Annotated in this window: 47 protein-coding genes, 1 tRNA gene and 1 riboswitch (2 of these 49 running past the window's edge); of the genes, 19 read left to right on the top strand and 29 right to left on the bottom strand. The window is 42.2% G+C overall.

Annotated features, from left to right (window positions below):
* Positions 1 to 819 carry the beginning of a SusC/RagA family TonB-linked outer membrane protein gene (locus tag ACOFKR_RS13465; RefSeq protein WP_419801323.1) on the bottom strand. Its footprint begins 2,370 nt before the window's first position, so the window shows 819 of its 3,189 coding nt (coding positions 1-819); its start codon is at positions 817 to 819; its stop codon lies off the left edge, out of view.
* Positions 820 to 1,304: 485 nt separating this feature from the next.
* Here ACOFKR_RS13465 and ACOFKR_RS13470 point away from each other — a divergent pair, with 485 nt between their 5' ends.
* From ACOFKR_RS13470 to ACOFKR_RS13495, 6 genes are all read left to right on the top strand, one after another.
* Positions 1,305 to 1,883 (top strand): RNA polymerase sigma factor, encoded by a 579-nt coding sequence (locus ACOFKR_RS13470; RefSeq protein WP_419801324.1) that lies wholly within the window; start codon positions 1,305 to 1,307, stop codon positions 1,881 to 1,883.
* An 84-nt stretch (positions 1,884 to 1,967) separates the two neighbouring features.
* A complete protein-coding gene (locus tag ACOFKR_RS13475) occupies positions 1,968 to 3,143 on the top strand; it encodes a FecR family protein (RefSeq protein ID WP_419801325.1) in 1,176 nt (391 codons plus the stop codon).
* Positions 3,144 to 3,413: 270 nt separating this feature from the next.
* Positions 3,414 to 6,833, top strand: coding sequence for a SusC/RagA family TonB-linked outer membrane protein (locus ACOFKR_RS13480; protein WP_419801326.1), 3,420 nt, complete (start codon positions 3,414 to 3,416; stop codon positions 6,831 to 6,833).
* Positions 6,834 to 6,853: 20 nt separating this feature from the next.
* A complete protein-coding gene (locus tag ACOFKR_RS13485) occupies positions 6,854 to 8,347 on the top strand; it encodes a RagB/SusD family nutrient uptake outer membrane protein (protein ID WP_419801327.1) in 1,494 nt (497 codons plus the stop codon).
* A gap of 258 nt (positions 8,348 to 8,605) precedes the next feature.
* Positions 8,606 to 8,830 carry a hypothetical protein gene (locus ACOFKR_RS13490; RefSeq protein WP_419801328.1) on the top strand — a complete coding sequence of 75 codons (225 nt, stop codon included), beginning with the start codon at positions 8,606 to 8,608 and terminating at the stop codon, positions 8,828 to 8,830.
* A 409-nt stretch (positions 8,831 to 9,239) separates the two neighbouring features.
* On the top strand, positions 9,240 to 11,993 hold the full coding sequence (locus ACOFKR_RS13495) for a PAS domain S-box protein (protein ID WP_419801329.1): 2,754 nt from the start codon (positions 9,240 to 9,242) through the stop codon (positions 11,991 to 11,993).
* A gap of 155 nt (positions 11,994 to 12,148) precedes the next feature.
* Here the strand turns inward: ACOFKR_RS13495 and ACOFKR_RS13500 are convergent, their stop codons facing one another.
* Positions 12,149 to 13,591 (bottom strand): DUF6600 domain-containing protein, encoded by a 1,443-nt coding sequence (locus tag ACOFKR_RS13500; protein ID WP_419801330.1) that lies wholly within the window; start codon positions 13,589 to 13,591, stop codon positions 12,149 to 12,151.
* Positions 13,592 to 13,773: 182 nt separating this feature from the next.
* Between ACOFKR_RS13500 and ACOFKR_RS13505 the strand changes: the two genes are divergently transcribed.
* Together ACOFKR_RS13505 and ACOFKR_RS13510 are read left to right on the top strand one after the other, a co-directional pair.
* Positions 13,774 to 14,736 carry an isopenicillin N synthase family dioxygenase gene (locus ACOFKR_RS13505; protein WP_419801331.1) on the top strand — a complete coding sequence of 321 codons (963 nt, stop codon included), beginning with the start codon at positions 13,774 to 13,776 and terminating at the stop codon, positions 14,734 to 14,736.
* Between the two features lie 98 nt (positions 14,737 to 14,834).
* Positions 14,835 to 16,343: a glycosyltransferase family 39 protein gene (locus ACOFKR_RS13510; RefSeq protein WP_419801332.1), complete on the top strand. Its 1,509-nt coding sequence runs from the start codon at positions 14,835 to 14,837 to the stop codon at positions 16,341 to 16,343.
* A 136-nt stretch (positions 16,344 to 16,479) separates the two neighbouring features.
* Here the strand turns inward: ACOFKR_RS13510 and ACOFKR_RS13515 are convergent, their stop codons facing one another.
* The 13 genes from ACOFKR_RS13515 to tilS form a co-directional block, all read right to left on the bottom strand.
* Positions 16,480 to 16,947, bottom strand: a complete 468-nt coding sequence (locus ACOFKR_RS13515) for an RrF2 family transcriptional regulator (protein ID WP_419801333.1) — start codon at positions 16,945 to 16,947, stop codon at positions 16,480 to 16,482.
* 61 nt (positions 16,948 to 17,008) lie between these two features.
* On the bottom strand, positions 17,009 to 18,526 hold the full coding sequence (locus ACOFKR_RS13520; RefSeq protein WP_419801334.1) for a TSUP family transporter: 1,518 nt from the start codon (positions 18,524 to 18,526) through the stop codon (positions 17,009 to 17,011).
* 15 nt (positions 18,527 to 18,541) lie between these two features.
* The gene (locus tag ACOFKR_RS13525; protein ID WP_419801335.1) at positions 18,542 to 20,650 is read right to left on the bottom strand and encodes a nitrite reductase; all 2,109 of its coding nucleotides are present in this window, start codon (positions 20,648 to 20,650) and stop codon (positions 18,542 to 18,544) included.
* Between the two features lie 94 nt (positions 20,651 to 20,744).
* Positions 20,745 to 21,941: a trans-sulfuration enzyme family protein gene (locus tag ACOFKR_RS13530; protein WP_419801336.1), complete on the bottom strand. Its 1,197-nt coding sequence runs from the start codon at positions 21,939 to 21,941 to the stop codon at positions 20,745 to 20,747.
* Between the two features lie 6 nt (positions 21,942 to 21,947).
* Positions 21,948 to 22,361 carry an OsmC family protein gene (locus tag ACOFKR_RS13535; RefSeq protein ID WP_419801337.1) on the bottom strand — a complete coding sequence of 138 codons (414 nt, stop codon included), beginning with the start codon at positions 22,359 to 22,361 and terminating at the stop codon, positions 21,948 to 21,950.
* A 220-nt stretch (positions 22,362 to 22,581) separates the two neighbouring features.
* The gene (locus tag ACOFKR_RS13540; protein WP_419801338.1) at positions 22,582 to 23,829 is read right to left on the bottom strand and encodes a sulfate adenylyltransferase subunit 1; all 1,248 of its coding nucleotides are present in this window, start codon (positions 23,827 to 23,829) and stop codon (positions 22,582 to 22,584) included.
* A 132-nt stretch (positions 23,830 to 23,961) separates the two neighbouring features.
* Positions 23,962 to 24,525 carry a hypothetical protein gene (locus tag ACOFKR_RS13545; protein WP_419801339.1) on the bottom strand — a complete coding sequence of 188 codons (564 nt, stop codon included), beginning with the start codon at positions 24,523 to 24,525 and terminating at the stop codon, positions 23,962 to 23,964.
* Positions 24,526 to 24,539: 14 nt separating this feature from the next.
* The gene (gene cysD, locus ACOFKR_RS13550; protein WP_419801340.1) at positions 24,540 to 25,385 is read right to left on the bottom strand and encodes a sulfate adenylyltransferase subunit CysD; all 846 of its coding nucleotides are present in this window, start codon (positions 25,383 to 25,385) and stop codon (positions 24,540 to 24,542) included.
* Between the two features lie 49 nt (positions 25,386 to 25,434).
* Positions 25,435 to 26,193 (bottom strand): phosphoadenylyl-sulfate reductase, encoded by a 759-nt coding sequence (locus ACOFKR_RS13555; protein ID WP_419801341.1) that lies wholly within the window; start codon positions 26,191 to 26,193, stop codon positions 25,435 to 25,437.
* Between the two features lie 156 nt (positions 26,194 to 26,349).
* Positions 26,350 to 26,454, bottom strand: a riboswitch (SAM riboswitch).
* Positions 26,455 to 26,611: 157 nt separating this feature from the next.
* Positions 26,612 to 26,908, bottom strand: a complete 297-nt coding sequence (locus tag ACOFKR_RS13560) for a type II toxin-antitoxin system RelE/ParE family toxin (protein WP_419801342.1) — start codon at positions 26,906 to 26,908, stop codon at positions 26,612 to 26,614.
* The gene (locus ACOFKR_RS13565) at positions 26,908 to 27,141 is read right to left on the bottom strand and encodes a hypothetical protein (protein WP_419801343.1); all 234 of its coding nucleotides are present in this window, start codon (positions 27,139 to 27,141) and stop codon (positions 26,908 to 26,910) included. The genes ACOFKR_RS13560 and ACOFKR_RS13565 overlap by 1 nt, the downstream gene beginning before the upstream one ends.
* 52 nt (positions 27,142 to 27,193) lie before the next feature.
* Positions 27,194 to 27,676, bottom strand: a complete 483-nt coding sequence (locus ACOFKR_RS13570) for a hypothetical protein (protein WP_419801344.1) — start codon at positions 27,674 to 27,676, stop codon at positions 27,194 to 27,196.
* A 2-nt stretch (positions 27,677 to 27,678) separates the two neighbouring features.
* On the bottom strand, positions 27,679 to 29,028 hold the full coding sequence (tilS, locus tag ACOFKR_RS13575; RefSeq protein WP_419801345.1) for a tRNA lysidine(34) synthetase TilS: 1,350 nt from the start codon (positions 29,026 to 29,028) through the stop codon (positions 27,679 to 27,681).
* Between tilS and ACOFKR_RS13580 the strand changes: the two genes are divergently transcribed.
* Together ACOFKR_RS13580 and ACOFKR_RS13585 are read left to right on the top strand one after the other, a co-directional pair.
* Positions 28,987 to 31,197, top strand: a complete 2,211-nt coding sequence (locus ACOFKR_RS13580; protein WP_419801346.1) for an OstA-like protein — start codon at positions 28,987 to 28,989, stop codon at positions 31,195 to 31,197. The genes tilS and ACOFKR_RS13580 overlap by 42 nt on opposite strands.
* A 45-nt stretch (positions 31,198 to 31,242) precedes the next feature.
* Positions 31,243 to 32,517 carry an MFS transporter gene (locus ACOFKR_RS13585; protein WP_419801347.1) on the top strand — a complete coding sequence of 425 codons (1,275 nt, stop codon included), beginning with the start codon at positions 31,243 to 31,245 and terminating at the stop codon, positions 32,515 to 32,517.
* On the opposite strand, the gene ACOFKR_RS13590 is transcribed toward ACOFKR_RS13585, so the two are convergent.
* The 3 genes from ACOFKR_RS13590 to ACOFKR_RS13600 all read right to left on the bottom strand — a co-directional run bounded on the left by ACOFKR_RS13590 (position 32,477) and on the right by ACOFKR_RS13600 (position 34,557).
* On the bottom strand, positions 32,477 to 33,577 hold the full coding sequence (locus tag ACOFKR_RS13590) for a spore photoproduct lyase family protein (protein ID WP_419801348.1): 1,101 nt from the start codon (positions 33,575 to 33,577) through the stop codon (positions 32,477 to 32,479). The genes ACOFKR_RS13585 and ACOFKR_RS13590 overlap by 41 nt on opposite strands.
* Before the next feature lie 108 nt (positions 33,578 to 33,685).
* A complete protein-coding gene (locus ACOFKR_RS13595; protein ID WP_419801349.1) occupies positions 33,686 to 34,162 on the bottom strand; it encodes a DUF4126 family protein in 477 nt (158 codons plus the stop codon).
* A gap of 17 nt (positions 34,163 to 34,179) precedes the next feature.
* The gene (locus ACOFKR_RS13600) at positions 34,180 to 34,557 is read right to left on the bottom strand and encodes a response regulator (protein ID WP_419801350.1); all 378 of its coding nucleotides are present in this window, start codon (positions 34,555 to 34,557) and stop codon (positions 34,180 to 34,182) included.
* Positions 34,558 to 34,933: 376 nt separating this feature from the next.
* On the opposite strand from ACOFKR_RS13600, the gene ACOFKR_RS13605 reads away from it, so the two are divergent.
* Both ACOFKR_RS13605 and ACOFKR_RS13610 read left to right on the top strand, forming a co-directional pair.
* Positions 34,934 to 36,520 carry a peptide chain release factor 3 gene (locus ACOFKR_RS13605; protein WP_419801351.1) on the top strand — a complete coding sequence of 529 codons (1,587 nt, stop codon included), beginning with the start codon at positions 34,934 to 34,936 and terminating at the stop codon, positions 36,518 to 36,520.
* Between the two features lie 177 nt (positions 36,521 to 36,697).
* Entirely contained in the window at positions 36,698 to 37,162 is a 465-nt protein-coding gene (locus ACOFKR_RS13610) for a hypothetical protein (protein ID WP_419801352.1), read from the top strand.
* 111 nt (positions 37,163 to 37,273) lie between these two features.
* Here the strand turns inward: ACOFKR_RS13610 and ACOFKR_RS13615 are convergent, their stop codons facing one another.
* Both ACOFKR_RS13615 and ACOFKR_RS13620 read right to left on the bottom strand, forming a co-directional pair.
* Positions 37,274 to 37,507, bottom strand: coding sequence for a DUF2442 domain-containing protein (locus ACOFKR_RS13615; protein WP_419801353.1), 234 nt, complete (start codon positions 37,505 to 37,507; stop codon positions 37,274 to 37,276).
* A gap of 159 nt (positions 37,508 to 37,666) precedes the next feature.
* Positions 37,667 to 37,981 carry a hypothetical protein gene (locus tag ACOFKR_RS13620; protein ID WP_419801354.1) on the bottom strand — a complete coding sequence of 105 codons (315 nt, stop codon included), beginning with the start codon at positions 37,979 to 37,981 and terminating at the stop codon, positions 37,667 to 37,669.
* A 314-nt stretch (positions 37,982 to 38,295) separates the two neighbouring features.
* Here ACOFKR_RS13620 and ACOFKR_RS13625 point away from each other — a divergent pair, with 314 nt between their 5' ends.
* The gene (locus tag ACOFKR_RS13625; protein ID WP_419801355.1) at positions 38,296 to 39,117 is read left to right on the top strand and encodes a murein L,D-transpeptidase catalytic domain family protein; all 822 of its coding nucleotides are present in this window, start codon (positions 38,296 to 38,298) and stop codon (positions 39,115 to 39,117) included.
* 12 nt (positions 39,118 to 39,129) lie between these two features.
* On the opposite strand, the gene ACOFKR_RS13630 is transcribed toward ACOFKR_RS13625, so the two are convergent.
* The 3 genes from ACOFKR_RS13630 to ACOFKR_RS13640 form a co-directional block, all read right to left on the bottom strand.
* Entirely contained in the window at positions 39,130 to 40,665 is a 1,536-nt protein-coding gene (locus tag ACOFKR_RS13630) for a L,D-transpeptidase family protein (RefSeq protein WP_419801356.1), read from the bottom strand.
* 137 nt (positions 40,666 to 40,802) lie between these two features.
* Positions 40,803 to 42,212, bottom strand: coding sequence for a DNA/RNA non-specific endonuclease (locus ACOFKR_RS13635; protein WP_419803642.1), 1,410 nt, complete (start codon positions 42,210 to 42,212; stop codon positions 40,803 to 40,805).
* A 20-nt stretch (positions 42,213 to 42,232) separates the two neighbouring features.
* Entirely contained in the window at positions 42,233 to 42,460 is a 228-nt protein-coding gene (locus ACOFKR_RS13640; protein WP_419801357.1) for a hypothetical protein, read from the bottom strand.
* Between the two features lie 304 nt (positions 42,461 to 42,764).
* Here ACOFKR_RS13640 and ACOFKR_RS13645 point away from each other — a divergent pair.
* A tRNA-Ala gene (locus ACOFKR_RS13645) sits at positions 42,765 to 42,838 on the top strand.
* Between the two features lie 297 nt (positions 42,839 to 43,135).
* Positions 43,136 to 43,384: a hypothetical protein gene (locus ACOFKR_RS13650; protein ID WP_419801358.1), complete on the top strand. Its 249-nt coding sequence runs from the start codon at positions 43,136 to 43,138 to the stop codon at positions 43,382 to 43,384.
* A 57-nt stretch (positions 43,385 to 43,441) separates the two neighbouring features.
* Here ACOFKR_RS13650 and ACOFKR_RS13655 read toward each other — a convergent pair whose 3' ends face one another.
* Together ACOFKR_RS13655 and ACOFKR_RS13660 are read right to left on the bottom strand one after the other, a co-directional pair.
* On the bottom strand, positions 43,442 to 43,669 hold the full coding sequence (locus ACOFKR_RS13655; RefSeq protein ID WP_419801359.1) for a hypothetical protein: 228 nt from the start codon (positions 43,667 to 43,669) through the stop codon (positions 43,442 to 43,444).
* A 233-nt stretch (positions 43,670 to 43,902) separates the two neighbouring features.
* On the bottom strand, positions 43,903 to 48,522 hold the full coding sequence (locus tag ACOFKR_RS13660; RefSeq protein WP_419801360.1) for a PA14 domain-containing protein: 4,620 nt from the start codon (positions 48,520 to 48,522) through the stop codon (positions 43,903 to 43,905).
* Positions 48,523 to 49,132: 610 nt separating this feature from the next.
* Between ACOFKR_RS13660 and ACOFKR_RS13665 the strand changes: the two genes are divergently transcribed.
* Positions 49,133 to 49,756, top strand: coding sequence for a DedA family protein (locus tag ACOFKR_RS13665; RefSeq protein ID WP_419801361.1), 624 nt, complete (start codon positions 49,133 to 49,135; stop codon positions 49,754 to 49,756).
* Between the two features lie 14 nt (positions 49,757 to 49,770).
* Positions 49,771 to 50,793, top strand: a complete 1,023-nt coding sequence (locus ACOFKR_RS13670) for a glycosyltransferase family 4 protein (RefSeq protein WP_419801362.1) — start codon at positions 49,771 to 49,773, stop codon at positions 50,791 to 50,793.
* Positions 50,794 to 50,894: 101 nt separating this feature from the next.
* Here the strand turns inward: ACOFKR_RS13670 and ACOFKR_RS13675 are convergent, their stop codons facing one another.
* Genes ACOFKR_RS13675 through ACOFKR_RS13685 form a run of 3 tightly spaced genes read right to left on the bottom strand, consistent with a single transcriptional unit; the run spans position 50,895 to position 54,710 of the window.
* The gene (locus ACOFKR_RS13675) at positions 50,895 to 53,150 is read right to left on the bottom strand and encodes a xanthine dehydrogenase family protein molybdopterin-binding subunit (protein WP_419801363.1); all 2,256 of its coding nucleotides are present in this window, start codon (positions 53,148 to 53,150) and stop codon (positions 50,895 to 50,897) included.
* Positions 53,151 to 53,197: 47 nt separating this feature from the next.
* Entirely contained in the window at positions 53,198 to 54,184 is a 987-nt protein-coding gene (locus ACOFKR_RS13680) for an FAD binding domain-containing protein (RefSeq protein ID WP_419801364.1), read from the bottom strand.
* Complete coding sequence (locus tag ACOFKR_RS13685; RefSeq protein ID WP_419801365.1) at positions 54,177 to 54,710, bottom strand: (2Fe-2S)-binding protein; 534 nt, start codon at positions 54,708 to 54,710, stop codon at positions 54,177 to 54,179. The genes ACOFKR_RS13680 and ACOFKR_RS13685 overlap by 8 nt, the downstream gene beginning before the upstream one ends.
* A 586-nt stretch (positions 54,711 to 55,296) precedes the next feature.
* Here ACOFKR_RS13685 and ACOFKR_RS13690 point away from each other — a divergent pair.
* The gene (locus ACOFKR_RS13690; RefSeq protein WP_419801366.1) at positions 55,297 to 56,094 is read left to right on the top strand and encodes an SDR family NAD(P)-dependent oxidoreductase; all 798 of its coding nucleotides are present in this window, start codon (positions 55,297 to 55,299) and stop codon (positions 56,092 to 56,094) included.
* A gap of 73 nt (positions 56,095 to 56,167) precedes the next feature.
* Here the strand turns inward: ACOFKR_RS13690 and ACOFKR_RS13695 are convergent, their stop codons facing one another.
* The gene (locus ACOFKR_RS13695; RefSeq protein ID WP_419801367.1) at positions 56,168 to 57,253 is read right to left on the bottom strand and encodes an ATP-binding protein; all 1,086 of its coding nucleotides are present in this window, start codon (positions 57,251 to 57,253) and stop codon (positions 56,168 to 56,170) included.
* A 235-nt stretch (positions 57,254 to 57,488) separates the two neighbouring features.
* On the opposite strand from ACOFKR_RS13695, the gene ACOFKR_RS13700 reads away from it, so the two are divergent.
* A protein-coding gene (locus ACOFKR_RS13700; RefSeq protein ID WP_419801368.1) for a hypothetical protein crosses the window boundary here: on the top strand, positions 57,489 to 57,671 show its 5' portion. Its footprint extends 156 nt past the window's final position; 183 of the gene's 339 nt are visible here — the first part of the coding sequence; the start codon lies at positions 57,489 to 57,491; its stop codon lies off the right edge, out of view.

A 57,671-nucleotide genomic window follows, 5' to 3' on the forward strand; every position in this document is an offset into this window, starting at 1 on the left:
TTGATATTTGGGCAAGGCAAGCAGATTTGAAAAACTGGTATTTGAATTCAAGGTGATCCCTAATCCTTTTGATGACCTTCCGGTTTTTGTTTTGATCAGAATAACGCCATTTGCAGCCCGATAACCGTACAAAGCAGCGGCATTCGGCCCTTTTAATACCGTAACGGATGCTATATCTTCCGAATTCAGATCTGATATGGCATTAGAAAAATCCCTCGAACCGCTTGTGCCCAAAAATTGTGAGTTATCCACAATAATACCATCTACCACAAAAAGCGGCTGGTTGTTGCCGGAAATAGAGGTTTCGCCACGGATTACAATACGCGATGAACCCATATCACCCTGACTATTAGTTACCTGCACACCGGAAATTTTACCGGCCAGCGCATTAACCAGGTTGGTTTCTTTTGCTTCGGAAATGTCTTTCGCTTTTAAAGCCTGCACCGCATAGCCCAAAGACTTTTTATCTTTTGAGATGTTTAAAGCCGTTACCACAACCTCGTTTAGCGTGTTGACCGCGTCCTCCAAAATAATCTGCAGGTTGGTTTCGCTTTGTTTAACGGTGATGTTTTGAGTTTTGAAACCGATGTAAGTAACCTGTAATACATCATTTGCCTTTGCTGTAACAGAAAACTTTCCGTTTGCATCGGACTGTGTCCCGGCCGTAGTGCCGGCAACAAGGATGCTTACACCGGGCAGTGTTTTGCCGTCAGACCGGGCCGTAACCACACCGCTTACCCGGATAGCTTGTGCGCCAGCAAATTGAGTACAAAATAATGGCAACAGCAATGCCAGCAACAGTTTGTAATTTTTGAACATAGTAATAGTTAAAAAATGGTTTTAGGCCTTTGTTAAATTCCCGCATCAGTTATATGATGCTTCTTTTATCGGTATAAATTAGGTGGCTTAATTAATTTTTGACAGGAACAGATCGGCAGTAAGTGCAAAAGTTGTGCAGCAGGTAGCTGGGTGAAGATAAAAAGTAAAAGTGGTCATGCTATTTTATAAATTATTTAAAAACTAATTCAGGTTGATTTGAATTGATGCTTCTTTTATCACCTAAATTTTTGAGAATGATTAGTTTTTGCAAAAGCTACGGTCAATGTTTTAACACCTTGGGTCAACCTGCCGCAAATATACAAACTCTATAAAAACAGTAGAGTACATTTTGATATTTATTTTCCCGGATCAGCACACTTAAATTAATCAGCACTATAATTAAAGTACGCGCAGACCAGTTGTGCGAAATTTTTTTTTGAACAGGGAAAGTATTTTAATTAACTTTCGCCGCCAATTAAGTGCTTATGACCAATTATTCTTTTGAGAACGAGAAGGAATTGCTCCTGCTTGTGGCTGCGGGTAATGAGTTTGCTTTCCGAAAGCTGTTTAATTTGCATCATCAAAAACTGGGCGTTTATATTTACCGGATCACCGAAAACCGACAACTGGCCGAAGAAGTGGTGCAGGATGTATTTTTAAAAATTTGGTTAAGCCGGAAAGCACTGGAAAATGTACAAAATTTTAATGCTTACCTATTTACAGTATCTAAAAACCATGCTTTAAACTGCTTACGCCAGCAATCAAAAGAATGGCTGCACCAAAAAAAATGGTTTATAGAGCACGCGATTACAGAAAATACAGATACCGGAAATTATTACTGGCTGCTGGATAAAGCAATTGATCAGCTGCCGAAACAACAGCAAAAAATATATCTGCTAAGTCGGCACGAAAGGCTGAAATATGCAGAAATCGCCGCCAAACTAAACCTGTCCAAAGAAACTGTTAAAAAGTATTTAAAAATTGCCAAACATTCCATCACCAGTTATTTAATTGCACAGCATTTGCTTCCGCTTTTGCTGATGATGGCGATAAATATTTTTTAAAACGATACCCCCTTTTTTTCCTCAAATGTGTCTTACGGGTAAGGTCCTTCAACCTGTATTAAACCTGTTTTCAAATTATTTTATATGGATGAACTTTACTTCAGGCTGAATTACCTTTTGGATGTTTATCTGAACAAAAAGGCAACCGATCAGGAAAAAGATGAGTTGTTTGATTTCATCCGTCAATCTAAAAACGACGAAGGAATAAGCCGCTCTTTATTAAGTGCCTGGAACAATTTTCAATCTGAAAAAGACCTGTTTGAACCTGCCAAAAGCGAGCAGATCTTCAACAATATTTTATCCCGGCCGGAAGCGGTCTTTCAAACAAAAAACAACCGGCGGCTTTATTTTGCCGTAGCCGCAGTGGTGTGTTTTCTGGCTTTCGGGCTTCATTTTTTCAGTCTTAAAAAACCCAAACATCATCCGCTTATAACTAAAAACAAACCCGTGTACAACATTTTGCCGGGCAGCAACAAAGCGGTTTTAAAACTGGCCAACGGCAAAAGCATCATTTTGGACAATGCCCACGTTGGCACCATTGCCAACCTGGAAAATACCCGCATAAAAAAAGCACAGGACGGCTTGCTGGTGTACAACGCCGGGCGGCCGTATCTCAATCAGCCCCCCTCGATCAATACCATTACCACGCCGCGTGGCGGGCAATATCAAATTATTTTGCCAGACGGAAGCAAGGTTTGGTTAAATGCAGCTACCTCATTAAGTTTCCCTACCCGCTTTACCGGCAAATTGCGGCAGGTTTCGGTTTCCGGCGAGGCTTATTTTGAAGTGGCCAAAAATGCGGTGATGCCGTTTCAGGTGAAAACAGAACGTGCTAAAATTGAAGTGCTCGGAACGCATTTTAATGTGATGGCTTATGCCGATGAGCAAGACTCAAAAACCACTTTGCTGGAAGGTGCCATAAAAATAAACAGTAAAAACAGTATCAATATTTTAAAACCCGGCCAGCAGGCTTTAATAAACACAGCCGGACAGCAAGTGATTGATAATGAAGCAGATTTAGACGATGCTGTTGCCTGGAAAAACGGCATGTTTCAGTTTAAAGATGCCGGCATACAGGAAATTATGCGCCAGGTTTCCAGGTGGTACAACGTGCAGGTAAGTTACAAAGGGGAAATTACCAAAAGGCAGTTTACCGGCCGCATTGCCCGAAATGTGGATGCACCTGCTTTGCTGGCCATGCTGCAATATATGGGCGTACAGGCGGGCATAAAAAACGATCAGATTATTGTGGGTGATTAAATAATTTTTTTGCTGATATGAAAACAGGCATACTTCTTTTACCGGTATAAATTTATAGTGATAAAAGAAGCATCAGCCTGAAATAAGTTCTACTACAACTAACCGAATATTGACTAAAACCTAATGACCATGATTAAAAAAAACTGACAACCCGATAGCTCAAAAAGCTCAATTAAAAAAACCGGGATGTGTTGGCGCACATTGCCGGCAAATCTGAGCAGTCCGTTTACCGATTAAAAGCAAAATGTATTACTCAAACTTTTCGAATTTATGAATTTGAAACCTAAAACCATGCCTTTGGACGGCAGATTGCCCTCTAAAATTTTATTGATTATGAAACTGACCGCTGTTTTGGTATTTGCCTTTTTAAACCAGGTAAGTGCACATATTTACAGTCAGGTTGTAACACTGCATGAAAAAAAAGCAAGCGTTCAAAAAATCCTGAAATCTATTGAAAAACAAACCGGTTACCACTTTTTGTATGATAAACAGGAGGTTTCCCAGGCCAGCGGAATTGATATTGAAGCCGTGGCGCAACCGCTTGAAACGGTTTTAGACCGATGTTTCCGCGATCAGCAACTCACCTACAAAATATTTGAGTCCACCATTGTAATCAAGAAAAAAGAGGAGGTAAAAACAGCACAGGCCATCACCGTTCAGGGTTCTGTATCCGATGCCAAAGGGCCGCTTCCGGGCGTAACTGTACGGCTTAAAGGTACAGATGTGGCCACCGTTACCGATGTTTCCGGAAAGTACCGCTTATCATCACCCAGCAACACCGGCACGCTGGTTTTCAGCTTTGTTGGGTACAATCCGCAGGAAATTGCCATTAACAACCGTACGGTAATTAATGTAGTTTTAACCGAATCATCAAAAGCATTAAGCGAAGTGGTTGTGGTTGGCTACGGTACACAACGGCGGGTGGATTTAACCGGATCTGTAGGGAGTGTAAGTGCCAAACAATTGCAGGAACGGCCGCAAACCAACTTAGAGCAGGAACTGGCCGGAAAAATCCCCGGTGTAAATGTAAGCACCAACTCCGGCGAGCCCGGTGGCGATACTCGGATCAGGATCCGTGGCTACAGTTCGATCAATACCAGCACCGATCCGTTATATGTAGTGGATGGGATTGTGTGGACTTCCGGCGGAAATGCCATCAACCCAAATGATATCGCTACGATTGATGTATTGAAAGATGCTTCTTCTACAGCAATTTATGGTACGCGCGGTGCCAACGGCGTAATTTTGATCACCACCAAAAGAGGTTCAAAAAACAGGCCAAGCACGGTTAGTTACGATAGTTATGTAAGTGTAAGCAACATGGCCAAAGAATTGCCTGTATTAAATGCCAAGCAGTTTTTAGCCGTGGAAGACCAATCTTACGCTAACATCAAAAAATATGACCCGGTAGGTTGGGCAGCAGGAAAGTATGTAAACGATGACCCGAAGGTGATCCGTACAGCTTTGATCGGTAAATTGTTCGATACCAATTTGAACCCTTTGTATGATGTGGACTGGCAAAAAGCCACTACACGAACTGCATACAGCCAGAACCACAACCTTAGTTTTACCGGCGGCAGCGAAAACATCAATTATGGCCTGTTTTTAAATTATGCCGATGATGAAGGGATTATCCTGAACAGTTACCTGAAACGCTATAACGCCCGTTTAACACTTGATAATACCATCAAACCCTGGCTAAAAGTTGGTGCCACGTTAAATTACAACGCACAGGACCAGCGTTTGGGCAATTACGGAACAGGTGGCAACAATATTCCTCGGATGCTGATCGAAATGATCCCGATTGTGCCCATTACTTATCCTGACGGAACGTATGGCAAAAGAACAGATTACCCGAACATGGAAGGCGGCGACAACCCGGTTGCGCAAACACGGGAAATCCAAAGGATTGCACAACTCCGCTTATTTAGTGGAAATGGTTATGCCAACATCAATATAGTAAAAGGGCTTGAATTCAGAAGTGTACTTGGTGTAACAACTGCTGCAAATTATTACCCAAGTTCTTCAAGTGGCTTGGTTGGCGGCTCTACAATATCGCAATCTTACAGTTCTGCTTCACTGAATGAAAACAACAATGTATTTTGGCAATGGCAAAACTATTTTACTTACAGCAATACATTCAATAAAATACACTCGTTAAACGTAGTAGTTGGTACAGAAAGACAAAATTTCCAGCAATTGGGTTTTGGTACTTCTACACAAAGTTTGTCTGATAATTTTTATCAGTTTTATAATCTGGGTGCGGGTTCTATTCCGGGTTTGCCTTCATCAGGTTATACGGCCTGGCAAATGCAATCCTATTATGGCCGGGTAAACTATGGCTATCGCGATAAATACCTGTTAACGGTAACCGGCCGTACAGACGGATCATCGCGCTTTGGTGCAAATGTAAAATATGGTTTCTTCCCTTCCGCAGCACTGGCCTGGCGCGTTTCGCAGGAAGATTTTTTGAAAGACAACAAAACCATTTCTGATTTAAAGCTGAGGTTCAGCTACGGCCTCACCGGAAACTCAGAAATCGGCCAGTATCAATCTTTAGCCAATATCAACACAACCAATTATGTGTTTGGCGGCCAGCAAAGTATAGGTACTACACAAACCAGTATTGGCAACCCTGATTTGCAATGGGAAAAAACGGCGGAATATGATTTGGGGGCTTCTTTTGGTTTGTTTGATAACAGGATTACCATTGAAGCGGATGCTTACGTAAAAAAAACACAGGCACTTTTGCTGAATGCACCTTTGCCGGAAACCAGTGGTTTTACCAGTGTTTACAAAAATATTGGCCGACTGCAAAATAGGGGTTTAGAGTTTGCCTTAAACACTGTTAATATTAAAAGCAAAGATTTCAGCTGGAACAGCACCTTTAACATATCCTTTTTACAAAACAAAATATTGGCCTTGGGCGCATCTAATGATGACATTTTTTTAGGGCCAACGTTTCTTTCGCAGTTTAATTTGATGCGGGTTGGTTTGCCTGCAGGCAGTTTCTACGGTTATAAAGTTTTGGGCACCTGGGGAACAAGTGAAGCCGCTCAGGCAGCAAAATATGGTTTGTTGCCGGGCGATTTGAAAATCCAGGACACTAACGGTGATGGCAGGGTTACGGCTGCGGACAAAGTGGTACTGGGAAAATCCATCCCTGATGGTTACGGTACTTTCAGCAATAATTTTACCTACAAAAACATCGACCTGGGCGTAGAACTTCAGTTTAATTATGGTAATCAGATCATGAACCTGACCAAGCACTCCGGCCAGGACCGTACCGGGCAGGCCAATAGCTATGCCACCGTTTTGGATGCCTGGACGCCAACCAATCAAAATACGTTTATTGCTGAAGACCGGCCTGCGTATGTGCGTTATCAAACAGAAATTTATTCTACCAAAGTAGAAAACGGATCATTTATTCGTGGCCGGGCCGTAACGCTGGGTTATAATTTCTCCAACAATGTACTAAAAACCATTAAACTAAGCCGGTTGCGGGTATATGCACAGGCACAAAACCTTTTTGTGATCACCAAATATACCGGCTATGACCCGGAAGTTTCCACCTACAACGGTTCTGTAAACTTTAACCAGGGCGCATCCAGCAACTTTACCCAAAACATCCAATTTTATGATTATCCAAAGCCCAGAACTTTCTTGCTTGGTGTAAATGCTACTTTTTAATTAATGTAAACACAGCTATCATGAAACATCATATCAATAAATATCCTGTCTTTTTGTTATTGCTTTCGGTTATATGCTTCGGCAGTTGTAAAAAATACCTGGACGAAAAAGACAATAGCAATTTTGTTAAAACCAATTATTTTACCAGCGGCTCCCAGGCGCAAACGTTTGTAAACGGCATTTATACTTCGCTTTATCTTTTTCAAAACGGAGATGCTTATGGAGAAAGTCCGTTTATCACCATAGAGCTTTTTGCCGGCCATACCACTTCTCTCGGCCAAAGTGTGAACAACAGCAACGTGATTAACCAGCGCACTGATGCCGTAAACCCTGGTTTTGAAGATGTTTGGCAAAACAGTTATGTTGGTATTTCTAACGCCAACCTGGCACTGCAGCAAATCCCGGCGATCAGCATGGACGAAACCCTGAAGAAAAAGCTGCTGGGCGAAACACATTTTTTACGTGCCTTTTTTTACTATCATTTGGTGCGTTTATATGGTGATGTACCGCTGATTACCGAACCGGTTACCGTAAACAGTGCTACGTTATACCCGGAAAGATCTGCGGCAGCATCTGTTTATGATCTAATTATCAGCGATTTGCAGGCTGCCCAAACTTCCGGCCTGCCGGCAGCAGATCAGACCGGAAGGGTTTCCCTCGGTGCCGTTAACACTTTGCTGGCCAGCGTTTATTTAACAACTGCCGGTTATCCGATGCAAAAAACAGAAAATTATGCCAAAGCAGCCGCCACAGCAGCGTTGGTTTTGCCATCGTACACCTTGTTTGATAAGTATGATTACCTGCATGACAATGCGCACAAAAACCAGGGCGAACTGATTTTTCAAAACCAGTATCTGGTTGGGGTGAGGACTAACGCAATATCGCAGTTAACCCTTCCTTTCAATTTACCGGTTGGTGCTTATGGCGATCATTATGGTGCTATGGTACCTACAAATGCGTTCTTTAACAGTTATGAAGCCAACGATCTGCGGGCACAGGAACGGCAGTTCTATTTTTCAAGCTACCCGCAATATGGCGATCCTTCAAAAACGGTCGTATTTGGTGTGCATGCGCTTTATAAATATTTTCATGTGGAAAGTGCGCTCGGAAACGGTATCTGTGATGAAAACTGGACTTTTTTACGCCTGCCCGAAGCTATGCTGATTTATGCAGAAGCAACCAACGAAGTGAACGGCCCAACCGATGCAGCTTACACGCAGATTAATTTGATCAGGGCAAGGGCAAAACTGCCCCCGCTGGCCGGTTTAAGTAAAGATCAGTTTAGGACAGCCATCTGGAAAGAACGTTACCACGAGCTGGCCTACGAAAATAAAGCGTACTTTGACATCCAGCGCACGCACCAGATTTATAATGTGCTAAACAACACTTTTGGCGATGCCACCACAACCGCAAATGAGCAAGGCGTAACCATGAAAGCGCAATATTATTTATGGCCTGTGCCGCAGCGCGAAATCAACACAAACAATAAACTTAAACAAAACCCGGGCTGGTGATTTAGCCGGGCAAAAGAAGTATATCAACGCTGTCAGGTTGTAAAAAGCTTGACAGCGTTTTGCATACAATGCTTCTTTTACCGTATAAATTTTGAGCTTTAATTGGTCTTTTACTGATTTTATACCGATAAAAGAAGCATCCGTTTTTTAAATAGCTGGTGAGGATTATTGGTTTGACGATAAAAAACACTTTCTTTGAATATCAATCAACATTAAACTATAGCCGACAAAGTGCGTTAACGTTTAAAATATTTTAAGATGAACAATTTTTTCCGGACCATTATTGCAGCCTGGGGTGCCAAAAAATTAGGTGGTGGCTGCTTGTCAACAGTTGTTATTTTTGTGGTGATTTACACTTTGTTGGGCAAATGCAACAACCAACCCGCACATGCCGCTGCCCGTCCGGCTTATTTAAAAACGCAGCTTAACCGAAACCCAAACCCGGTAAAACAACCGGTTGCCCAGTTTAATTTTTTTAGGTAGATACTTCTTTTATCAGGGTAAAATTGGTGATAGGTTTTTGGGATTGTGCAGATCTTTAGCTATAAAAAACCTGGGTCTTTGGCTTAGTTAGTGCCGAAAAACCAGAATCTGTTTCAGGTAAAATTATTTTGTAAATTTTTTTCAGGACTGACACTGCATTACCGGAAACCAATATCTTGCCTTTTAAAAAATTCCGGTTTTATGGCCAATCTGTTTTTGCCGCCCTCAGCTATAAGTTTATAATGACGATTAGTTAAACGGCATTGTTGTTTAGTTATATTTTTTATGGATAAAATCTGCTATTTTTAAGCTTCAGTCCGTTTTAGGCTTTTTTAATTTTATAACTTTAATAGCTGCAATACGTAGGAAAAGGATTAACAAACAATACTGTTCAACAGATTTCGGTACGATGATTATCTTAGAAGAAGAAAGGTTAAAAGCCCTGTTTGCCTATAATCTGTTGGATACCGAAGCTGAAAAGCAGTATGACGCGATCACTAACCTGGCCTGCTACATCTGCAACACCAAAATGGCGGTCATCAGCCTGATCGATGATCATCGCATGTGGATCAAATCAAAAGCAGGCACTGATCTATGTGAAATTCCTAAAAACCTTTCTTTTTGCAAATACACGATCCGGCAAAATTCGCTGCTCGAAATACCGGATACTTTACTGGATGAACGCGTTAAAAATCACCCGTTTGTTACTGGCGAAAATGCTGTGCGTTATTATGCCGGCATAGCTTTGATCAATCCGGAAGGGTATGCTTTAGGCACTATTTGTGTTTTTGATGAAGTGCCCAATGCGCTTAACGATAAGCAAAAGCAGGCATTGCAATTTCTGGCCGAAGAAACGGTAATGCACATGGAAGCTTTTAAAAAAAACCGGGAACTGAAAGCGCTGGTAGAAAAACAGCAGCAGTTTCAATCTTTGTTCAACAATTCGGGCGAGATCCATTGCATATCCGACCGCGAAGGTAAAATAGCGTTTATCAACGGTTCTGCAGAGCAATTACTGGGCTACAAAGCCGAAGAATTTCTGGGTCGGTCTTTATTGGATTTTTGCGCACCGAACGATCAGCAGATGATGCAGAACTTGCAGCAAAGTTTTGCCCGGGGCGAAGACAAATTTGAGTTTTTAACAAAAATGGTTACCAAAAATGGCGATATCAGGTGGTTTTCAATCAATAATGTAAACCAAAACAACCTGTGGTTAAGCAATGCGCGGGACGTAACTAAAGAGATTTTAGCAGAGCGGGAGTTAAAACAACTTTCTCTGGTGGCCAGCCATGTAAACAGTGGTGTGATAATTAATGATGCCAACAACAAAATTTTATGGGTAAACAAAGCATTTAAAAAAATTACCGGCTTTGATTTAGCGGAAGTTAAGGGCAAAAAACTCCGCAATGTGTTGGTTGGGGAACAGAGCGATAAAAAATTATTGGCATTTGCAGAAGAACAGTCTAACCTTAAAACTGCTTTTCAGATAGAAGTTTTAGGTTATAAAAAAAGCACCGAACCCATCTGGCTGTCCATCGTCAACTCGATTATTCCGGACGATAACGAAACGGGCAAAAGCATCGAGATTATTGAAGATGTTTCTGAACGTAAACAAGCTGACGCAGAAATGCAAACGCTATCGGTTGCGGTACAAAAATCGGCAGCTGGCGTGTTGGTTCGGGATGGCGGAGAACGTGTGATCTGGATGAACGAAGCCTTAGAACAACTGCTTGGGTGGCAATTGCACGAACTTAAAGGTTTAGTGCTGACTGATCAATTTTATGGGGAAAAAACCAATTTGGAACAGATTAAAATAGCCAAGCAGGCCGTTCTGCAAAAAAAACCATACGAAATTGAAGCGGCCTTGTACTCCAAAACCGGAAAATTGGTCTGGCTTTCCATCTACAACAACCCGCTGCTGGACGATCAAGGCAATGTAAGCAGGCAGTTAAGCATCATGACGGATATTACCTTGCGTAAAAATGCCGAGCAGGAACTGATCCGTACGCGGGAAGAAGCTGTGCAGCTTGGCCGTGCCAAAGAAACATTTATCTCGGTGATGAGCCACGAAATCCGCACGCCGATCAATGCCATTATCGGTATGAGCCGAATTTTGCTGGAAGAAAACCCTGCTCCTGCACAGCTGGACCACTTAAATATTTTAAAGTTTTCTTCGGAGAATTTGCTGAAGCTGGTAAACGATGTTTTAGATTTTACCAAAATGGAAACCGGCAACATGCAATTAGAATCGGCCCCGGTAAATCTAAAAGAACTGGCCACGCAAACCTTGCATACGTTGAGTTTTAAGCTCGAAAACAAAAAATTTGATTTGAATTTAGTGCTTGATCCGCTCATTCCGGAAGTTGTTATGGCAGACAGTACACGCCTGTACCAGATTTTAATCAACCTGCTGGGCAACGCCATTAAATTTACAGAACAGGGCGAAGTAAAACTTTCCATCCAATTAGAACAGGAAAATACAGAAGCCGCACTGATCAGTTTCTGCGTTTCGGATACCGGGATCGGCATTCAACAAGATAAACTGCAATCCATTTTTGAAGCTTATACGCAAGCCTCAACAGATACTACACGCAAATACGGGGGCACCGGCCTGGGGTTAACCGTTACCAAAAAACTGATCGAACTACACCAATCCACCATTGAAGTAAAAAGCGAATATGGCAAAGGATCGCAGTTCTGCTTCAAAATAAATTTTGAAAAAGCCGCTTCTCAAATTCAAAAACCGGTTAATACCTTTTCATACAAACCGCTTGAGGCCAATGTTTTAGTGGCGGATGACAACCAGATTAACCGTATGCTGGCCAAAAAGATACTGGTTAAATGGGGCATTGAAGCCGATTTTGCCGCAACCGGGATTGAAGCTTACGAGATGGCGATGGTTAAAGATTATGATTTGATTTTGATGGATTTGCATATGCCCGTGATGGACGGCCTGGAAGCAACCAAAATGATCCGGAAACAGCCGCAGGAAAAATACAAAAGCATTCCGATTATTGCTTTAACGGGCAGCGAATTTGGGCTGGATTTAGAAAACCTGCACCAGGAAGGCTTAACTGATCATTTTTTAAAACCCTACACGCCCGAAGGTTTGTACAACAAGATCAGGCCGTATCTGCACCAAACAGAAACCGTTGTGCCATAATCCCTTCCTGAAAAATGCCCGATAAAAACAGCATCAACTCATTTATTTATTTTTTGGGATACTGTTTTTACCGGGTATTTTTCGGGCTGTTTTTAAATCAATCCCTTTAAACAAAAAAGCTTTCCCGGTTGCAGAAAAGCTTTGTCAAATCATTTTTAACCCCGGTTGCGTTCTCGCATTTCCGGTTGGCCTGTCCGCTGTTCCGGTTGCTGGCGTTGTTCCGGTTGCTGGCGTTGTTCCGGCTGGCGTTGCTGCTGCGGAAACTGCCGCTGCTGGCTTTGAGGCTGTGGCTGATTTTGAGGTTGAAAGATTGCACGGTCGTCCCGGTTTCTGTTCCGGTCAAAACCGCTTGATCGCCGCCAGTCGTTTTGCTGTGGGTTTTGATTTTGGTTAGGTTGATTTCCCCTTCCGCCAAAAGAACCTGCGGGATTGTTTCCGTTTTGATTTTGGTGAGGTTGATTCTCCGGATTACGGTTCCTTCCTCTAAAACCCGGATCATTATTTCCGTTTTGATTCTGGTTAGGTTGATCTGCCGGATTACGGTTCCTTCCGCCAAAAGAAGCCGAAGGATCATTACCGGTTGGGGTATTTATCGCGCCAGAACTTTGCCTGCCATAATTTGGGTTTTGGTTAGGGAAATTTCTTTGCGGAAGCTGGTTTCGGTTTGGATAACTGCCATTGTTTCTGCCAAAACCGTTAGTATTTGAAGGATAATTTTGTGAATTTCCACGATTGTTCCTGCCGTTAAAGCCATTATTAGAATCAGCGTTGTTGCCATTGCTGAAACCCTGATTACGGTTATAACTGCCGCGATTGATTATCCGGTTTGGCTCTGGCCGGTTGCCATTATTGTTAAATGCAACCTGTGGCCGGTAAATGTTGATGGTATTGTTACGGATTCTGGCACTGCCCGGCCGCCTGCTGTCGTTGATATTGTAAATATTTATCGGCGCGTTGGTATAACGGCGCACATCATCCGCCCGCGGGCCAAAAACATACCTGCGGCTGTTGCTATTATAACTATTGTTGATGATGGTACTACTGCGGATGATGCTGTAATTTCTGCCGGCCGGTAAGTAATAACGGTAAATATTTGGTTCATAAACATATCTGCGTGGCGCAAAAACCCAGTAATTGTCCGGCTCATAATATCCGGAACCGAAAGAAACATCAATATCAATACCCGGCCCAAGCGGTGCCCAGCCGTAATAATCACCGCCGGTGCGCCAGTTTACCCAGGCCGGCCCCCATTCTGTCCCCGGGATCCACTCCCAGCCGTAATCATTGGCAAAACGCCAGCGGCCGTAATGGAAAGCTGCCCAGCCCCAATCATAATCAGAAACCCAGGTATTTCCGTATTCGGTGGCTGCCCAATGTCCGTTGGTGGCATAAGGTTTAAAATCCGGGCCAGCATCCGGTGCCCAAACGTAGCCCAGTTCCGGGTCGTCAATCCATTGCCCGTAAGGCTCCAGTTCATCATAAAAAGTTTGCATCGAAACTGGCGCGCCAGGTTGTGCTGCCGCTTGTTGTATGCTGAAGCCATGCATCGCCATAACAGCAACGAAAGCCACTAAAGTTTTTTTGAATATGTTTTTCATGATGATGGTAATCAGGCTTTGAATGATATTTGTTCGACTGTAATCCGTTGTTTTCGTTTAATTAACAGCCATTTATATTGATCGATGCTGTTTTTACAAGGTATTTTTCATTGTCAGAATCTATCAGGCAGCACTTGCAAATCCTTTAGAATAAGTAATTTTACCGGCAAATTGTCCCTGATATGAAAACTGTAAATATCCCGCGTGTAGATTTAAACACATACATAAACGGCTCCGCAGAAGATAAAAAACACTTCTCAAACGAAATTGGCCAAGCGTTTAACGATACCGGTTTCATCACCATAAGCAATCATGGTTTAAGCAAAGAACTGATTACCAAACTGTACGAGCAAATGCAACAACTGTTTTCTTTGCCGGATGAGATCAAATTCAGTTACGAAAAACCCGAACTTGCCGGGCAGCGCGGCTACACCAGCAAAGGCCGCGAAAAAGCAAAAGATTCTAAAACGCCGGACCTGAAAGAGTTTTGGCAAATTGGGCAAACGGTTACCGATAACGATCCGGTAAAAGGGCTTTATCCCGAAAATTTAACGGTAAAAGAACTACCCGGGTTCAACCCAATCACACGCGAAGTTTACCAAAAATTAGAGCAGGCTGGCGGTCATCTCCTGCGCGCGATTGCCGTTTATTTGAATTTACCCGAAAATTATTTTGACGATAAAGTGCACAACGGCAACTCCATTTTGCGCGGCATCCACTATTTTCGGATAGAAAACCCCGAACTTGTTGCTGATGATGCCGTGCGGGCAGGCGCACATGAAGACATCAACCTGATTACTTTATTAATTGGCGCAAGTGCAGATGGCTTGGAGGTTTTAACGCGAGACGGCGGTTGGTTCCCGGTAAAAGCACACGGCGACGATATTGTGGTAAATGTAGGCGATATGCTGCAACGTTTAACCAACAATAAATTGCGTTCTACCACGCATCGTGTAGTTAATCCGCCGCGCGAAATGATGAAAACTTCCCGTTATTCGGTACCGTTTTTCCTTCACCCAAAATCAACTGTTAGTCTGGCTTGTTTGGATACTTGCATTGACCCAGAACATCCAAAAGCTTATCCTGATGCTACTGCCGGGGAATATCTGGACGAACGTTTGCGTGAAATTGGATTGAAATCCTAAGTTTTAGGTGGTAAAAGAAGCATTAAAAAAGCAACTTTTTTTGATGCTTTTGTCATTTCGACCGGTGGGAGAAATCTTCTTCGGTGCGAATAAATTTGATGAAGATAGAGATGACAGAAAATTATAGAATGAACTATCTTTCCAACTTCTCCAAACAGCATCCTTTTATAACAATTTTATTTGCCTTCCAGCTTTTTCGGTTGCTGTTGCTGCCGTTTTTTGGGTTGATGCCGCAGGATGCTTATTATACTTTTTACGGCGAACATTTAGCACTTTCTTACTTCGATCATCCCGGGATGATCGGTTACTTGTTGAGATTGTTCATCACCATTTTCGGGAAACATGTTTTTGTGATCAAACTCACGGATTTTGTAGTTACTTCTGCAACCTTGTTTGCTTTTTACAACTTGGCCGGATTGTTTTTGTCCAAGCGAAAACAAAACCTGGCAATTGCATTGTTCGGTTCCACATTTCTGGCTTCGGTTATTTCAACCATTTCCACGCCAGACGTTCCGCTTCTGCTATTTTGGACTTTAAGTCTTATCGCAATATATCATGCTGTTTTTATGAGGCAAAAGTTGGCATGGTTGCTGGCCGGTTTGCTGATGGGTCTGGCTTTCGATAGTAAATACACAGCTGTTTTACTCCAATTTGGATTGATTTTATTTCTTGTCTTTTCCAACAAATACCGAAAGAATTTACTTTCCGGTTGGTTTTGGCTGGCGATGCTAATTTCAATCCTGGTTACGTTCCCGGTTTTTTACTGGAATTATCAGCACGATTTTGTATCGTTTTTATTTCAATCCAAAACCCGGACCGGCGATATTTCCAAGTTCCAATTGAAGCCAACTTTATTTTTGGGCACAATTGGCACGCAAATGTTTTTATTGCTTCCGGTTGCTTTCTGCGGATTGGTGTTGTTCGCTTTCAAATTCATCAAAAAAGTATTATTTAAATGGACTTTGCCAAGCGATGAAATACTGTTTTTACTTTGCTTTTTTTTACCGGGATTTCTTGGATTCTTTCTGATTAGTCCAATTTATTGGGTAAAAATCAATTGGATGATGCCAAGTTATATTACCGGATTGATTTTCCTTGCTGTTTTTATCGGCACAAAATCTGCAAAGGTCAATATTTGGCTGGCTGCAATTTTACATGTTGCTTTTGCAATCGAAGTTATCTTTTATCCAATACAAATCAAAAGCGACGATACTTGGTTTGGTTGGAACCAATTGGCCAATCGCGTAGAAATCCTACAAAAATCTTATCCAAACACTTTCATTTTTTCTGCCGATGGATACAAAACCAGCGCGGAACTGAGCTTTTTCCTTTCGCAGAAAATCTATGCGCAAAATATTTTCAACCAACCTGCTTTGCAGTTTGATTATGTTGGTACAAACGTGCTTCTTTTACAAGGTAAAAATGCGCTTTTCATCGATTCTGATCCAGGTTTCCATGATCTTTTAAAAAGTAAAATTGTTCCGCCGGAGTTGAAAACTTACTTTAATAAAATTGAGCAATTGGAACCAATCATCATTAAAAACGGAAATCAAAACGTCCGGAAATTTTGGGTTTATTATTGCAAAGGTTATCAGGTTTTGAAGTGATGCAAGTATGCGTTGTCATTTCGATCGAAGAAAGAAATCTTCACTTAAGCGTCAAATCGAGGGTTAGTTGAAATCAAAACCAAAGCAACTGAAGGTTTGCTAAAAAAGCTTGCTTCTTTTATCGGCATAAATTACTTCATCCCACAACCCTATCATCCGGGACTTTTCCTTCCTGCTTTGCCAAAGTATTTTCCCGGTAAACCATATCGGCAATACTGGTATCGCCCAAAATTTTTAAAGTCGCGTCGCGCACGTTCAACATCACATCGCGGATGCCGCAATAATGCTCGTCCACACATTCGGCACATTTTTCGTAAAAATTGAGGCTTACGCAAGGCAATAGCGCAATCGGACCGTCAATAATGCGGATAATGGCCGAAAGCTTGATTTCTTCAGCTGTTTTTAGCAGGTAATATCCGCCGCCAGCACCTTTTTTACTGCTTAAAAAACCACCGCGCTTCAATTCGAGCAAAATGGCTTCCAGGAATTTTTTCGGAAGTTGGTCGCCTTTTGCAATATCCGCAATCAACATTGGCTTGTTTTCCGTGTTTCTGGCCAGTGCCATCAAGGCTTTTACAGCGTATTTTGTTTTTTTGGTGAGCAAAGGATCAGGTTTGAATCGATTTCGACTTAAACAAAAATAGCAATTTTGAGCAATCGGAGGTTTATATAAAAATCGTGGAAACTATCCGCAGCGAAACCAGGATCACGATTACGCCTACAAAAAGCATTAGTGTTTTTACCGGCAGTTTATTAGAAATGCGCACGGCAATCGGCGCGGCGATCAACCCACCCAAAACCAAACCTAAAATCACCTGAAAATGATGCAGGCCGATCAAGACAATAAACGTAATGGCACTCGTAAAAGCCACGCAGCCTTTGGTCAAAGTAGATGAACCAATAGTATAACGCGGGTTGCGGCCGCCTGCAATCAATCCGGTCGTAACGATCGGCCCCCAGCCGCCGCCGCCAATGGCATCTAATAATCCGCCAAATCCGGCCAGCCAGCCGATCTTTTTAATCTTTGTTTTCGAGCGCGTTTTGTTGAGTGCTTTACGGATAATCAGCACACCTAAAAACAAGGTATAACAGCCGACAATTGGTTTTATATAATGACTATATCCGTGCAGCGATGATAAAATAGTGGCACCGGTCACCGCGCCGATAATGCCGGGAATTAACAACGTTTTAAATAATTTTAGATTGACATTGCCTGATTTCCAATGCATTAAACCTGCCGCGCCGGTATTAAAAACCTCGGAAGCATGGACGCTCGCGCTCGCCGCAGCTGGCGGAATACCGAGCGAAAGCAGGAAAGTTGTTGATGTAACGCCATAAGCCATTCCGCAGGCACCATCAATCAGCGAAGCGATAAAACCACCGAGCATGTACAGTAAAAGTTGCTGATTAAATTGTTCAGATATCCAACTTTGGGCAACTAAAACCCCTTTTCCACTAAAAAAAACAAATAGTAAATGACCCAAAATCATCAAACTTATCGCTGATAATATGGTAAAAGTTATCGCTATTGGCCGTGTGATCTTAACTTTTGCAGGTTGTTCTTTTTCCGGCTGCTGCCCGTTTACCAAACCGGAAGTGATAGCGTTCAACTGTTTTACTTTATCCGAAAAATCGCCGTTTAATTTCTGGCGGATTTGCGTCATGTTCGTCAACACTTCATCAATTTCCGCAGGGAAAGTTTCACTTAAAACTTCCTTGACACGTTTGGCCACCGTTGGAGATTTCCCGTTGGTGGAAATGGCAATTTTCAGATTACCTTTTTGTACGACAGAACTGAGATAGAAATCGCAAATCGCGGGCGTATCTGCAACATTGACCAACAGGTTTTTCGCTTTGCAAAGTTTGTAAATTTCCAGTCCAACGTGCTTATCATCGATCGCCACGATCACTAAATCGCGTTCCTGCAAATCCGTTTGGGCAAAGGCGCGTTCCTCAAAACAGATGCTTCTTTTATCGGCAAATTCTTTGATTTCCGCAGAAACCTCGCGCCCAACCAGCTTCACATTGGCATTCGGGCAATTGCCAAAAATCGCTTCCAGCTTTTCCATCGCCACATAACCGCCGCCAACCAGCAAAATATTCAGCTTGTCGGGCTTTAAAAAAACCGGGAAAAGCGTGTTTACTTCTTTCGCTTTTTGGCTAATTACTTCCTGCGTTTCCATGCTGTTTTTAGCAGGTTAAAAAACGGTTTTTTCAATTAATTGCGCATTCCTGAAATCAGCGGATTTTTGCTTAAACAACTTGGATTGTTTCATATAATAAGCTGCAAAATCTTCGGAAGGTTCCTGCTGGTTGATCTGGTAAACCAAATCTTCAAAATTAATATCGAGGTCAATTTTGTTGTTTTCTACAAAGTTTATATTGAAATCGGTAATGATGCCGGCCTGCGTGTTTGTTTTGATGTTTTCTGAAATAAGCAGCGCTTTTGCCGTATGTACGAAAGCCGAATACGCGTAATAAATGCTGTCTGCAAAATCCATTGCCTTAAAAGAAGCATCTGCATTATTCAGTTTTTCGTCGGATTCCAGCAGCAAAGTTGCCACCAAATCAATCATCACGCCGGCACATTCGCCAACACCAATTTCTGTTTTATAAGGTTCGGAATGTTCCCAATCGACAAAATCGTCCGGCGTAACAGTTTTGGTGTCGCCCAGCGGATTTAGCAAATCGTAGAAATATATTTTGCCCTGTCGGTTATAATATTGGTTAAAAAGTTCGCCTTCAATTGAATTTTCCTGATAATCGTACAACAAATTGCGTAACACCTGCGGACCGCGTTTACTAGGCACTTTAATCACTTTGTCTGCCGCAACTCCTGCACCGTTTCCCGTTGGGCCGCCGCCTAAAAGAACTTGCAAGGCAGGCGCAACGATCTTGTCAATCTTCATGCTCGAACCGTGGAAACCGATGCTGGCCATCGCGTGTTGCGCACAGGAATTGATGCAGCCGCTGATTTTAATCTTGATATCGGTATTGTAAATCAGATCCGGAAACTCGTTTTTCATCACTTTTTCCAATTCACGCGTGATTCCTGTACTATTGGAAATCCCCAGATTACAAGTGTCCGTTCCCGGGCAGGAGGTAATATCGGCCATACTTTCAAAGCCCGGTTCGGCCAGGTTTAATTTGTTCAATTCTTCAAAAACATAAGGCAGGTTTTCTTCGCGGACGAATTTTAGCAACATGCCTTGCGTGTTGGTCAAACGGATATCATCGGCCGCTGCTGTTTTTACTAAGTGAATTAACTGGCGTGCAGTTGGTGTTCTAATATCTCCATTTTGGATACGCAAACCAATCGCTATAAATCCGGCTTGTTTCTGCGGAAAAATGTTCGTTTTAAGCCACCTTTCATATTTCTGCGGATCAGTAATTTCCGCGGAGAAAATCTCATTTTGCGGAATAATAGTTTCGTGCTCAAACGTGCTGATCTCGTAGGTCTTACTTTTCAAAGCCAAGCGTTCGGCTTCTGCTAAACGGATCAATTCTTCGGCACCAATTTCCTGCACCAAGTATTTCATCCGCGCTTTGTGGCGTTTGTTGCGCTCGCCATAACGGTCGAAAACACGCAAAACAGCTTCCGTAAAAGGAATAATCTGGTTTACAGGCATAAAATCGGTAACGGCATCGGCCATGTACGGCTGAGAACCTAATCCGCCGCCAATCACTACCCTGAAACCTCTTATTTCTACGCCGTTTTCTATTTTTACCTTCGGGACAAAACCTAAATCGTGCATAAAAGCAAAGGCTGAATCGTCCTCCGAAGAAGAAAAAGCAATTTTGAACTTCCGGCCCATTTCCTGGCAAATCGGGTTCCGTAAAAAGTAAGCAAAAACAGCGTGTGCATAAGGCGAAACATCAAAAGGTTCTTTTGGGTCGATGCCTGCCATTGCCGAAGCGGTTACATTTCGGACGGTATTGCCGCAGGCTTCGCGCAAGGTAATATCGTCTTCTTCCAATTCGGCCCACAATTGCGGTGTTCTGTCTAAACTCACAAAATGGATTTGAATGTCCTGCCGCGTGGTAATGTGCAAATTGCCGGTAGCATATTCATCAGAAACATCGCTGATCTTGCTCAGTTGCTGCGTCGAAATTTTCCCATAAGGCAATTTGATGCGCACCATTTGCACGCCCTGCTGCCGCTGACCGTAAACGCCGCGCGCCAAACGCAAGCTGCGGAATTTTTCTTCGTCTATTTTTCCTTCGTGAAAAAGGCGGATTTTTTTTTCGAGATCGATGATATCTTTTTCAACAACCGGGTTTTCCAACTCCGTCCTAAAACTCTGCATAATAGTCTATAGATTTAATATACAATTATTGGTTTTTTATACCGATAAAAGAAGCATTAAGGTCTAATACTTCTTTTATCACCTAAATTTTACTTTAATAAGATGCTGTTTCCGGCTCCAAAACCGAAGCTTTCAACGCTTGCTCAATATCCTGCAAAATATCATCAACATGCTCTAAACCAATTGATAAACGGATGGTTCCTTGCTCAATTCCAACTTCATTGCGTTGTTCTTCCGTTAGTTTTGAATGTGTGCTGCTTGCCGGATGTGTGGCGATAGAACGTGTATCGCCCAAGTTTGCCGAAATAGAAAATAGCTGCAACGCATCTAAAAACTTTGCTGCTCTTTCCAGTCCACCTTTTGGCACAAAAGTGATGATTCCGCCGCCTGCTTTCATTTGTTTTTTGGCGATTTCGTACTGCGGATGCGAAGGTAAAAACGGATATTTCACAAATTTTACTTCCGGATTGGTTTCTAAAATTACAGCTACTTTTAATGCGCTTTCGCAATGTCTGTCCATCCTAACCGCTAAAGTTTCCAAGCTTTTACTTAACAACCAGGAATTAAAAGGCGATAAAGACGGGCCGGAATGACGTGCAAAACCTTCAATTTCCCTAATCAGTTCATTTCTACCTAAAATGATGCCGCCTAAAGCGCGGCCTTGCCCGTCAATAAATTTTGTTGCCGAATGAATGGACAAATCTGTTCCGTACTTGATCGGCTGCTGCAAATATGGCGTCGCAAAACAATTGTCCACAACCAACAACGCTTTGTGTTTTTTAGCGAAATTGCCCAGCCATTCCAGATCGATAATATCAATTCCCGGATTTGAAGGCGTTTCTACATAAATTAATTTAGTATTCGTCTTGATGATATTTTCCCAATCTTCGGTTTTGTCCAGATCAGCATAAGAATAACTCACGCCCCATTTCGGGAAAATATTGTGCAGCAACTGATGCGTGGAACCGAAAACAGAGCGGCTGGAAAGTACGTGGTCGCCCTGCTTTAAAAACGTGGCGAACGTGGTAAAAATAGCAGCCATGCCCGTTGCCGTTGCCCAGCCGTCTTCTGCGCCTTCCAAAATAGCCATTTTGGTGATAAATTCATCCACATTAGGGTTGGCATAACGGCTGTAGATATTTCCTTCCTGCTCGCCGGTAAACAAAGCGCGCATTTCTTCTGCATCATCAAATTTGTAACTTGATGTCATGTAGATCGGTGCCGAATGTTCTTTATGCTGACTGCGTTCCATTTGCGTACGAACGGCCTGGGTTTCAAAATGTTGGCTCATTTTTATTTAGTTGAGTTTATAGGAGAAATTAATTTTTGCGGTTTTGTTCAGGATTTGCGCCACCGAGCAATATTTATCAAAAGTCAGTTGCAAGGCACGCTGTATTTTTGCTTCGTTTACCGCACCAAAAACATGAAACTCAATATCAATGGTTTCAAACAAAGACGGTTCTTGTCCTTCAAAACGTTTAGCATCAATGCTGATTTTTAAATCTTCGATCGGTTCTTTTTGCTTTTTGAGGATGGAAATCATATCGATCGCGCTACACCCGCCCAAACCGGCCAACACGGTTTCCATTGGCCTGAAACCTTTGTTTTCGCCACCAATTGCCGGGTTTGCATCCATATTTAACGTGTTGCCCTGATCATTTTCGGCTTCAAAATGGTAGGCGTTGTTTTTTCTGCTAAGGTTGATTTGCATTTTCTTTGTTGTATTTTTTGAGTTGCGGGTTGTTTGGGTTCTTGCTTTCTGTCACTTCGACCCCAGGGAGAAATCTTCTTCAAATATCAATGCTTCTTTTATCGGCATAAATCCTCTTTCGCTTTAATGAAGATTCCTCCTGTCGTCGGGATGACAAACGCCGTCTTGTTATCGTCGTCTGCAAGGTGCTGATTGCTGAAAGCCGATAGCTAAAAGCTTATCAAACAATTATTCCAGCCGCAACCGTATTTTTTGTTTGTTCGTTGATTAAAATAAAAGAACCGTTTGCCTGGTTTTGCTCGTAAGCATCAAAGAAAAGCGGCTGTGCCATTTTGATTTTTACGCGTGCAATATCATTTAGCTTGATGGTTTTTGTTTCGGTATCCTTGTTTAAAGTGCTCGTATGTACAATATAATCCACTTCACGAACAATCGCTTTAATCAAATTATGACTGTGTTCGATCATATATTTTCCACCCTGAACCAACGGTTGCGTGTCCATCCAGCAAATATCTGCCGTAATTTCTTTATCTATTTGCGGTTGATTTGCTGTTTTTACCAGCATATTTCCACGGGTAATATCAACCTCATCTTCCAGCAATAAAGTAACGGACGAATTGGTTTCCGCAATTTCCAAATCACCATCAAACGTTACGACTTGCTTTACTTTTGATTTTTGCCGGGAAGGCAAAACCGTAACTTCCTCACCAACTTTAAAATCTCCGCTGATAACACGGCCAGCATAACCGCGGTAATCATGGAATTCTTCAGAATGCGGGCGGATGACGTATTGCACCGGAAAACGCGCATCTTTTTTGTTCACATAGCTGTTTACGTCCACGTTTTCCAAATAATCCAACAACGATTTTCCTTCGTACCAGGGCATGTTTTCAGATTCGTTGACCACGTTATCGCCTTTTAAAGAGGAAATCGGGATGAAAGTAATGTGCTGTTTAAACTTTGGAAAACCCTCTGCAAATTTCAGGAATGCTGTTTTTATCGCCTCAAATTTGTCTTCCTGATAACCCACCAAATCCATTTTATTTACCGCGACCACAATCTCCGGGATCTGCAATAAATTGGCGATGAAAAAGTGGCGTTGCGTTTGCTCAATCACACCTTTTCGCGCATCGATCAAAATAATAGACAATTGCGAATGCGAAGCACCGGTAACCATATTTCGCGTATATTCTACGTGGCCGGGCGTATCGGCAATAATAAATTTACGGTTTGCCGTCGCAAAATAAATATGCGCCACATCGATAGTGATGCCTTGCTCGCGTTCGGCGCTTAAACCATCAGTCAGCAAAGAAAGGTCGAGATAATCAAAGCCTTTGCGTTTGCTGGCTGCTTCTACCGCTTCCAATTGATCTTCGGTCAGCGAGCCGGTATCGTACAACAACCTGCCAATGAGCGTGCTTTTGCCATCATCTACACTGCCGGCCGTTGAAAATTTTAATAGTTCCATTTTAATTTTATGCTGATAAAAACAGTATCGATTATGTTGATGCTGTTTTTATCGATGTTTTTTTATGTTTAAGAGGTTATCCCCCAACCCGCTTCAAAAGGTAACTATATACGATTTGGGACAAGCCATTTATTAATATTTTGATTTTATAGGAATTCCATATTCGTCTTTTGGTTCTCCCTGTGTAGTTATAAGTTTTAAAAACTCTTTTTCCGATCTATTGAAACCATTAATGTTTTTTTTAAGAATTTTATATATTCCTAATACGTAGCCTTTGTCTTGGGTAGCAAGATTAAACGTATCATAATCAGTATGAAAGCCTGGAACATTATCAGATAAGGCTAAATAAATTCGGGATTTATAAGGCAATGATAATATTCCTATATTACGCTTTGGCGGTGGTGGAGGTAGATAGTTAGTAAACGTATCAGTAGTTGTACTTATACTATTTTCAATAGGCTTTTTTACAGGCAATGGTAAAGGCTTTTTTATGTATGTAATATTGAAGAAATTACCTGCTATTGCAAAAAAGCTTTTTTCTCTAAATCTATATTTACTAAAAACAAAAAAGTTATTTTCCCTCCGTAGGTTCAAATAGCTTGTATTACCTAAATAATCCTTAAATGCTTTAACAGACGGATTAGTAATAATAAGAAACAGTAAAATACCTACGATCCAGTAATAACTTTTCTTCATAACCTCATAATATTTTAAAAATATCCCGCCAATTTCCGTTTTTCCATCGCCGCTTCGGATCGCTTATCATCCATCCTCGCTCCCCGCTCTGATATTCTCGAAGATTTAATTTCTTCAATAATATCATCCAAAGTTCCGGCGGTTGAAGAAACGGCAGCGGTACAAGTCATATCGCCAACGGTGCGGAAACGCACATCTTGTGTTGTAATTTCCTCGCCGTCCATATTTAAAAATTCTGAATACGGAAAAAGCTGTCCGTCGCGAATTAAAACTTCGCGTTGATGCGTGAAATATATGCTTGGCAACTCCAGTTTTTCCTGTTTGACATAATTCCAAACGTCCAGTTCCGTCCAGTTGCTGATCGGGAAACAACGCACATTTTCGCCGTAATTGATCATGCCGTTTAAATGCCCCCACAATTCTGGTCGCTGGCGTTTCGGTTCCCAGGAACCAAACTCATCCCGAACGGAAAAAATACGTTCTTTGGCACGTGCTTTTTCTTCGTCGCGCCGCGCGCCGCCAATGCAGGCATCAAACTTAAATTCTTCAATCGTATCCAAAAGCGTTACGGTTTGCAGACTGTTTCTACTGGCGTATTTCCCGGTTTCTTCGGTTGCTTTTTTCTGGTTGATACTGTCCTGAACGTAATGAACGATCAGTTGCGCACCAACTTTTTCTGCTAAATAATCCCTAAAATCAATCGTTTCCGGGAAATTGTGGCCGGTATCGATATGAACCAGCGGAAACGGAAATTTAGCCGGATAAAAAGCTTTACGCGCCAGGTGAACCAGCGTGATCGAATCTTTTCCACCCGAAAACAGCAAGGCCGGTTTATCAAACTGCGCGGCCACTTCCCGCATAATATAAATGGATCTTCTTCCAGTTCTTTTAAATGATTGGATATACTCATTATTTAAGATTGTCTTGTGTTAATTCCGGATCTACAATATCGGCCAATACTTTGGTTTCATGCAACCCGCATTCTTTTTTAGAATCTTCCCACCACCATCTTCCGGCGCGGGCATCTTCGCCAAACTGAACCGCACGTGTACAAGGCGCGCAGCCGATACTTAAAAAACCCTGATCGTGCAATTTGTTATAAGGTGTGTTGTTTTGATGGATAAAATCGGCCACGTCCTCATCGCTCCAATGCAGCAGCGGATTGAATTTGATGAGTTGGAAAGCTTCGTCCCATTCAAACATTTTAAAATTTTGCCGATTGGCTGATTGCGCTGCACGAACGCCGGTAACCCAAATTGCTACGCCTTTTAATGCTCTTTTTAACGGCTCAATTTTGCGGATTCGGCAGCATTCTTTGCGGTTATCTACCGATAAATACATGCTGTTGATGCCACGTTCATTTACAAAATTTTGGATTTCTAAAGCATCCGGATAAAAAGGGTCAATGTTGAGATCGAAAATATTCGCCGTAGATTGCCAAACTTCATACGTTTCGTTAAACATGCGGCCAGTATCCAAAGTAAAAACCTTCATCGGGATTTTGTTCTTCCCGATTACATGCGTAATCACCTGGTCTTCCATGCCAAAAGAAGTGGAAAAAGCAACTTCGCCCGGAAAACGCGCTGCAACTAGCTGCAATGCTTCTTTTAGCGGCATATTTTCAAGCTCTTTTTCCAGTTGTGTTATTTGGCTTTCAATTACAGTCATTTAATCTATCGGCTTTATGGGTTTTTATTTCTGATGTGCTTGATTTTGTTTGGATGCTTTTTCATCAGCAAAATTTAGGTATAAATTTTTGATTAATAAGCTTGATTTTGGCAGCTTTAGAATAAAGAATAGTAAATCGATCTCTTTTCATTTTGTAATTTATATTTCTCCTTGCGGAGCAGGATTTGGCACCTTGCGTTGTTAATTTGCGGGTTGCCAGAGGGTTTTAGAGCCTGATCTCTCACCTCTTCTGTATAAACCAAACTTTTTATCGCATGGAGTGCTGCAAATATAGCAGTTTTGAAAGGTGATGCAAGTTGGATGTTGTGAAGGAAAAGTAAAATAAGTATTGAAACCGTAACTTAAAAATAGTTAAATTAACACTATTCCGGATTGAGCCTAATTCTGAAACTTGTAATCATATACGCAATTTCTTTGGATTCTGACGGTTATCCCAAAATACTAAAAGCTCAATTGAATTTGATTTGATCCTATAATACAAGCTTGTTTGTTTTGTAATTACACATTTGTGGATATTACCTTCATTAGAAAAAGGATAAAGTAAAGGATTGACATGGATCTGATTTAGTACTTCTTCAGTTCTATTTACAAATTTTTCTAATTCCTTTATTGTCCAATTTTCCTCAAGATAAACCAGAATATTGTAATAACTCGACTTAGATAACGGAGACCAAAGGATCTGGTTGATTTCCATTACTGTTTTAAAAACCGATTTTTCATATCCTGCATCACTTCTTTATGAGCAATGCCTTCACCACGATCTAATTGTAATTTCGCCTGATCAATATTATATTTCAATTCCGAGGGTAAATCATACCAAAAATCAGTTTCTGATAAACCAACCAAGGCTTTCACTTCATTAAGCAAAACATCATCCTCACTTTGGATAATCTTAGCTGCAATCCTATTTTTTAATTCTATATCCATGGTTTTTCTTCTGATTAAAGATACTGTTTTTAACTTATCATTTCCCTACTCCCTACTTCCCCATTTCACCCAAAATCGCACGCTCCAATTCATTTGGTTGCAGCGAACCAATGATGTAAACCAAACCATCCCGATCTGTCAAATGCACAGCGCATTTTCCGCCGGTATAAAAACGGATCGTCCCTTTTTTGTGCAAATTGTAAACCGGGTTGTTTAAAAAATAGCGACTGTAAGCTTTCTGTTCTACATGCGTGATGCTGTTCAGGTCGATTTTAACGAGTTGCGTGGTCCACAAACCATCAATCAGCAAACTTTTATTGGTTACGCGGATGCGGTAATGCAAAACAAAACCCATCAAAATAGAAATCACCAAAATGCCGAAACCCACAATCAGCAGCAAATCGCCTTTGCGCTCGCGCTCCACAGTGAAAAAATAGATGGCAAAACAAAGTATCGATAAAGCCAAACGGATGGTGATCGGGATGAACTCGCGGCCCAAATATTGCTTTTCGGTAAAAGCCGGTTTTGTACTCATAATTAAGTGTTGGACAGTTCGAAGATAACAACTTTTTTGGTGCCGGAATGCACTTTATAGCGGTCGTCCAGCCGGAAACCAGCAATCCACACAATTTCCTGATTGCTGTTTACCAGCACCGGAATTTGCAATTTCTGATGCAGCGGAACTTTCTGGTGAATAAAAAAATCGCTTAGTTTTTGCCGTTTTTGCATTCCCAGCGGATAAAAAAAATCGCCGGTTTGCCAGTTACGGACCGTTAACGGAAACATTAATTTCCCAGCATCAACAGCAATTGACATTGGATTATTTTTGATGATTAACGCACTTTTTTCCTGCAAAATCTTCAAACTATAATTTATAAAATGGATTACATTATCATTTTCTTCAATCTTAATTTCAAACTTATCGGTCCGCTCCCCGCTCTCCTTTCCTCGCGCTTTAATTATAATTTCCGTTCGATCTAAAATAATTTGGTGAGATGCAGATTCAAAAATTCTGCCGGAATGCTTTTCCAAAGAAAGCAGTAAATCAGCCACAACCTGTTCGCTGAAATTAAATTCGCGCAGCAAGCCAAAGGTTAATAATTGCTGCGGATGAAGTTTTTGCAAATCCGAAATCCTGATGCGTAATTCCGATTTTAGGCCGATAAAAACAGCATCGCGCAAAACCTGTAAATCATGTTCCAGCAATTGCTCCAACTGCCGGAAACGTTCCAGGTTTTGCGCAAAGGTTTTCTCCAGTTTTGGGTTGATCTCTTTCAGCTTCGGCACCACTTCCAAACGGATTTTATTGCGCGCATATTTGGCGGAATTGTTGGAGCTGTCTTCCACAAAATCCAGTTTTTCTTCGGCACAAATGGCATCTATATTTTCCCTCGATAAAAACAGCATCGGCCGAACTAAACGTCCGTTTTTTGGCAAAATACCGTGCATTCCGGCAATCCCGGTGCCGCGCGTTAAGTTCAGCAATACGGTTTCTATCGCATCATTTTGGTGATGGGCCAGCGCAATCACGTCGAAATTTTCTTCGGCACAAATCTTTTCAAACCAGTTATAGCGCAATTCCCGTGCGGCCATTTGGGTGGAAATATGTTTTTCGGCCGCATAATCTGCCGTGTTAAAGTGTGTTAAAAAAAACGGAGCCTGCAGCTGTTTCGCTAAATTTGAGGTAAAAGTTTTATCACGGTCAGCTTCTTGTCCGCGCAGCTGAAAGTTGCAGTGTGCCAAAGCAAAATCAAAGCCCGAACTTTTAAGCAGGTGCGCCAGTAAAACAGAATCTTTGCCGCCGCTTACCGCTGCCAGCACCTTTTTTTGTGTGCTAAACAAAGCATGGCGCGCTATGAATTCCTGAAATTGGGGTACGGGCAGCATCAGGCCAAAATAAATGATTTAATTACCCAACCAAAAAAATTAATTTTGTACGTGCATAAATTTTGGATTACGTTTTGTTTCCTGCTGTTGGCCGCCCGGGTTTCGGCACAAAAAAAACCGGCAGTTGTACACTTGCTTTCTTCCGCCAGAACGGTGGGCGCCAAAAATAACGGCGTTGATTTTTTTAAAGTTTACAACGGCACTTTCCAGCATGAAAACGCAACACTGCAATCAGACAGTGCTTATTTTTATCCGCAGAAAAATGCTTTTGATGCGTTCGGCCATGTGATTATCCATCAGGCAGATACGTTGAATGTGTATTCAGATCTGCTGAATTACAACGGAAATACGCACATCGCCATCCTCACCAACAATGTACGCTTGGTGGATAAAGATGCCGTTTTGACAACTGATCATCTCAATTACAACACGTTAACACGTTACGGAACTTATACCGATGGCGGCAAACTCACCCAAAATGAAAACAATTTAACAAGCAAAAACGGTTATTATTTTGGTTTTTCGCGCGATGCTTACTTTCGGTACAACGTGGTTTTGACGGGAAAAGAAGCTATCGTAAAATCAGACACGATGCGCTATAACTCCAACTCTAAAATTGCTTATTTTTACGGGCCGACGCACATTTACCAGAAAACCGACACGCTTTACACCGAATTTGGCACGTACAACACCAACAACAGGCAGGCTTTAGGCACCAAAAATAATCGTTATCAGCAGGGTTCTAAAACGATGGTGGGCGATACCCTGTTTTTTGATGACATTGCCGGGTTGGGCCGCGCCGCAAACCATGTTGTTTTTGAAGATAAAGAACAGCGCACAACTTTGTACAGCGATCTGGCCAACTACACTAAAAGTAAAGATCGCGTGGTGGCCACCAAAAATGCTTACGTGATTTTAGTGACCGAGCAGCGCGATTCTGTCAACAAAGATTCCCTCTATCATCCTGAAAAGTATGCAGTCAAAAAGAAAACCGATTTAAAAACAGCACCGGCACCCACCCAAAAAAGTATGGTAAAAACAGCATCGCCCGCAAAATCCCCATCTCAAAAACTGGCGGAAAAACCGCTTCCGGTTTTACGGAAAGATACGATAATTGTGCGCCGCGATTCTACTTACTTATCGGGTGATACTTTGGATACGTACATCACTACATTTAAAGCGCACAGGATCAGGCAGGAACAGTTTCGGCTGGCCGGTTTGGTGGATAGTTCCCTCCGCGGAAAACCTCGCCCAAAACCAAAAATAAAAGGCAAAAATGATCTGGAAGCGTTTGATTTGAATTTGCGGGATTATAAAGATACGACTTACCGGCACCGCGAGTTTTTTGGTAAAATGATCTTGCCAAAAACTCCGAAAAAAAACATAGTGGACACTGCGGCTCTGAACGCTTTGAAAAAAGCCCGACAGGATTCCATTCGGACAGCGTTGGAAAATGACCCGGTTTATGCTTCGCGGAAGGTGGTTTTAAGTGATACTTCACGCGTCCGGGTGATCAATGCCTGGCCCAACGCCAAGATTTTCAAATCGGATTTGCAGGCCGTGGCCGATTCGATTACGTTTAGCAACAGCGATTCTTTGGTGCGCTGTTACCGGAAACCAATTATCTGGACGCAAGGTTCGCAGCTAACGGCAGATACGATTTTTTTGCAGATGAAAAACCGAAAACTGGATAATATGGATCTGATCCGGCATTCATTTGTGGTGAACACGCAGGGCGATTCTACTAATTTTAACCAGGTTTCGGGCAAAAAAATCCGGGGTATATTCAGCAATAACAAATTGAAAACGCTTTATGTAGATGGTAATGCGGAGAGTTTGTATTTTGATTACGACAAGGACAAAGCCACAAGAATGAACCATTCGCTGAGCAGCCGGATACGTATCCAACTGAAGGAAAATAAACCCAGCAAAATTGCTTTTTTAAGTAAAGTGGATGCACAATTGTACCCGGTTGAAGGCCTGAAAGACGATCAGAAAATTTTAAAAGGTTTCATCTGGAAGCCGAAAGAACGGCCGGTTTCTAAAGAATCCATTATCAACCGGCCCAAAATTAAGCCGGTAAAAACAGCATCTCCGCAGAAACCAAAACCGGAAATACCAGTTGTGAAAGAGAAAAACGATTTAGCGCAGAAACAGGTTATGCCCTGATTTTTTCGGTTTTTTAGATTATAAAAGAAGCATTACATTTTCCGTATGGATTTAACTGCCGTAAGGGCTTTAAAATATCGCAATTTCAGGTTATATTTTTCCGGTCAGGCCGTTTCCCTGATTGGCACCTGGATGCAGCGGATGGCCGTAAACTGGCTGGTTTTCCGCCTTACACATTCTGAACTGATGCTGGGTCTGGTGGTTTTCGCCGGCCAGATACCAATTATGTTGTTATCACCTTACGGGGGCGCATTAACCGATCGGCATAGTCGGTATAAAGTGCTGTTTTATACACAGATCGCTTCCATGTTTCAGGCAGGGTTGCTGGCTTTAGTAGTACTTACACATCATTATAATATCGCGCTGATTATTGGTTTGAGCGTGGTTTTGGGGATCATCAATGCTTTTGACACGCCGGCGCGGCAATCATTGATGATCCAACTAATTGACGATAAAAAGGATTTGCCAAACGCCATCGCCCTAAATTCATCAATGGTTACTTTGGCCAGGTTGCTTGGGCCGGTTGCAGCAGGTTTTATTTTGAGCAATTTTGGCGAAGGAATATGCTTTGCTGCCAATTTTTTAAGCTTTATTGCTGTAATTGCCTCTTTAATGCTGATGAAAATTGCACCGCAAACCATACTGGTTGTTAAACAGGATATTTGGCAGGGTTTGCGCGAAGGGTACAGCTACTTGCAGCATCATGCGGGTTTGCGGTCGGTTATTTTACTGATGGCCTGCACCAGTTTTTTTGTGATGCCTTACACTACTTTGCTGCCGGTTTTTGCTACGGATGTTTTCCACGGAAATGTGACCACTTTTAGCTGGCTAAACGCAGTATCCGGTTTGGGCGCGTTGGGCGGGGCAGTTTATATGGCAACTTTAAAACCAGGCAAAAGTCTGTTAAAAGTGCTCGGATATGGTTGCGCACAATTTGCCGTCAGCTTGTTTTTATTTTCTGTTACCAGTATTTTTCCGCTGGCTTTATGTTTTATCATGGCTGCTGAATTTGGCATGATGTCGCAGATTGCCGCCTCCAATACCTACATTCAAACGCATGTGGACGAAAACATGCGCGGCCGCGTGATTAGTTATTATGTGATGGCTTTTCAAGGCATGGCACCGATCGGCAGTTTGGTTGTTGGTTTTATGGCGCATTACTTTGGTGCTCCGCTCATTGTTTCTGCGGAAGGAATTGCAGGTGTTATTGGTGTACTGTGTTTCATTCCTTACCTTAAAAAAGCCGGTACAGCAACCCGCCGCGAACTGCGGGAGCAACTTACGTCCAGTAAAGTATTGAAGCCTGCGGAAAACGCATAGCGATCTGCTGTTCAAAAAAGGTTTTCAATTCCTTCATCACCTCTTTGGTATAAACGTATTTTGTGCCGCCGAATTTATTGGTTTTGGTTGCGCGGGAGGCTTCGTCCATCTCCAGGCTGGTGTTTGGGTACCATTCCATCAAAACATCTTTAGAACCGGGTGTAAAACGATGACTGATCAGCTCAAAAGTCAGATCACAATTAAAATCCAAGTTGGCCGAAAGTTGGTCAAATAAACTGGTGTAATGTTCTTTCCAATCCGGTATCGGCATAATTGGTGCCAGCACAATTCCAATCGGATAATTCCCGCCACCTGCTTCTTTTGGTTGTGCTAATTTGCGTAAAGCTTTAATCCTGGCCGGAACAGAGGCCGTACCGCCTTCCAAACGTTTGGCAACCGGTTCGGCATTTAAACTGATGCGAAAACGCGTATGACCATTGTGCGGAATATTCAGCAATGGTTGTATCGCATCAAATTTTGTAACAAAACGTAAATAGCTATTTTCTTTTTCACCAAAAAACTTGATGGTTTTTTCCAAGCCACCAGTCAGATGCTCCAGACTTAACGGGTCTGTATAACAACTGGCCTCAAAAGTGGTGTGCTGATTAAGGCGTTCAAAACGATGCAGATTATTTAAAATTGAAGGCAGATTGGCAAAAACCCGGATTGCCGGCGGGCCTGATAAACTACCTGCCAGATAACAATACTGACAATGCGCCGGGCAGCCCTCTGCCAGGTGAAACTGCCAGTCGGCAGAGGGCGGGATCGGCCTTAAATTAAAAGTACTTGGTGGCGCATTTACAATAGCTAATGTATTTTTGGCGATTTTATATGTTTCGCGCTCGGTGGCACCACGCAAACCCGTGATGCGGTTGTTTTTCATAATTTCTACATGCAAACCGTGGCCGGTAATCCGTTCGTAAAGCTCCTGTCCGTAAGATTCTTTTAATGCGTCTGGGGTAATCACCACCCGTTTTGGCATCCATAATTTATAGGGCTTGTAATCGCTTTCGGGCAAAAATGCTTCTTTTATCCCATCAAAAATATCGGTTGTTTGCATACTTAAATATACAAATCAGGATAGTTTCAGGCTGAAATTAAAACCTAAGATGACGCTTGTTCAACACTTTTCCATCGGCACAAAATCAAGCTAAATAAAGCCTGAATTTTATAGCATAAAAGAAGCACTTTGCAAAGCAATTATATCCTCTAAAGCACCAAATGTCGGGTCGTTTACGTTAGAGCTGGCCACTAATTTTTTCCGCAGTAAATAAGAACCGTAAGTGGCCGCTATGGCAACGGTTGCGCCCAAAACCGCGCCGCCGATGGCATTTCCGTTTCTGGATTTGTAAATGGCCGCGCCAACTACCGCACCGCTTACCGCGCGCGCAATCAAGCCTGTTTTTACAATCCTTGCGGGTGCATCCGGGCTTTTATCACCTGCCATTTCTGCAAGGGTCAATGCTTTTAAGCCAATGGCCACATATTTTTTTTGCAGAAAACCAAACGGGAAACCGGTCAGCATAGGCAGCGGTGCTTTAGAAAGGTAACTGCTTAATGCAGATAACGGTGCCATAGTACGCATACCGGCCACAACGGCCAAACCGGTGGTTGGCCAAAATCTGTTTAAAGGTTTTAGAGACATGCCTGAAATAGTTTATATTAATGTAAGGTAGGGTTTTGTACAAAACTATGGTTAACAACGTTTTCTAACTCTTCCAGATCAAATGGTTTTGCTAAAAAAGAATCGGCCCCGGCTTGTTGTGCCAAAGACCGGATATCATTGTTTGCAGAAAAATAGATTACCGGGATGTGTTTTAGTTTGGGCTGCTGTTTGATAGCTTGTGTAGCCACAATACCGCCAGAATCCGGGATCCAGTTGTCCATCAAAATTACTGCCGGCATAATGCTTTCTACTTTTTCGATGATGCTGTTACAATTTGAAAAGGTACTTACCTGCCAGCCTTGTTCTTCTAAAATATAGGTGCAAATGGCCAGTATATCTTCGTCGTCGTCAAAAATCAGAACCTTTTTATTCATGTTGTTTTTATTCTTTTTAAACCAGCAATTAAAAATCAATCCAGGATAGTTGGGATACTGTTTTTAGCTGATCAAAACTGTTTTTGTAAACTAACCCTGCAACTGCAAAAACGAAAGAAGTATATTTTTTGATTTTTGTTGAACAGTTCTTGATTTTTAGAACAGCAAATTTTGAAAAATGTTTAACCGCAATTTTGAAGGACAGCAAGTTGCAAATGCTTCTTTTAGCACCTAAATTTTGTAAAGCCAATGAAATTTTTCAGTGCCTGAAATTATTTATCTTTGCTTTTTGGCAGCTGTTGCTGTTAAGGTTCCGCTTGTTTTATAAAAATCAACCCGAAAACTGTTTTGCCGATTGGATGCAGCAGTAACATATATGGATTATCCCGAAATAGAAAAAAGAAAAACTTTTGCCATTATCAGTCACCCCGATGCCGGTAAAACCACATTGACCGAAAAATTTTTACTTTTTGGCGGTGCGATTAACACGGCCGGAACCATCAAACGGAACAAAGCCAGCCAAAGCAATACTTCGGATTTTATGGAGATTGAGAAGCAGCGCGGCATTTCGGTGGCCACTTCGGTGATGGGGTTTGAATATAAAGACAAGCGCATCAATATTTTAGATACGCCCGGCCACAAAGATTTTGCAGAAGATACTTACCGCACACTTTCGGCAGTGGACAGCGTGATTTTAGTGGTCGACAGCGTAAAAGGCGTTGAAGAGCAAACCGAAAAACTGATGGGCGTGTGCCGGATGCGCAACACGCCGGTGATCATTTTCATCAATAAAATGGACCGCGAAGGAAAAGACGCTTTTGATTTGCTAGACGAGATCGAGAAAAAACTAAGACTGAGTTTGTGCCCGCTTTCCTGGCCGATTGGTCAAGGTTATACTTTTAAAGGCGTTTATAATATTTATGAAAAACAGTTGAATTTGTTTCAGCCGGATAAATCTAAAGTAACCAAACCGATTATTCAGGCTGAAAATTTGGATGATGAATCGTTAACAGAATTTCTTCAACCCAAAGAAATAAACGGATTAAAAGATGATTTGGAACTGATTAACGGCGTTTACGGGAAGCTGGACGAAGAACTTTATTTAGACGGATTATTGGCTCCAGTTTTCTTTGGCAGCGCGGTTAATAATTTTGGCATCCGCGAATTGCTGGATACATTTATCAACATCGCCCCAAGTCCGAAAAGCCGCGAAGCGATAGAGCGCGAAGTTTTGGCCACCGAAAAACCTTTTACCGGTTTTGTATTTAAAATCCACGCCAACTTGGATCCAAACCACCGCGACAGGATTGCTTTTTTGCGGATATGTTCCGGAAAATTTGAGCGGAACAAATTTTATTATCATACGCGCTTAGGCAAAAAACTAAAGTTTAGCAACCCGATGGATTTTATGGCCAACGAAAAAAGCCTGGTAGAAGAAGCATGGCCGGGCGATGTGGTTGGTTTGTACGATAGCGGAAACTTTAAAATTGGTGACACTTTAACGGAAGGCGAAATGCTGCAATTTAAAGGCATCCCGAGTTTTTCGCCGGAGATTTTTAAGGAAGTGGAAAACGCTGACCCAATGAAAACCAAGCAACTGGAAAAAGGCATCCAGCAATTAACCGAAGAAGGCGTGGCGCAATTGTTTACGCAGCAGCCCGGAAACCGCAAAATTGTTGGAACCGTGGGCGAGCTGCAGTTTGAAGTCATCAGCTTCCGGTTGGAGCACGAATATGGTGCAAAATGCCATTTCCGGCCGCTTACTTTTAAACGTTCCAGCTGGTTAACTTCCACGGATAAAAAGAAAATGGAAGAGATGATGTACCGCAAGCAACACCAGATCGGCACGGATAAAGACGGAAATACCGTTTTCCTGGCCGATAACGATTACATGATCAACCTGGCCAAACGCGATTTCCCGGAAATTGAGTTTCATACGACTTCGGAGTTTACCAAAAATTAGGCGATAAAAGGAGTATGGGTTATTAAGACTTGAAACCCTTAGCCTAAAGGACGGAATTGCAAATCCTAACCAGTAGAAAAGTTTTTCCACATATCTAATCTTACTTTTTACAACTACTTGTATAGGCTTCATATAACCTATTACAAACCGTTTCGTAAAAGCAAGAAAAATAATAAGATGGAAAAACAAGCTAAAAAAACAAGCTTTAAAAAGATTGTTACAATCTTTTTTTTATCATTAGTTCTTTTTATATGGTTCTTTATTTCAATTGGCAAGCATTATTCCACTACATCAGAACCACTTGCCGCAACTAACGAAGCTGTAAATAATTTAGACCAAATAACTATGGCACAGAAGTTAGCTTTGGTTGAAACAGATGATACTACTTTTAAAGCCGTTGACGATCCATATGTAAAACAATTAGATAGATTATTAACACAATTGTCAGATAAGTATAATGAGCCAAAAGATACTATTGCGGAACAAACGCATAAAATTCAATCTCGATTATTTAAACATTATCACGTTTACCTAACGTCAGCTTATTTAATGAATGAAGTAAATATCACTAAAAGAATGGATAAGGTTAAATACTGGGATATGATTACAATGTATGGTATGATCTATAGCACGGGAAAATAAAAAGATGTTTTAAATCTTACTGACCCCTACTGGTTGGGATTTGTATTTACTTGATAGAATTGCCATAACCTTTAGCTCAATATTAGCAATACCATTTGCTCAGCAAAAGAGCTATTTCGCAAAATCCCTAAGGATACCATTAATAGAAAGGTCTTCGTCAATTAAAGGCCAATGTATCCCATAACCTGAAGGAGAAATTTTGTACATCGCCCTTTCTACATCAGTTGCGGCTTGCAGTTTACCCGATAACTTGTCTAAAGGTATGTTAAGTTCATTGCCATCAATAGTTAGGATCATAAAATCTTTTTCAAAATAAATTTTCCCTATTTTGTGTGTTGCTATCATAATTACATGATCGGTTTAGCCAAACGCGATTTCCCGGAGATTGAGTTTCATACGACTTCGGAGTTTAACAAAAATTAGCCGATAAAAAAAGCATGCTTCTTTTATCGGCTAAAAAACCAGATCATTTTTACGATCTGGTTTTTTAGGTGAATCCCGATTTTATTCGGCAGCGTCTTCGCCTTTTTCACCTAATTTAACGATATCGCCTGCCTGAAACAAAATGGCCTGCACCGTAGCGCGCCAATCAGGTTTTTGGCGGAGCAAAAATTCCAGGTCCATCCCAAAATGTTTAAATTCTTCTTTCTGTGCATTTTGCATAATGGCTTTCGCCTGATCGTCTTTTTCAACGGCAATGCGCTGTTCGTACCAGTTGATGGCTTCGGCTTCTTCGGATAACGAAGCAATCATACGTGCAAAAGTCCTGGTTTTTTCCGGCAGCTCGCTGGCTGGCTCATGATATTGATCAAATCCCATTTTGATATTTTTTGATTTTTTGTACAATGCAAATTAGGGTCAACCAATCGGATTTTCAAAATTTATACCGATAAAAAAAGCATTGCGGTTTTCTGTTGAAATTAAACCGGTTTCAGTATTTTTGATTTTTGGGGATATTTTCTTCCAGGCAAAAAAATTATCTAAAACACACAATAAAAACCAAAACCCTGCGTATATCTCCAAAAAACACAAAAGTTTAGATCAGGGTTACTGCATTTGTAACGGCAGGATTGTTTAAACAACAACCCGGCGGCCGTTTTTTACGTACAGTAATGTTCAAACCGAAGAAATACATGAACAAAAATTTTTTTAAAAAATCAGTTTTGCTTTCTGTTGCACTTTCTGTTACCATTATCAGTTCCGATCCGACTACGCTGCTTAGCGGTTTTCAACCCAAAAACCAAATTTTACCTGTTAAAAGCAGCAACATATTATCACCAGCTGCAGATTTGTATTCGGCTTACCTCAGCAACATTTACGAAACCGCCAACTTATACGCTGCCGGTTTAAATGCCGATGTTTTTGCCAAAGCGGTTACCGGTTATTACAATTTGAAGCTCTCCAAACAACTGAATCAGGACAGATCAATTTTGACTATTGTGGATTTTAATCGATCCAGCTGCACCAAACGCCTGTGGATCATTGACTTACAAAACGCCAGTTTGTTGTTGAACACTTGGGTGGCGCACGGCCAGGGCAGTGGTGAAGATATGGCCTGCCAGTTTTCCAACACAGACGATTCGCACCAAAGCAGCTTAGGTTTTTACCTTACGGGAGAAATTTACAACGGCAAACACGGCCGCTCGCTGCGTTTGGACGGAATGGATGCCAACTACAACTCCAATGCGCGCGCCCGGGACATTGTTATTCATGCGGCCGGTTATGTAAGCCAGGAAGTGATCAGCAGTACAGGGCGTTTGGGCAGAAGCTTTGGCTGTCCGGCCGTTTCGCCGGAACTTGCTCCGCAGATTATCAATATGCTCAAAGATAAAACCGTGCTGTTTATCAGCGGTGGCGATAATCGTTATGAATCCAAGTATTTAAACCCTGACTTTGCGGCTAATTACCTGTTCCCAAAAGCTGATTTTACTGATCCTAAACCTGTAATTTTATAAACCATACTGTTTTTACGACAGCATTTTTTGGATATGTGTGTACAAAACCGTATCTAAACCATAAACATCCGGCCGAAAAATCAAACGGCCGTTTTCCGCCCAGCACGTAACGTAAGTAATATAAACCGGTACTTTTTGCGGCAAAGAAAGATTTCTTGCTTTCGGTAAGCTATCTTGCATGTCTTTCTCAATCTGTTCGTACTGGCTGCCATCACCAAATAAAACGTGCGCCAGTTCTAAAGGACGTTCCAAACGCACACAGCCATGGCTCACCGCGCGCATAGAGTGGCCGAACGCAGCTTTTGCCGGTGTATCGTGCAAATAAACACTGCTTTTATTAGGGAATAAAAACTTGATCTTGCCCAGTGCATTACCAACGCCGGATTGCTGTTTAAAGGAGTATTTTCCGCTTGTTTTTGATTCGGCCGACCAGTTGATTGTTTCCGGGTTTTCTATTTTTTTACCTTTCTCGTAAACGTCAATATTTTTGTTGGACAGGTAATACGGATCGGCGGCAGCCTGCACCATAATTTCGTTGGAAGCAATGCTTTGCGGAATATTCCAGATCGGGTTCACCTGCACGCTATTTATTTCGCTGTTTAATTGTGGTGTTTCCCGGCTGAAAGGCACATCGCGCACTTTTTCGGCATCAGTGTAAGCCGACAGTTCTTTGGCCGTATCGGCTTTGTTGCGGCCCTCTCCCACACATACTTTCATACTTAAAAGCACCGAATCATGATCCATTACCTTCAATCCAAAATTCGGGATGTTTACCATCACATAGCGTTCTTCGGTGGGTTTGTTTTTCCAGCGCAGCCGTTCCAGGTTTACTTTTAAAATGCGTTCTGTTTCTTCCTTCGTTCTGCCCGGTGCCAGTTCCCCGTTTGCCAAAGCTTTTTGTAAAGCAAGATATTGCGTACTTTTAGGCTGAATGCTGTCTAAAAATGATTTAATATCCGCAACTTCCAGAACATGCGTCATGGACAGGCTGTCCGGCCGCTTGGTTTCCGTAAAATACCGGGCGTAAATTTTCTTCGGATTGATCACCCCAAATTGCAGGGCATTACTGTAATTGATAAGTGAATTTGCCGTAACGATCTCCAGTTCGGCAATGGTTTGGTAAGCATCGGTTTTTGTTTTGATGCTGTTTTTATCGGCTATTTTTTGGAGCAGTGCTTCCACCTCTGCCGCCTGGAACATTTTCGGGTCCAAACCATGTTCTCCGGCTTTCAGGTAATATGCTTCTGCCAGTTGGATTTCATCTTTCGGCAGATGTTTCAATGTAAAAACGGGTTCAAAATCTTGTTGTTCATAATACGCGGAAATCAGTTTCGGATTGGCCATCAATGTTTTTTTTTCAATCAGCATTTCTTGGAACACGGTCGAAAATTCCTCCGGGTCCATCTGGTTAAAAACCGGGTTTTTGTATTTTAAGCTAAGGATTTTGCCCATATCAGAATGCTTTTTCTTTTTTACACAGGCATTCAGCCCAAGTAAAATCAGCATAGAAAAAATTATGGTCAGGCAACGGCTTGTTTTAAATGTCATAACTTGTAAACTGAAATTTTTCAGAAGTAGATTTGTAATAAAAAATTTGTTTGTAAATGTACTCATTTTCCTAAAAATATTAGCTTTTCATACTGTTTTTATCACACTAAATTTATGGTGATAAAAACAGTATCGCCCTAATACCGCTTTGTTTTTGGTGTACCGATATAACGTGTTGTTTCGATAACGTCCTGCACTTTTACCGGCAGTCTCGAAAACAAGTTATAGCCGGTGTTTTTTTCAATATCGCGCACGGTGCATACGTATTGCTGCCAGTTTGGGTTAATACTGTTGTCGTTTGGCGTATCAATGGCAATTATAGTGGCACTGCTGTTGATACGGTTTAAATCATCATTTCCGTTGGGGATGATCGCCACCACTTTCCAAATGCGCGCCGGCACATTGATCCTGCCCTGATCGATGGTTTCTGCATAACCTTTTGAACCGGTGCCGCCAGTGCCGTAACTGCCCATCATCACATAAACCTCGTTGCCGGCCTGTACTTGTGCTCTACAAAAACTTTCCAGATGTTCCCAGGTGCGCTGATTATTTAAAGGTGCCTGCGGAACAATGTTGTCCATCAAAAAAGTAGCCCCGTTTGCCTCCGCGGAATTTGTTCGGTCTCCCGACGGACAGTTGTGGCCCTTATCAAAACCAGAGTTTTTGTAGCTGTAATCCTGCGCTTCGTACCAGCCCATCGGCAGTTTTGTATCTGCCCGAAAATTGTTCAACCGATTTGCAGAACCCAAATCTGTACTGCCCAAGTGCCAGCAAACCCAGTTTGGCCCGCACCTGTCTTTGCTGTAACTTTCTGCATAATATTGCTGATTGATGAGGTAATTGTTATAGTTAGATTCATCTGCCGTGGCACCGCTTGGGTTGCCGCAAAGCAAATTATCATTATCATTTGCAACAACAGAATCTGTACCAACTGCCGGCTTTGGGTTGATGATCGTATCGCCAGTGCTAACGGCAACATTGCCGCCGCTTTGCACATCCTGCGTGCCGGTAATGGTAAAATCATCCAGGTTGATGCGGTTTTTACCACCCGAAAGCTTGCGGATTTCAAACCTTAACCGGCCGCTTTTATTGATATTGAAGGTAACCGTTTGTAAACGATGGTTGCTGCTGCTGATTTCAGGACCGGTTTGAACAAAATCAGCATTGCCATTAGCAGCCACAAATAATGCCCATACCGAAGGCCCGTCTTCTGCATAAGCGGCATGTTTTAAGGTAACTGTGGCGGCACCGTTTACATCAAAAAGCATGGATAATTTACCTGAATTTCTGATCCTGACAGCCTGTTTCCCGGTTTTATAATCTGTCGCGCTACTGCCGACAAGTGCGTCCTGCAATAGCCAGGCTCCGGTTTTAAAATTAACATTTCCGGCAGCGTAAGCTTTTTTTTGTCCCTGCTCAAAATCCTCGGTCAGGTTTTGGGCAGCGGTATAATTGCCTCCGTAACTTACCGAAGTCGGGCTGGCAGGCGGCGTGTTGCTACGGTTGCCGCCGCCGCAGGCATTCAGCAAAAAAACAGCCGCAAGCACAACTGTCAACCGATAATTATTTAATAAGAAGTGCATGTCCGGCTATCAAAATCCGGCACAAAATTACCGCTAAAAGAAGCATTAAGCAAACGCCGCTTTATGACGGAGTTACGAATACAGGCAATCATCGCACAAACAAAGGCCAAAACTGGTGCGCCTTTGCTGGCTTTCCGGCGGCAGTTCGGCACGGCAACTGCTGCAACGTTCAACTTCCGGGATTGGGCAAAAGTGGACTGCAACTTCAGCATCAAAATTTTGATCTTGTACAACAGGGTTCATAATCGGTTTTTTAAGTTGATAACCGTATTGGTCAAATATCAATCCCAAAAAACAACAAACTTAAAACACCTGCTTTTTTGAAATACGAGCACTGTTTATGTAGAAAAACATGCCATAAAAGAAGCATTTAAGCTGATGAGGTGTAGCATATTTTCCGCAGTAAACAAGCTTACGATTTTCAACATAAAGATCAAGAACCTGTAAAAAGCCCATGCTGTTTTTAGCACATAAAATTTGTGCACGATAAACTTTTTATTAGTTTTGCGCCAGCACGGGGGATTAGCTCAGCTGGCTAGAGCGCTTGCATGGCATGCAAGAGGTCATCGGTTCGACTCCGATATTCTCCACCTTGATAATCAGGCTTTTAAGTGATAAACTTGGAAGCCTGATTTGTTTAACTGTCTCTCCGGAAAATGTGCTGACTTATTTTGTTAAACCGGACAATTTTTTGATGTCGGCGCACGGTATTATCACCACTACAATAACTTTAACTTAAAATAAAGTTTTCCACAAATGTTTTAAGTTTTTCACAAAAGAACTATTATCAAAAGAAAGTTTTAACTTGGTAAATCAATTAGAAAGTTTTTCGGTTGATAAAATTTGGTTCTTAATTTATTGTAAACTTTTATTTTACTGTTTGAATCATGGAATTTTTGATAAAACCAACACCAACAAAAAAACATCAGCATCATTTTGTTGAAGAATTGATTTCAAAAGAGCAGATAAGAAGCATTATCGGCCGGGATTTTAATAAATCTGTTGCCAATATCCTGGGTTTGGTTTCGCTGCTGGAGGAAGGTTTTACTTCCGGCCGGGATTTGGACGATATACGCCGTTATTTATCCACAGAGGCCAACAACCTGGATGTGATGGTCAAAAATATCTGCAAGTAAATTACAATACTGTTTTTACCTGCATAAATACAGCGTTTGTTTTTATGCTGCTTTCAATCAATTGACCGGGTTTAAATGCTCTGCTTCATCAATCTGTTTGCCAATTTCCTCCACCTGCGAATTGTGCAGCCATTGGTCCTGTTCGCAAATCCAGCCGGCTTCCAATCTTCTTAATTCAATATTTACCAATACATTTTTCCCGATAAAGCGGTAACTATCCTGCCGCTGCCGGGTTACGGTGCCAAAAATCTGCCCTAAAATCGGACTGGTAAAATATGCTTCCATCTCGTTTTTCATCCTTACTGCGCGCCTGGCGTAGTTTTGCAGAACGCCTGCCTGGGTTACTTTTACAGTTTACAGCGTTTTAAAGTTGCATTAAATGCTTCTTTTATCACCTGTTTTTTGCACTATTTGGGTCGATGGACCGCCAATCAGATTTTCAAAAAAAGCGGTGAAAACCCAAATTGATTTTCACTGCCATTAGTTATTTTTGTCTGAAATTTTACCTGTAAAAGAAGCTATTTCATTACAATCAGTTTTTTGGTGAACACATTTTTACCGCTCGTAAGATAGATCAGATAAACACCGTTTTGCAGGTTCCCAACATTCAGCGCAAAATTGATTTTGGTATTTGCAGCTGTTGCACCGTTAAACATTTTACGCATCAACTGGCCTTTGGTATTGTACATTACAACGCTTGTTTGCCCGGCTTCCGGCACTGCAAATTCTACTGTGCTCTGTTCTGCAGCCGGGTTTGGGTAGATAAACAGACCGGTTTTAACGGTTTCAAGGCCGGTTTCTGCGGAGGTAATTGCAGTAGAATTTAAGCTTGAAGTGTTTAAAAACAAATTAGTTGCTTGTGAAGTGTTGTAAGGCGATAAATATTTGCCAGGCAGCGGACTTTCAATTGTGCCGCCCGGAAGCTGCCATTGCACCGATAAATTATCGCCGCCGCCACCTTGTTTCTGGATGGCTTCAATGTAGTATTTTTTACCGGCCAGCAAATTGATCGCCACGGATTGCTGGGAGCCGAATTTAGTCCATTCCCGGAAATTTGTCCAGCTCAGTAAATTGGCAATCCGTACTTTGCTGGCCGGATTGTCATCCGAAGAAAGATATAACTCAGCCGCATCATCGCCTGCCAGCCAAAAAACATAATTGCCGGTTTGCGGCGCACACAAGTAACCCCGGATGCGCGAGGCATAATTTTCGCCCTGGTTTGCCGGCCCTTCAAAAGTGCTCAACTGGCTGGTTGAAGTTGGCGTTGTTTGAAAAGCGAAATCTGAAATATTGTTGCCGGCAACGTTGCGCCACTCTTCCCTCAAAATCGTTCCGGTTGCCGAGCAGGTTGTGGAAGCTGGTGCAACTGCGAAACTTTGTGACACTGTTTTTGCCGCATTAAAAGAAGCATCACCGCCTTGCGAAGCTTCAACCACAACTGTACCTTCCGCCGTAACTGTTAGTGTATTATCGGAAATTGTTGCCGGTCCGGAAGCCACCTTAAAGCTGACATCCAAACCCGATGAAGTGCTTGCTGTTAAAGCAAAAGGTGCATCGCCAACCGTTTTTGGTCTGATCGCGGCAAAAGTAACGGTTTGATCTGCAGCAGCTGAAATATAAGGCGACAGATGAATACCTGCAATCGGGGTTTCCATAAAACCATCGGGCATTTGCCATTGTACCGATAAGTTATCGCCGCCGCCGCCTTCTTTTTGCAAGGCTTCTATATAATATTTTTTACCAGCCTGTAATATTATTTGGGTAGATTTTTGGGTTGGATATTTACTAAACTCGCGAAAACCGGCCCAGCTATCTATGTAAGCAATGCGGGTTTTATTGGCCGGCTGATCATCGGTAGATAGCCATAATTCGCCTGCATCATCCGCAGCCAGCCAAAAAGTATAACTGCCGGTTTGCGGCGCAAAAATATACCCGCGAACACGTGATCCATAGTTATCGGCCACATCTTTTGGCCCTTCAAAAGCAATAAGCTGCGTGATTGAATCAGGCTTTTTTTGAAGCGGAATATCGGCAATTGTATTTCCGCTTGTGTTGTCCCACTGTTCCCGTGTAACCGAACCGGAACCCTTGACATCAGAAGTTACAATTTTTGCTGCAGTGGTATCTGCATAAGGCGAAAGATGGTTTCCTGCAATCGGGGTTTCCATCGTAGCGTCCGGCAGTTGCCATTGTACCGATAAATTATCACCGCCGCCGCCTTCTTTTTGCAAGGCTTCTACATAATATTTTTTACCGGCCTGTAAGATTATCGGGGTTGATTTCTGCGTTGGATATTTGCCAAACTCCTGGTAGTTCGTCCAGCCATTTACATAAGCAATCCGTACTTTGTTGTCCGGGTTATCATCGGTAGAAAGCCACAATTCGCCGGCATCATCCGTAGCCAGCCAAAACGTATAACTGCCGGTTTGTGGCGCACAAATGTATCCGCGAATGCGCGAACCATAATTATCGGCGGCATCTTTCGGACCTTCAAAAGCAGTAAGCTGGCTGGCAGAACTGGGTTTTCGCTGAAGTGGAATATCAGCAATACTGGTTCCGCCTACGTTGTCCCATTGTTCGCGTAAAATCGTTCCGGTAGATGAACAGTTATCGGCAGCAACTTTACCGGTGGTGTTTGTTGCTGCCGTATCCGCGACCAATATTGCCGACGAATAAGGATCAAGTTTGAGGCTGCTGATATAACTATTACCGGCAGCATCATAACTTTGCCCACCAACTTTGAAAGTTTGTGCCGAAGAATTTGTATTGTAAAAGAAGCTCATGTACTGATCCGGATTGGTTGCAGTGGCCGTAACCTGTTCCAGCCGAATATTATCTAAGTACAAAGCAGTGGTTTGTTCGGGCACATCAAACACAATACTGGCGTTGCTTTCTGTAGCGGTAGCGGTAAACACAAATTCTTTTTCTGCCCGCCCGCTGCTGATGGTAGTGGCGATGCGGGAAGAAAGATCAGCATAATTACCGGTACTTTGCCGCAAATAAGCAGTGAGTGCCTTGCCCGTATTTGTGCCCAGCATACTAAATTTTAAGCGATAACTTTTGCCGGAAGTTACGCCGCCGCACCCAATAATCACCGAGCCATAATTGCTGCTGTTTGTTACCGATGAAAAAGATACTTTTAAGGCACCCCCGTCCAAATTACCGCTGCTCCAACTGGTGCTGCAATTATTGGCCGAAGCGTACGCATATAAACCACCGATATTGCTGTCGAACGTGCCATTGGCGTATTGGTTGCTGCCCGTAACTGCACTAACACGATAATCCGGAATTTTATGCGTAGATACAAACGCATTCACATCTTTTCCATACAATAATTTCCAACTGGCCACATTCAGGTTACGGTAACTGTAAACACCATTCACCTGCTGCAAAACACCAATTACCAGATCATTGTCCAGCGGCCGATAATAATAGTTTTGATCAAACGTGCCAAAATTTGCAATGTCATTATCTTTCGTTTTATATTCGGCGGCCAACTGCGAAACTTGTTTGGCCACCAAAATATTGCCCGTTACGTTGCAGTTGTAAATTGGTTTATCTGCTGCCACATTATCGTGTTCCATCACTAATTGCGTGACCGCATTGTTGTACAAGGTATTTTGTTTAATAACCAGATCATGCGCATTGTGTATATACATTCCGTAAGTAGCACAGTTGGCAACCGTATTTCCCGAAATTTCTACCTGTCCCGCATTGTCATCTATATAAATCCCGTGGGCATAAGCTTTGCTGATATTGTCTGTACCTGCCGGTGCGCCTGTGCCGTTCAGCACCACATTGCCCGAAACCACACGACCGGAATTTTGCGGCGCATTTGAGCCGTTGTTCCAGGTGTAAATTCCACCGCCATCATCTTTGGTCAAAGCGAAATTACTGATCAGGTTATTTTTTACAATCACATTGTTTCCGCTGAAGCTAAGCGGTACGTAACCTGTACTATCGATCACATTGCCCAAAACCTGGTTATTGTCTCCGTTTATAGCAATCGCTTCGTAAGTTCCGTCGCCGTTATCGCCCATACCAGCAGTTGTACCCGTATTTTTAAGCTGATTATTGTTTAGCGTAGTACCATTGCCGCCATTTACACTGATGGCATTGTTGGCCGTATGGTTAATTATGGTATTTGCAACCGTTAATCCGTTTGTGCCCGTTGCATCAATGGCGTTTTTGCCAGAAAACAGCAGCTCGCAATTGCTGATAAGGATCTTTTGTGCCGCACTGATTCCCATTGCGGCAGACAAGGCACCGGTGAAACGCAAACCTTCAAAAGACAAGTTGCTCTGACCGGCTATTTGTACCAGCGTTTCGATAATACCTGCCCTAACCTGGCTTTTGTTCGGATCTGAATTTGAGTAAATGCGCAGGCTTTTTGCCGACGGATTATAGTACCATTCGCCTTCGCTATCCAGCGTGGCCGGATGATTCTGGATAAAATAACCATAACCTTTTGCTCCGCCATATCCGGTAGGCGATGTGTAATTAAGCGTAGTACCGGCCTGGGAAGTAATTTCGTTCCGATCAATAATCCAGCGGGTTTTACGCATGATAATTTGTCCGCCTGTCCAGTTTTGTCCGGCCAGTTTACTATTGGTAATCGATGTGTTCCCATTAAAACTATCATAAGTTAAATAACCCTGATTAGCGGCATTTGCGTTTGGATAGCGGCCGATAGCCTTTGCTGCGCCGTTTAAAACAACATTGTTCAGGTAAGATAAACCTCCTGGAACGGCAGCTTCCCATATATTATTTCCTACTTGTTTCCAATTGGTTATCGTTACAAAACCGGTTATTTCGGGCAAAGTCCCATCGCCATAAGAACCAAAAACAATCGGGTTTCCGGCCGTACCCGAAGCGGTAATAATTAAGCTTCCCGCAAAAACTTCAGCTTTTTTAAACAAAATGTGATCGCCAGCCTGCAATTGTGCGCTCATGGCATTCAATTTGGCCAGTGTTTTCCAAGGCGTGGCCATGTTTTGCGCCTGCTCCGGTGTGCGGCTATCATCACCCTGACTATCTGATACATAATAAGTTGCCGCAAAACAGGAAACACTTCCCCATAAAATTAAAACGAGCGAGCTGATGATTTTTAAATAGTAACGGCTGTAAAATATCTTCATATATAAATTCCGGTAAATTAAATACTTAAAAACAAGCGCATTATGCTAATTTCCTTACGGCAAATTACCGGCGTAGTTACAATTAATTACTTAGATCGCAATTATTCGATAACAGAAATCAACTTCTTATTGAAGCAAAATCCTAAAATGCAGCATTTAGCAAAAGTTTTAACTTTATATTGAGAAAAAGATTGCAGGATAACAAAAAATTAATCAACATAAAATTAAATTGACCATAAAATACTTCATTTAGCTTTTACTTGATAATGATTGTTGAAAAATCTTTGGCTATACTGTTTTTACAGGCATAAAAACAGTATGGTTCATCCGCACAACGCGTTATTTGGGCTGTTGCAACTTATCTTTTATAAAAAAATGATCATGATTTGGAAGCAGCGAAAAAATATTTCTGTTAATGCTTCTTTTATGAGGTAAAATTTGGTCAACTGTCAATAAGATGTTAGTTTTTGTACTATAATTTAACGATAACGAAAGTAGAAACCAGGTTTCGCCCCCATTACAGTCCTTACTTCTTTTATAATTAAAATCCCATGTAATAAAATATTCAGGATGACCGTTTTCGATCAAAACATATTAATTTTAGCGCATTATGCCGGCGCAATTTCTGCAATACATCAATCAATATGGTTACCTGGCCATTTTTGTACTGATACTGGTTCAGGAAATCGGTATCCCAACACCGCTGCCCAACGAGTTGCTGATGCTGTTTTCCGGTTATCTGGCTTTTAGCGGCACACTTAAACTGTACCTGGTTTTGTTGTGCATTGTTACGGCGGATTTTCTGGGGGCAAACATGCTGTTTACAACGTTTTATTTTTTTGGGCCCTATATTCTTCAGCATAAACCCAAATGGTTTCCGTTATCAACCCAAAAAATCAACAAGCTTTCGGCCAAAGTTTCCAACGGCGGCATGTGGACGATCTTTCTCGGACGCGTTACGCCGTTCATCCGGGGTTATATTTCGGTGATTGTGGGCCTGCTGCACATCAAACCAAAAAGTTATGTACCGGTTACCTTCATCACGGCCTGCCTGGTTACCTGCACTTACGTTATTACCGGTTTTTTCCTCGGGCCATATTGGGCGCAGGTTGCAGGTAAACTGGAAACGGTGAAATACGTTGTACTGGCCATAATACTGCTGGTGGCGGCGTTTTTTATCATCCGCCGTTTTCGCCCTAAAAAAGCTGATTTATCCGCAAACCCTCAACCCTGAACCTGCCGAAATATATGCTGAAAATACACTTAGTTTCTGAAACAATTTTTGTAATGAAAGGCCAGGGCGTGCATACCGCATTTGTAGAGCAGGTAGAATTATTACGCGAAAAAACTGATATACAAGTAGTTGTCAACGAGGAAGGATATGGCGACCTGATGCATTGCCACACTTACGGGCCTTATTATTTTTGGAAAGGCCGCAAATACAAAGGCCGCCGCATCCATACCGCGCACGTGATCCCGGATTCGATCAAAGGTTCGCTGCCGATGTGGAAACACCTGGCACCACTGGCCAACTGGTTTTTTAAACGCGTTTTTTCTTATGCCAATGTGGTAATTGCGCTTTCGCCGATGGTGGAAGATGCAATTTTGAAGTTGGGCGTAAAAACTAAAATTGTAAAAATTTACAACCCGGTTTTGATCGGCAAATGGAAACGTACCGAAGAAAACCGGCAAAAAGGCCGCCGGTTATTAAAGCTTTCTGTTGATAAAAAAGTGGTTTTGGGCGTTGGCCAGCTGCAAAGCCGAAAAGGTGTGGAAGATTTTCTGGCTATCGCCGAAGCCCTGCCCGAAGCCGCGTTTATCTGGGTAGGTGGCCGCCCGTTTGGCAAATTTACAGAAGGCATTGAGCGGATAAATAACCGCATAAAAACAGCATCGGCACATATTCATTTCCCCGGTTTGTTTGATCTGGCCGATATGCCCGCCATTTATGCCGCGGCAGATATGCTGCTTTTTACTTCTTATCAGGAAAACTGCCCGCTGGCACCTTTGGAAGCTGCCGCCTGCGGAATGCCTGTGGTTTATCGTGACATCCGTGAGTACGGGCTTTTGTATGAGCAGCCTTATCTTAAAGCAAAAACAACGGAAGATTTCATTCAGATCATCCGAAAATTATTAAACGAACCTTTGTTTTATACGCAAGGTTTAAAGCTTTCTGAGGAGTTGATCAAACAGTTTGATCAGGAAAAAATACGGCAGCAACTGATTGATTTATACCAAAGTATGGTTTCTTCTTCTACAAAAAAAGGTTGATAAAAGAAGTATGTTGCCTCACCCCGACCTTCTCCTTTGGAAAGGAAGCTGAAACGATACTTCTTTTATCGACCTAAAATTGGTGTTTAAAGCTGGATTGTTTAAAAGTTCAGTTCTACTTCTTTTTCCAGTCCCAACACTTTATCCAGCGTAATCGGTAATTGGCGGACGCGCTTTCCGGTAGCATGGAAAACAGCGTTGGCAACCGCACCGGCCACGCCCACAATCCCGATTTCGCCCAATCCTTTAATGCCTAAAGGGTTGATCACGTCGTCTTTTTCTTCTACAAAAATCACCTCGATATCATTGATATCTTTGTTTACGGCCACATGATATTCGGCCAGGTTATGGTTCATAAAACGGCCAAAATTGTTATCTATCACCGACTCTTCTTCCAAAGCCATACCAATGCCCCAAACCACTGCCCCTAAAATCTGGCTGCGGGCTGTTTTGGGGTTGAGGACTTTTCCGCCGGCAATCGCGCTCACCACGCGCGAAACGATTACTGTCCCTAAATCCTCGTCCACTTTTACCTCTACAAAAACAGCACTGTGCGTGTTAAAAGAGTATTCCAGCATGTGCAGCAGGTTTGGTATGTTGGTTGCTTCCTCTTCAATGCTTACTTCACCGCTTTGCTTCATAACAGTTACAATTTCTATAGCTTTAGAGGCATCCAGTTTATGCGTGATAAGGCCGCCATCAAAACTAACCTGCTGCAGATCTGCATCTGTAAAAGGCGAGTTTTTAAGTTTTTGGGCGAGTTTAAAAACCTTTTCTTTGATCGCTTCACAAGCTGCCAGCACGGCCGAACCGACAGAAGCTGCCGTCCAGGAACCGCCTTGCAACGGTGCTTCCGACAACAAAGTATCGCCCAGTTTAAAGGTTACATCTTCCAGCGGCAAGCCAAGCGTTTGAGCGGCAATCTGCGTCATGATGGTATAAGTCCCCGTTCCGATGTCGGATGTTCCGCTGCCTACAATCAGTTTTCCATCGGCCGTCAAAACTGCTTTTGCAGCGGCTTTCATCTGGAGGGCATCCCAAACGCCGGTGGCCATTCCCCAGCCAATCAATGTGTTGCCTTCCCGCATAGAGCGGGGTTCCATACTTCTTTTATCCCATCCAAATTTGGCTGCACCTTCCTGATAACAGGCCCGCAACGCTTTGCTGGAAAAAGGTTTTTTATCGTTCTGATCCCGCTCGGCATAATTTTTCAACCTCAGTGCCAGCGGGTCCATTTTCAATTTATAAGCCAGTTCATCCATCGCACTTTCAATGGCGTGCATCCCGCTTGCAGAACCCGGCGCGCGCATATCCATCGGCGTATAAGTATTCAGCTTAACTAACTGATAATCAACGTTCACATTTTCACACTGATATAATAAACCTGCCCAGTTAACTACCGCTTCTGTATAATTCTCGAACAAGGAAGTTTCGCCGTAAGCTTTGTGTGTGATAGATTGCAGTGTACCGTCCTGATCAGCACTTAAAGCCAGTTGCTGCACATTTGCCGGCCGATGCCCGAAAGAAAACATTTGCTGCCTTGTCAACGATACGCGCACAGACCGTTTCAGTTCCTGCGCAGCCAAAACAGCCAGGAACAATTGGTACTGCGGCCGCAAACCGGAACCAAAACCACCGCCCATAAATGGCGACATAACGCGCACTTCATTTGCAGATAAACCAAAAATTTTGGTTACATAATTCAGGCAGTTGGTTACGCCCTGCGTTTTATCGTAAATGGTTAATTTACCGTCTGGCTCTACAATTACCGTAGTGGCAAAAATTTCCATCGGATTATGATGTTCGGCACTGTGGATGTAGGTCGATTCTATTTTCACCGGTGCTTTTGCAAAAGCTTCCTCCGCGTTACCGCGGGAAACCGGCGGTTTATAACCCGTTTTTCCGGTTGGTGCTTTAAAAGATTTGGAAAGGTTCTGCTCCAGATTTGTGGTATGCGCGTCTTCATCATACGTTACTTCTATCAACGAAGCTGCATAGCGCGCCAGTTCAAAAGTATCTGCAACAACCAAAGCAACCGGCTGCATACTATGCGTGATTTTTGCGCTGTGCAACGGCCGGAAAGGCGATCCGTCCACAGCATCATCATCTTTATAACTTTTATCAAACCAAGCCAGCGTGGGTACGTTTTCATGCGTAAATACCTGTAATACACCTTTTAGTTCCAGTGCTGGCATCGAGTTGATATTTTTGATTTTTCCGCTGGCTATATTGCTCGAAACCACGTAGCCATACGTCAATCCATCGGCACCAAATTCTGCTGCGTATTTGGCTTTACCGGTCACTTTCAGCGGGCCATCTACACGGTCAACTGGTTTTCCTATATAATCGGTTTTCATTTTTTAGTTTTTTGGGGTGATACTTCTTTTATCAGGTAAATTTTGACTTAAACGATTTTGGCCGCATCTGTAAAAGCCCGCACGATGGCACGTTTGGCCAGTTCGATTTTGAAGGTATTATCACCAAAACCCTTTGCATCTTTTAATACTGTTTCAGCAAGCATTTTGAAGTTTTCTGCTGAGGCCTGTTTACCAATAAGCTCACTTTCAGCATCTTTATCCCTCCAGGGTTTGTGAGCCACACCGCCCAGCGCCAAACGGATATCTTTAATTGCCCCGCCTTCCATCTCCAAAGCCGCAGCCACAGAAACCAGCGCAAATGCATACGATTGCCGGTCACGCAGTTTTAAATAAACTACATTTTTTACCAGATTATTTTTAGGCAGATCAATGGAAGTCACCACATCATCCGGTTGCAAAGTATTGTCAAACTGTGGCTCATCGCCCGGCAGGCGATGAAAATCTGCAAAATCAACCACCCGGTCGCCGTTTTTACCGGTTACATTTACTTTTGCATCCAGCGCAGCCAAAGCCACACACATATCAGAAGGATGCGTGGCGATACAAGCCTCACTCGTGCCCAAAATGGCGTGAATACGGTTGTAACCGCCAATGGCCGAACAGCCGCTGCCCGGCTGGCGCTTGTTGCAGGGCGTTGCCAGATCATAAAAATAATAACAGCGTGTGCGCTGAAACAAGTTGCCGCCGTTGGTGGCCATGTTTCTAAGCTGCGGCGAAGCACCGGCCAAAATTGCTTTGGACAACAGCGGATAACGTGTTTCTACCTGCTCATTCCATGCGGTAACGGCGTTGGTTTGCAGTGCGCCCAAACGCAGGCCGCCATCTTCCGTATCTTCAATTTCTTTTAAAGTGATGTGGTTCAAATCAATCAGTTCATCCGGCCGTTCCACATTTTCTTTCATCAAATCCAGCAGATTGGTACCACCGGCAATAAATTTAGAATTGGTGTTTTTGCTGATTTCTGCCACCGCTTCGGCCACATCACCTGCTCTTTTATAGGTAAAACTATTCATGTGCTGCTCCTTTCACTTCTAAAATGGCGGCGTTGATGTTGGTATAAGCACCGCAGCGGCAAATGTTTCCGCTCATCATTTCTTTAATTTCATCCTGTGTGTTGGCTTTTCCTTCGTTCATCATCCCAACGGCCGAACAAATTTGTCCCGGTGTGCAATAACCGCACTGAAAAGCATCGTGTTTTATAAAAGCCTGCTGCATCGGGTGCAATATTTCGCCATGCGATAAGCCTTCTATTGTGGTAATCTGTTGCCCGTCGCGCATTACGGCCAAAGTAAGGCACGAATTTATGCGCACACCATCAACCAAAACCGTACAGGCACCGCATTGGCCATGGTCGCAGCCTTTTTTTGTACCGGTAAAACCAACGTATTCGCGCAGGGCATCCAGCAAACTCACCCAGGGCGCAACTTTTAGCTGATGGTCCTGGCCGTTAATGTTCAGGCAGATTGCTACCGGTTCTGCCAATGCCGGAACCGGCGCAACGTTATAGTCGCCCAGGTTTTGTTTAAATATTTCTAACATGTTTATAACGGGGTTTTAAAATTGCTTTCATTATCTTTTTTAATTTATTGGATTTATTTAACGGTGCTTCTTTTATCACCTAAAAAAGCAGCGGGCCATTATTTGTTTTGTAATAAAGATAAAACACCAAAATTTTAGTGCTAAAAGAAGCATCAGAATTTAAAAAAAGGAATTGAACAGCTTGATCATAATTTGATTTTTTCGGCCTGTTAATCTAATTTTTTTCAGCTATAAGTTACAACATATATGTTTACAATATATAATCCTGAAAAAAGAATTTTTGATTTTAGGTTGATAAAAACAGTATCGGTTCCTGATAAAATTATTTTTCAAAACCACACAAATATCAGTTGTAATTTGATCGGCCAAAAACCAGTCCGCCACTAACAAACACATGTTTTTACCATTTACAGTTGTGTACGGTCAGGTTCGATTACGCCAATTTTGTTTGATTTTTTAAAAACCGCAGGGCATAAAATGCGTTTTTTAAACAAGATATATGGATTTCTTCCGGATTATCCAAACCAACAGAAAACCCGTTTTCCAAAACTAATCAACTAATTAATTTTTACCTCATAAAAACAGTATGGACATTAATCAAAAATACGCGCTGATTACCGGCGCAACCAGCGGCATCGGTTATGAACTGGCCAAATTATTTGCAAAAGATCAATACAACTTAGTGATCGTTGCAAGAAATACCGAAGAACTGGAAAAAACTTCCGCAGAACTTAAACAGTCTGGCATTGAAGTGGTTACCATTGCCAAAGATTTGTTTAACCGCGAAGCCCCGATGGAAATCTACAACGAAATCAAATCTAAAAATATCAGGATCGATGTTTTGGTGAACGATGCCGGACAAGGTCAGTATGGTTTATTTTCCGAAACTGAGATCGATCGCGAATTAGAGATCATCCAGCTGAACATTGGTGCAACGATCGCTTTAACAAAACCTTTTTTAAAGGAGATGATTGCCCGCAAAGATGGAAAAATCCTGAATCTGTCTTCCATCGCCGGTAAAACGCCCGGGCCATATCAGGCAGTTTATCATGGTACAAAGGCATTTATCCAATCATTTACGGAGGCCATTCGTTCTGAAAACAAAGACAACGGCATAACCATTACCGCCTTGCTGCCGGGTGCTACCGAAACTGACTTTTTTAACAAAGCAGACATGAACGATTCTAAAATTGTGCAGGATGGCAGCATGTCCAGTGCTGCAGATGTGGCCAAAGATGGTTATGAAGCGTTAATGTCTGGCAATGATATGGTGATTTCCGGTTTCAAAAACAAAGCGATGATCGGCGTGACGAATTTAACACCCGACCATTTGGTTGCCGATATGATGAAAAAACAGCAGGAACCTGTTAATAAAGATAAATAAACAATGCTGTTTTTATCGCATAAAAAACCCTGAACTTTTTATCCAAGTTCAGGGTTTTTAGTTTTAAAACTAATTACCCTTTTTTTATTTCGATATAAAATTTACTGCCGTTATTTTCTTCGCTTTCAAACCAGATTTTGCCTTCGTGCCAATCAATAATGGTTTTAATGATCGACATGCCCAAACCTACCGATGGTTCGCCTTTTAAACCGGTTCTGCAGGCGTTGTTAAATTTATCAAACAAACCTGCATGAAATTTTTGCGGAATACCGATGCCTGTATCTGCAATTGTAATCCGCACGGTTGTTTCCTGTTCTTCTAAACCAATTGTAATTTTTCCATCATCAGGTGTAAATTTTACAGCATTGGAAATTAAATTGCTGATTGCCTGCAAAAACTTGGCTTCATCTATCTCAGCAAAAACCGGTTCGTTACTAATCTGTAAATCAAACTTTAAACTCATCTGTTTTTCAGATTCCAGATATTCACCAACCAACGATTTCAAGGCATTAACCAGATTAACCCGTTTTTTTACTAAAGCCGCTCCCGCAGATTCTATAAATTCTTGCTTTACAAATTCCTGAATCAGGTTGATGCTTTTTTTACTGATTTTCTCAATCAGATCAAGCCATTTTTTTATATCTTCATCTTCCAGCAATTTTGTTTTTCGGGAGATCAAGGCCGACAAATTTTGGATAGAACCCAACGGCCCGGCCAAATCATGAGAAAGTATATTTAAAACAGAATTTTTTTTGTTAGAATACTCGTTCAGTTTGTTTATATGATCTTTTTCGGCCGTAATATCCTCCAGATAACCCGTTAAAATATGTTTTGTATCCTGCCCGTCTGCCTGAACATCATACAACAAACTTGATTTTAAATAGCATTCTTTACCTTGCGGCAACTGCATCCTAAACTCAATGTTGTTTTTAAACGAACCGGGTTTTAAGCTGCTGTAACTATCTTTTAAATAATCCAAATCTTCCGGATGGATCATTTTTAACAATATTCTGGCAGAAACCTGTTCAAATTTAATGTTGAAAAAAGCTTCGAACGCAGCATTTGCATAGATAAACTGTTTGGTGCTTACATCAAAAGCAAAACAAAGTCGTGGGTCATGCGCTGTAAAGGTTAATAATAACGATGATGGGTTGACCATAAATTATCAGGCAAAAAAAGCACATAATAAACCTGGAAATTTAGGTTGATTATCTTTTTGATTAATAAAGTAGATGAAGGCCAAAATTAAACACTGCTAAAAACTACCCGTTAAGTATTAATACTGAACTTTTGGATAGATAAATACGTGTTTATGCAAGAAACTTAGCTGCACAATTTAATATTTAAACTTTATGTTTTTAAGCGCGTTTTTAAAAGCGATAAATGAATAAATTATGCAACCTATTTTCATCACCGTAGGCGCAACGCACCCTTTAATGATTATCCCGGATGCCCAGGCGCACTTAGACGGCCACCCGGTTTTAACCTACACTTACAGCATTTATGGCTATAAACAGCCAATCAATCAGCAACAGATTGACAGTAAAGCAACTGAACTTTTGCTGGAAAAGAAAAAA

Source organism: Mucilaginibacter sp., assembly GCF_965201005.1.
Taxonomy (GTDB): Bacteria; Bacteroidota; Bacteroidia; order Sphingobacteriales; family Sphingobacteriaceae; genus Mucilaginibacter_A.

Coding starts and splice junctions, on each gene's coding strand:
- ACOFKR_RS13500 (WP_419801330.1), bottom strand. CDS start 13,591: ATGAAAAACATATTCAAAAAAACTTTAGTGGCTTTCGTTGCTGTTATG.
- ACOFKR_RS13625 (WP_419801355.1), top strand. CDS start 38,296: ATGAACAAAAATTTTTTTAAAAAATCAGTTTTGCTTTCTGTTGCACTT.
- ACOFKR_RS13595 (WP_419801349.1), bottom strand. CDS start 34,162: ATGTCTCTAAAACCTTTAAACAGATTTTGGCCAACCACCGGTTTGGCC.
- ACOFKR_RS13505 (WP_419801331.1), top strand. CDS start 13,774: ATGAAAACTGTAAATATCCCGCGTGTAGATTTAAACACATACATAAAC.
- ACOFKR_RS13490 (WP_419801328.1), top strand. CDS start 8,606: ATGAACAATTTTTTCCGGACCATTATTGCAGCCTGGGGTGCCAAAAAA.
- ACOFKR_RS13565 (WP_419801343.1), bottom strand. CDS start 27,141: ATGGATATAGAATTAAAAAATAGGATTGCAGCTAAGATTATCCAAAGT.
- ACOFKR_RS13540 (WP_419801338.1), bottom strand. CDS start 23,829: ATGGAACTATTAAAATTTTCAACGGCCGGCAGTGTAGATGATGGCAAA.
- ACOFKR_RS13630 (WP_419801356.1), bottom strand. CDS start 40,665: ATGACATTTAAAACAAGCCGTTGCCTGACCATAATTTTTTCTATGCTG.
- ACOFKR_RS13655 (WP_419801359.1), bottom strand. CDS start 43,669: ATGGAAGCATATTTTACCAGTCCGATTTTAGGGCAGATTTTTGGCACC.
- ACOFKR_RS13600 (WP_419801350.1), bottom strand. CDS start 34,557: ATGAATAAAAAGGTTCTGATTTTTGACGACGACGAAGATATACTGGCC.
- ACOFKR_RS13695 (WP_419801367.1), bottom strand. CDS start 57,253: ATGGTCAACCCATCATCGTTATTATTAACCTTTACAGCGCATGACCCA.
- ACOFKR_RS13650 (WP_419801358.1), top strand. CDS start 43,136: ATGGAATTTTTGATAAAACCAACACCAACAAAAAAACATCAGCATCAT.
- ACOFKR_RS13615 (WP_419801353.1), bottom strand. CDS start 37,507: ATGATAGCAACACACAAAATAGGGAAAATTTATTTTGAAAAAGATTTT.
- ACOFKR_RS13530 (WP_419801336.1), bottom strand. CDS start 21,941: ATGAGCCAACATTTTGAAACCCAGGCCGTTCGTACGCAAATGGAACGC.
- cysD (WP_419801340.1), bottom strand. CDS start 25,385: ATGCGGGAAGTGGCCGCGCAGTTTGATAAACCGGCCTTGCTGTTTTCG.
- ACOFKR_RS13480 (WP_419801326.1), top strand. CDS start 3,414: ATGAATTTGAAACCTAAAACCATGCCTTTGGACGGCAGATTGCCCTCT.
- ACOFKR_RS13470 (WP_419801324.1), top strand. CDS start 1,305: ATGACCAATTATTCTTTTGAGAACGAGAAGGAATTGCTCCTGCTTGTG.
- ACOFKR_RS13585 (WP_419801347.1), top strand. CDS start 31,243: ATGGATTTAACTGCCGTAAGGGCTTTAAAATATCGCAATTTCAGGTTA.
- ACOFKR_RS13690 (WP_419801366.1), top strand. CDS start 55,297: ATGGACATTAATCAAAAATACGCGCTGATTACCGGCGCAACCAGCGGC.
- ACOFKR_RS13610 (WP_419801352.1), top strand. CDS start 36,698: ATGGAAAAACAAGCTAAAAAAACAAGCTTTAAAAAGATTGTTACAATC.
- ACOFKR_RS13605 (WP_419801351.1), top strand. CDS start 34,934: ATGGATTATCCCGAAATAGAAAAAAGAAAAACTTTTGCCATTATCAGT.
- ACOFKR_RS13535 (WP_419801337.1), bottom strand. CDS start 22,361: ATGCAAATCAACCTTAGCAGAAAAAACAACGCCTACCATTTTGAAGCC.
- ACOFKR_RS13520 (WP_419801334.1), bottom strand. CDS start 18,526: ATGGAAACGCAGGAAGTAATTAGCCAAAAAGCGAAAGAAGTAAACACG.
- ACOFKR_RS13685 (WP_419801365.1), bottom strand. CDS start 54,710: ATGTTAGAAATATTTAAACAAAACCTGGGCGACTATAACGTTGCGCCG.
- ACOFKR_RS13510 (WP_419801332.1), top strand. CDS start 14,835: ATGAAGATAGAGATGACAGAAAATTATAGAATGAACTATCTTTCCAAC.
- ACOFKR_RS13555 (WP_419801341.1), bottom strand. CDS start 26,193: ATGACTGTAATTGAAAGCCAAATAACACAACTGGAAAAAGAGCTTGAA.
- ACOFKR_RS13495 (WP_419801329.1), top strand. CDS start 9,240: ATGATTATCTTAGAAGAAGAAAGGTTAAAAGCCCTGTTTGCCTATAAT.
- ACOFKR_RS13670 (WP_419801362.1), top strand. CDS start 49,771: ATGCTGAAAATACACTTAGTTTCTGAAACAATTTTTGTAATGAAAGGC.
- ACOFKR_RS13640 (WP_419801357.1), bottom strand. CDS start 42,460: ATGCTGAAGTTGCAGTCCACTTTTGCCCAATCCCGGAAGTTGAACGTT.
- ACOFKR_RS13570 (WP_419801344.1), bottom strand. CDS start 27,676: ATGAGTACAAAACCGGCTTTTACCGAAAAGCAATATTTGGGCCGCGAG.
- ACOFKR_RS13675 (WP_419801363.1), bottom strand. CDS start 53,150: ATGAAAACCGATTATATAGGAAAACCAGTTGACCGTGTAGATGGCCCG.
- ACOFKR_RS13525 (WP_419801335.1), bottom strand. CDS start 20,650: ATGCAGAGTTTTAGGACGGAGTTGGAAAACCCGGTTGTTGAAAAAGAT.
- ACOFKR_RS13665 (WP_419801361.1), top strand. CDS start 49,133: ATGCCGGCGCAATTTCTGCAATACATCAATCAATATGGTTACCTGGCC.
- ACOFKR_RS13485 (WP_419801327.1), top strand. CDS start 6,854: ATGAAACATCATATCAATAAATATCCTGTCTTTTTGTTATTGCTTTCG.
- ACOFKR_RS13590 (WP_419801348.1), bottom strand. CDS start 33,577: ATGCAAACAACCGATATTTTTGATGGGATAAAAGAAGCATTTTTGCCC.
- ACOFKR_RS13680 (WP_419801364.1), bottom strand. CDS start 54,184: ATGAATAGTTTTACCTATAAAAGAGCAGGTGATGTGGCCGAAGCGGTG.
- ACOFKR_RS13560 (WP_419801342.1), bottom strand. CDS start 26,908: ATGGAAATCAACCAGATCCTTTGGTCTCCGTTATCTAAGTCGAGTTAT.
- ACOFKR_RS13475 (WP_419801325.1), top strand. CDS start 1,968: ATGGATGAACTTTACTTCAGGCTGAATTACCTTTTGGATGTTTATCTG.
- ACOFKR_RS13580 (WP_419801346.1), top strand. CDS start 28,987: ATGGCGCGCTATGAATTCCTGAAATTGGGGTACGGGCAGCATCAGGCC.
- tilS (WP_419801345.1), bottom strand. CDS start 29,028: ATGCTGCCCGTACCCCAATTTCAGGAATTCATAGCGCGCCATGCTTTG.
- ACOFKR_RS13660 (WP_419801360.1), bottom strand. CDS start 48,522: ATGAAGATATTTTACAGCCGTTACTATTTAAAAATCATCAGCTCGCTC.
- ACOFKR_RS13545 (WP_419801339.1), bottom strand. CDS start 24,525: ATGAAGAAAAGTTATTACTGGATCGTAGGTATTTTACTGTTTCTTATT.
- ACOFKR_RS13620 (WP_419801354.1), bottom strand. CDS start 37,981: ATGGGATTTGATCAATATCATGAGCCAGCCAGCGAGCTGCCGGAAAAA.